At 72.4% G+C, this 49,671-nt stretch carries 36 protein-coding genes; 22 read left to right on the top strand and 14 right to left on the bottom strand.

The genetic code is table 11. From position 1 onward, the window contains the following. Window positions 1-103: 103 nt before the first annotated feature. From AB0I32_RS23850 to AB0I32_RS23840, 3 genes are all read right to left on the bottom strand, one after another. The gene (locus AB0I32_RS23850; protein ID WP_357510570.1) at window positions 104-1,084 is read right to left on the bottom strand and encodes a sulfotransferase family 2 domain-containing protein; all 981 of its coding nucleotides are present in this window, start codon (window positions 1,082-1,084) and stop codon (window positions 104-106) included. Window positions 1,085-1,182: 98 nt separating this feature from the next. Continuing rightward, on the bottom strand, window positions 1,183-2,439 hold the full coding sequence (gene cysC / locus AB0I32_RS23845) for an adenylyl-sulfate kinase (RefSeq protein ID WP_357510568.1): 1,257 nt from the start codon (window positions 2,437-2,439) through the stop codon (window positions 1,183-1,185). Continuing rightward, a complete protein-coding gene (locus AB0I32_RS23840) occupies window positions 2,436-3,464 on the bottom strand; it encodes a sulfite exporter TauE/SafE family protein (RefSeq protein ID WP_357510566.1) in 1,029 nt (342 codons plus the stop codon). The genes cysC and AB0I32_RS23840 overlap by 4 nt, the downstream gene beginning before the upstream one ends. A gap of 251 nt (window positions 3,465-3,715) precedes the next feature. Here AB0I32_RS23840 and AB0I32_RS23835 point away from each other — a divergent pair, with 251 nt between their 5' ends. The 5 genes from AB0I32_RS23835 to AB0I32_RS23815 all read left to right on the top strand — a co-directional run bounded on the left by AB0I32_RS23835 (window position 3,716) and on the right by AB0I32_RS23815 (window position 11,162). Beyond that, window positions 3,716-4,591, top strand: a complete 876-nt coding sequence (locus AB0I32_RS23835; RefSeq protein ID WP_357510564.1) for a 3'(2'),5'-bisphosphate nucleotidase CysQ — start codon at window positions 3,716-3,718, stop codon at window positions 4,589-4,591. 3 nt (window positions 4,592-4,594) lie between these two features. Beyond that, window positions 4,595-5,497, top strand: a complete 903-nt coding sequence (gene cysD / locus AB0I32_RS23830; RefSeq protein ID WP_357510562.1) for a sulfate adenylyltransferase subunit CysD — start codon at window positions 4,595-4,597, stop codon at window positions 5,495-5,497. Beyond that, window positions 5,497-6,816: a sulfate adenylyltransferase subunit CysN gene (gene cysN, locus AB0I32_RS23825; RefSeq protein ID WP_357510560.1), complete on the top strand. Its 1,320-nt coding sequence runs from the start codon at window positions 5,497-5,499 to the stop codon at window positions 6,814-6,816. The genes cysD and cysN overlap by 1 nt, the downstream gene beginning before the upstream one ends. Window positions 6,817-6,943: 127 nt before the next feature. Beyond that, complete coding sequence (locus AB0I32_RS23820) at window positions 6,944-9,031, top strand: acyltransferase family protein (protein ID WP_357510558.1); 2,088 nt, start codon at window positions 6,944-6,946, stop codon at window positions 9,029-9,031. Between the two features lie 70 nt (window positions 9,032-9,101). Beyond that, on the top strand, window positions 9,102-11,162 hold the full coding sequence (locus AB0I32_RS23815) for an acyltransferase family protein (RefSeq protein ID WP_357510556.1): 2,061 nt from the start codon (window positions 9,102-9,104) through the stop codon (window positions 11,160-11,162). Window positions 11,163-11,269: 107 nt separating this feature from the next. Here the strand turns inward: AB0I32_RS23815 and AB0I32_RS23810 are convergent, their stop codons facing one another. Further along, complete coding sequence (locus AB0I32_RS23810) at window positions 11,270-13,855, bottom strand: glycosyltransferase (RefSeq protein ID WP_357510554.1); 2,586 nt, start codon at window positions 13,853-13,855, stop codon at window positions 11,270-11,272. A gap of 236 nt (window positions 13,856-14,091) precedes the next feature. On the opposite strand from AB0I32_RS23810, the gene AB0I32_RS23805 reads away from it, so the two are divergent. Next, a complete protein-coding gene (locus tag AB0I32_RS23805) occupies window positions 14,092-16,233 on the top strand; it encodes an acyltransferase family protein (protein ID WP_357510552.1) in 2,142 nt (713 codons plus the stop codon). Between the two features lie 46 nt (window positions 16,234-16,279). On the opposite strand, the gene AB0I32_RS23800 is transcribed toward AB0I32_RS23805, so the two are convergent. Beyond that, window positions 16,280-17,785 carry a S8 family serine peptidase gene (locus AB0I32_RS23800; protein ID WP_357510550.1) on the bottom strand — a complete coding sequence of 502 codons (1,506 nt, stop codon included), beginning with the start codon at window positions 17,783-17,785 and terminating at the stop codon, window positions 16,280-16,282. Window positions 17,786-18,064: 279 nt separating this feature from the next. On the opposite strand from AB0I32_RS23800, the gene AB0I32_RS23795 reads away from it, so the two are divergent. The 4 genes from AB0I32_RS23795 to AB0I32_RS23780 all read left to right on the top strand — a co-directional run bounded on the left by AB0I32_RS23795 (window position 18,065) and on the right by AB0I32_RS23780 (window position 24,900). Next, window positions 18,065-20,302, top strand: coding sequence for an acyltransferase family protein (locus AB0I32_RS23795; RefSeq protein WP_357510548.1), 2,238 nt, complete (start codon window positions 18,065-18,067; stop codon window positions 20,300-20,302). A 203-nt stretch (window positions 20,303-20,505) separates the two neighbouring features. Beyond that, window positions 20,506-22,662, top strand: a complete 2,157-nt coding sequence (locus tag AB0I32_RS23790) for an acyltransferase family protein (RefSeq protein ID WP_357510546.1) — start codon at window positions 20,506-20,508, stop codon at window positions 22,660-22,662. A gap of 64 nt (window positions 22,663-22,726) precedes the next feature. Further along, the gene (locus AB0I32_RS23785; protein ID WP_357510544.1) at window positions 22,727-23,368 is read left to right on the top strand and encodes an FMN-binding negative transcriptional regulator; all 642 of its coding nucleotides are present in this window, start codon (window positions 22,727-22,729) and stop codon (window positions 23,366-23,368) included. After that, window positions 23,365-24,900, top strand: coding sequence for an amidohydrolase family protein (locus AB0I32_RS23780; protein ID WP_357510542.1), 1,536 nt, complete (start codon window positions 23,365-23,367; stop codon window positions 24,898-24,900). Before AB0I32_RS23785 ends, AB0I32_RS23780 begins: the two co-directional genes overlap by 4 nt. 87 nt (window positions 24,901-24,987) lie before the next feature. On the opposite strand, the gene AB0I32_RS23775 is transcribed toward AB0I32_RS23780, so the two are convergent. The 3 genes from AB0I32_RS23775 to AB0I32_RS23765 are packed head-to-tail and all read right to left on the bottom strand — an operon-like array spanning window position 24,988 to window position 27,549. Beyond that, on the bottom strand, window positions 24,988-25,341 hold the full coding sequence (locus AB0I32_RS23775) for a DUF202 domain-containing protein (protein ID WP_357510540.1): 354 nt from the start codon (window positions 25,339-25,341) through the stop codon (window positions 24,988-24,990). After that, window positions 25,338-25,697 (bottom strand): DUF202 domain-containing protein, encoded by a 360-nt coding sequence (locus AB0I32_RS23770; protein ID WP_357510538.1) that lies wholly within the window; start codon window positions 25,695-25,697, stop codon window positions 25,338-25,340. The genes AB0I32_RS23775 and AB0I32_RS23770 overlap by 4 nt, the downstream gene beginning before the upstream one ends. A gap of 28 nt (window positions 25,698-25,725) precedes the next feature. Next, window positions 25,726-27,549 carry a gamma-glutamyltransferase gene (locus AB0I32_RS23765; RefSeq protein ID WP_357510572.1) on the bottom strand — a complete coding sequence of 608 codons (1,824 nt, stop codon included), beginning with the start codon at window positions 27,547-27,549 and terminating at the stop codon, window positions 25,726-25,728. Between the two features lie 230 nt (window positions 27,550-27,779). Between AB0I32_RS23765 and AB0I32_RS23760 the strand changes: the two genes are divergently transcribed. Continuing rightward, a complete protein-coding gene (locus tag AB0I32_RS23760; RefSeq protein WP_357510536.1) occupies window positions 27,780-29,105 on the top strand; it encodes an Nramp family divalent metal transporter in 1,326 nt (441 codons plus the stop codon). 124 nt (window positions 29,106-29,229) lie between these two features. Here AB0I32_RS23760 and AB0I32_RS23755 read toward each other — a convergent pair whose 3' ends face one another. Further along, a complete protein-coding gene (locus tag AB0I32_RS23755; RefSeq protein WP_357510534.1) occupies window positions 29,230-30,411 on the bottom strand; it encodes a glycosyltransferase in 1,182 nt (393 codons plus the stop codon). Between the two features lie 352 nt (window positions 30,412-30,763). Here AB0I32_RS23755 and AB0I32_RS23750 point away from each other — a divergent pair, with 352 nt between their 5' ends. Together AB0I32_RS23750 and AB0I32_RS23745 are read left to right on the top strand one after the other, a co-directional pair. Beyond that, a complete protein-coding gene (locus tag AB0I32_RS23750; protein WP_357510532.1) occupies window positions 30,764-31,747 on the top strand; it encodes an alpha/beta hydrolase in 984 nt (327 codons plus the stop codon). An 86-nt stretch (window positions 31,748-31,833) separates the two neighbouring features. After that, window positions 31,834-33,024, top strand: a complete 1,191-nt coding sequence (locus AB0I32_RS23745; RefSeq protein ID WP_357510530.1) for an acyltransferase — start codon at window positions 31,834-31,836, stop codon at window positions 33,022-33,024. Window positions 33,025-33,074: 50 nt separating this feature from the next. Here the strand turns inward: AB0I32_RS23745 and AB0I32_RS23740 are convergent, their stop codons facing one another. Then, window positions 33,075-33,902, bottom strand: coding sequence for an RDD family protein (locus AB0I32_RS23740; protein ID WP_357510528.1), 828 nt, complete (start codon window positions 33,900-33,902; stop codon window positions 33,075-33,077). Window positions 33,903-33,970: 68 nt separating this feature from the next. Between AB0I32_RS23740 and AB0I32_RS23735 the strand changes: the two genes are divergently transcribed. From AB0I32_RS23735 to AB0I32_RS23710, 6 genes are all read left to right on the top strand, one after another. Continuing rightward, complete coding sequence (locus tag AB0I32_RS23735) at window positions 33,971-34,960, top strand: stage II sporulation protein M (protein WP_357510526.1); 990 nt, start codon at window positions 33,971-33,973, stop codon at window positions 34,958-34,960. A 131-nt stretch (window positions 34,961-35,091) separates the two neighbouring features. After that, the gene (locus AB0I32_RS23730; protein ID WP_357510524.1) at window positions 35,092-36,330 is read left to right on the top strand and encodes a hypothetical protein; all 1,239 of its coding nucleotides are present in this window, start codon (window positions 35,092-35,094) and stop codon (window positions 36,328-36,330) included. Window position 36,331: 1 nt separating this feature from the next. Further along, a complete protein-coding gene (locus AB0I32_RS23725) occupies window positions 36,332-36,955 on the top strand; it encodes a DUF4129 domain-containing protein (RefSeq protein ID WP_357510522.1) in 624 nt (207 codons plus the stop codon). Further along, a complete protein-coding gene (locus AB0I32_RS23720) occupies window positions 36,952-38,238 on the top strand; it encodes a DUF4350 domain-containing protein (protein WP_357510520.1) in 1,287 nt (428 codons plus the stop codon). Before AB0I32_RS23725 ends, AB0I32_RS23720 begins: the two co-directional genes overlap by 4 nt. Beyond that, a complete protein-coding gene (locus AB0I32_RS23715) occupies window positions 38,235-39,350 on the top strand; it encodes a MoxR family ATPase (protein WP_357510518.1) in 1,116 nt (371 codons plus the stop codon). Before AB0I32_RS23720 ends, AB0I32_RS23715 begins: the two co-directional genes overlap by 4 nt. A gap of 10 nt (window positions 39,351-39,360) precedes the next feature. Then, window positions 39,361-40,713: a DUF58 domain-containing protein gene (locus tag AB0I32_RS23710; protein WP_357510516.1), complete on the top strand. Its 1,353-nt coding sequence runs from the start codon at window positions 39,361-39,363 to the stop codon at window positions 40,711-40,713. On the opposite strand, the gene AB0I32_RS23705 is transcribed toward AB0I32_RS23710, so the two are convergent. The 4 genes from AB0I32_RS23705 to AB0I32_RS23690 all read right to left on the bottom strand — a co-directional run bounded on the left by AB0I32_RS23705 (window position 40,620) and on the right by AB0I32_RS23690 (window position 45,163). Beyond that, the gene (locus tag AB0I32_RS23705) at window positions 40,620-41,945 is read right to left on the bottom strand and encodes a glycosyltransferase (protein WP_357510514.1); all 1,326 of its coding nucleotides are present in this window, start codon (window positions 41,943-41,945) and stop codon (window positions 40,620-40,622) included. The two genes, AB0I32_RS23710 and AB0I32_RS23705, sit on opposite strands and share 94 nt — an antisense overlap. Then, the gene (locus AB0I32_RS23700) at window positions 41,942-42,868 is read right to left on the bottom strand and encodes a hypothetical protein (protein ID WP_357510512.1); all 927 of its coding nucleotides are present in this window, start codon (window positions 42,866-42,868) and stop codon (window positions 41,942-41,944) included. Before AB0I32_RS23700 ends, AB0I32_RS23705 begins: the two co-directional genes overlap by 4 nt. A gap of 220 nt (window positions 42,869-43,088) precedes the next feature. Continuing rightward, complete coding sequence (locus AB0I32_RS23695) at window positions 43,089-43,775, bottom strand: response regulator transcription factor (RefSeq protein WP_357510510.1); 687 nt, start codon at window positions 43,773-43,775, stop codon at window positions 43,089-43,091. Then, on the bottom strand, window positions 43,772-45,163 hold the full coding sequence (locus AB0I32_RS23690; protein WP_357510508.1) for a sensor domain-containing protein: 1,392 nt from the start codon (window positions 45,161-45,163) through the stop codon (window positions 43,772-43,774). The genes AB0I32_RS23695 and AB0I32_RS23690 overlap by 4 nt, the downstream gene beginning before the upstream one ends. Before the next feature lie 195 nt (window positions 45,164-45,358). Between AB0I32_RS23690 and mtrA the strand changes: the two genes are divergently transcribed. The 3 genes from mtrA to AB0I32_RS23675 are packed head-to-tail and all read left to right on the top strand — an operon-like array spanning window position 45,359 to window position 49,553. Beyond that, window positions 45,359-46,039 carry an MtrAB system response regulator MtrA gene (gene mtrA, locus AB0I32_RS23685; RefSeq protein ID WP_116676714.1) on the top strand — a complete coding sequence of 227 codons (681 nt, stop codon included), beginning with the start codon at window positions 45,359-45,361 and terminating at the stop codon, window positions 46,037-46,039. After that, a complete protein-coding gene (mtrB, locus tag AB0I32_RS23680) occupies window positions 46,039-47,817 on the top strand; it encodes an MtrAB system histidine kinase MtrB (protein ID WP_357510506.1) in 1,779 nt (592 codons plus the stop codon). The genes mtrA and mtrB overlap by 1 nt, the downstream gene beginning before the upstream one ends. Then, the gene (locus AB0I32_RS23675) at window positions 47,817-49,553 is read left to right on the top strand and encodes an LpqB family beta-propeller domain-containing protein (protein WP_357510504.1); all 1,737 of its coding nucleotides are present in this window, start codon (window positions 47,817-47,819) and stop codon (window positions 49,551-49,553) included. The genes mtrB and AB0I32_RS23675 overlap by 1 nt, the downstream gene beginning before the upstream one ends. Window positions 49,554-49,671 lie beyond the last annotated feature (118 nt).

Genomic DNA, 49,671 nt, shown 5'->3' with positions numbered 1-49,671 from the left:
GCCGCGCCCTCGCGCTCCACCCGCGTGGGCCGGGGCCCCCCCCCCGGGGGACGGACCAGGCCACTCGTCTGTCCGGACGTCCGGGCCGGACGCCGGACGGGGATCAGCGCCGGAGCAGCTTGCTCAGCAGGCTGACCTTTGGCATCGCGACCTCGATGACCTGGACGTTGTCGCCCACGGGACCGAGATCGGTCCTCGGCGCGACCAGGACCACGGTCGGCGGGCCGCCGGCCAGCTTGGGCAGCAGCGTGGACGCCGACGGCCCGCGGGACACGAACCCGGCGGCAGGGCCGAACGGCAGGTACCAGGCACCCGCCCCGTTGACCGCGGCGGCACGGTGGCTGTTGTGGCCGGTCGTGTCGAGCACGACGGCCCCCTCTGGCACGACGGTGACGTCCAGCGAGTCGCTCGCGGCATCGGACATCGGCAGCGGCTTCGGATCGATCTCAGTCGAGTACCCGAGGACCGCGAAGTCCTGGGCGTACTTCGCGGCCACCGCCTCCTGGGCCTTCGGGGTGTAGTACGACTGCCACGACTTGTCGCGCTCGCTGGTGCGCCGCGCGGCCAGGGGCGCGAGCGCCAGCTGTGGGGCGCGAGCCTCGGCGATCGCGCGCAGCGCCTTCCAGTCGTGGACGATGCTCTCGAACCGGAGGATGAGGTCCGGCAGGAACGTGCCGTCGGCGTCGATGAGCCGGTCGACCTGCGTGGCGACGTGCGGGTCCGTCCGCTCGTCGTCGAGCTTCGCGGCGGCGAGCGCGCACGACTCGAAGTCCTGGCCCTTCTTGAAGCCGAGCCGACCGAGGCTGCTGTACCAGCCCTTGCCCACGATCTTGTCCGCGTAGAAGGAGACGAACCGGTCGTACGGGTTCCGGGCCAGAGCGAAGGTGAGGTAGTCGGCGTACTTGCCGCGCAGGTCCTCCGGGCTGGCCTCGACATAGGGCACAGCTTCACCGTGTGGGTTGTGCCAGCCCCGGTCCTCGACGTACGAGGTGAGCAGGGCGGCCTTGACCGCGGTGTTCGCGACCTTGGCCGTTGCGACATAGGCGATCCGTGCGTCGTCCCAGACTGTGATCTTCCATTCCACGCACGGCACTGTAGCCGGTCGGTCCGAGCGATTCCCGGCCGGATCGGGCGGGAATTCACCCCGCGCCTGCCGCTGGACGGCCCGGTCGTGCGGCCCCGTCAGCGGCGCGGCAGCGCGGCCACCGCCGTACGGAGCGTGGCGACGGCGTCGGCCACGGAGACCACCGAGGCGTCGATGACGAGGTCGGCGTCGACGGGCTCCTCGTAGGGTGACGAGATCCCCGTGAACTCGGGGATCTCGCCGGCGCGGGCCTTGGCGTACAGGCCCTTGCGGTCCCGCGCCTCGCACACCTCGAGCGGCGTGCTGATGTGTACGAGCACGAACTGCGCGCCCGCCTCCTCGGCCAGCGCCCGCACCCGTGCCCGCCCGGCGGCGAACGGCGCGATGGGCGCGGCGACGGCGATGCCCCCGTGCTTGGCCACGAGGGCCGCCACGTAGCCGATGCGTTCGACGTTGGTCTCGCGCGACTCACGGTCGAAGCCGAGGCCCTTCGACAGGTGGTGCCGCACCTCGTCGCCGTCGAGCAGCGTGGTCACCAGGCCGTCGTCGTTCAGCTCGGCGGCCAGGGCTCGCGCCACCGTCGACTTGCCGGAGCCGGACAGGCCGGTGAAGAACAGGACGGCGCCCCGGGCATTGGCACCGCTCGCCGCCCGGTTCACCTCTGCCGCGGACGTCGGCGGGTACAGGGCCCGTACCGCTTCCTCACGCACCCGGGGCAGCGCGGCGACACGCTCAGCGGTGGCCGCCGAACGGTGGGCGGCGAGCGTCTCGGCGCGTGCGGCGCCATAGGCGGTGGCCACCTCTTCCAGGGTCGTCCCCGCAGGCCCGGACCACGGCACGACGACGGTGGTGACCCGGGCCTCGACCCGCTCGGACAGGTGGTCGGCGAGCCCGAGCGCCGCCCGCACCAGCCCGGGCGCGCCCACGGCGCCGGGCTCCGGCGTGCGGCGGGCGACGGGTACGAGCACCAGCACGGCGCCGGGCCGGGCGGCGGTCACGAGCGCCACGGCGGCGTCGAGCTCGTCGCGGGTAGGCACCTCGGTGACGACCAGCGCGAGGCCGGCGGTGCCGGCCTTGAGGGCCGCCCGCACGTCGCGTGCCGGACGGCGGACCGCAGCGTCCCACTGCGGGCCGATCGCCGCGGCTACCGGCTTGAGCGGCTCGAGCACGTCGGGCTCGCCCGGCCGCGTCGTGAGGCGGGCCAGCGGGGTGTTCTCGGCGTCGGTCAGGACCGCGTCGGCCGGCACCCCCGGCAGCGCGGCGGCGAGCACCGGCACGGGGATCGCGCCTCCGAGAGCCAGCTCGAGGTGGTCCAGCTCGTCGTCGGACAGGACGCGGGCGGCGGGGTCGGTCATCTGCGGGGGCTCGTTTCTGCTGGGTCTTCTGCTGGGTCGGCTGCGGGGCTGCCTGCTGGATCGTCCACGGGACCGTCCGCTGAACCCTCCGCTGGACCCTCCGCAGGGGTCGAGTCTGCTACGGACCCGGCCTGCACCGCACCGAAGCGCCGCTTGACCCAGAACCACACGAGGTTGCCGAGGACCAGCGCGGCCCCCGCTGCGCCCAGAACCACCGGAAGGCTTGCGCCGAGCAGCTTGAGCCCCGACGCGAGCAGCAGGATCGCCAGCGCGCGGCGGATGATGCCGCCCGGCGCGCGGGAGGACACGTGGGCGCCGAACCATGCGCCGGGGATGGCGCCGATGAGCAGGGACGTCGTCAGGCCGAGCGAGAAGTCGCCGTAGAGCAGGTGGCCGAGTGACGCCGCGGCCACGAGCGGCACCGCCTGGACCAGGTCGGTGCCGACCAGCTGGGACGCCTTGAGCGCCGGGTAGAGCAGCAGGAGCACGACGATGACGATCGAGCCGGCGCCGACCGACGTCATGCCGACCAGGAGCCCGGCCACGGCGCCGAGGATCGCTGTCGGGACGGGGCGCACCACGAGCTCCCGCGGCGCGGACGGCAGGGCGGGGCCCTCGCCGAGTGCCGACCTGTTCCGGACCATCTGCAGCACCGCGCGGACCACGAGGCCGCAGGACGCGATGAGCAGGGCCACCCCGAGCACCATCTTGAGCGCGCTGTCCAGGGAGTCGCCGAACGGGAGCGACTGGATCAGGAGGGCGCCCGAGAACGCCGCGGGCACCGAGCCCACACACAGCCACAGGACGAGCTTGAGGTTCACCGTCCCGCGGCGCATGTGCACTATCGCGCCCGCCGGCTTCATGAAGAGGCTGGCGACCACGTCGCTCGACACCGCCACCAGTGGGTCGACGCGGAACACGAAGATGAGCATCGGCGTCATGAGCGCGCCGCCGCCCATCCCGGTCAGGCCCACGACGAAACCGACCGCGAGGCCGCCAAGGATCAGGGGGAGGTCGATGCTCATCGAGACCGCCCCGCGGGCCGGTCCTCAGGCCATGCCCGGCGTCCGCTTATTCCGACCAAACCCATCGGGATGGTAGGCATTAATGCTCCCTGGGGCGGTTAGGGGTGAGACAGGGTGCGCTGGCACTGGATCGCATGCCGGAATGGTAGCCTCGGCGCGTCCGCCGGACCTTCACCCACGGCACCTTGGCCCTTGTCGAGGGCCGCACAGGACGGCCGGATCCCCGGAGAAGACGTCCACCCTGGAGACCGATGAACGCCCCGTTCCCAACGCTCCCTCAGGCGTCGCTCGATGACGACGCCCTTGCCCACGCGCTCGCCTCGGGAGCGGCGGAGGTGCTCCTCGCGCTCCGCGCCGAGGTCGACGCCGCCGGTGGCTCCTTCGTGGCCAAGGAGCTCAAGGATGCGGGTGACGCCGCGGCCCAGGCCTGGCTCGCGGCCGCACTGACCGCCGCCCGCCCCGCCGACGCCGTCCTCTCGGAGGAGGCGAAGGACGATGCGTCCCGCACCCGTGCAGATCGTGTGTGGATCATCGACCCGCTCGACGGCACCAGGGAGTTCGCCGAACGGCACGTCGACGGGCCCCGGGCCGGGCAGTGGCGCGACGACTTCGCCGTCCACATCGCGCTCTGGGAGCGCGGGGCAGGCCTCACCGTCGGCGCGGTCGGCCTGCCCGCGCGCCAGCAGGTCCTGACCACCGCGGACGCCGCCGGGCCGGAGGGCGACGGCAAGGCCGTCCTGACCGGCGTCCGGCCCCTGCGGATCGCCGCGAGCCGCAGCCGCCCGCCCGCCTTCGTGGCCGCGCTGGCCGAGCGCGACGACGTCGAGCTCGTGCCGATGGGCTCGGCGGGCGTCAAGATGATGGCCGTCGCCGACGGTACAGTTGACGCTTATGTCCACGGGGGTGGGCAGTACGAGTGGGACTCCGCGGCGCCCGTGGCCGTGGCACGGTCGCGGGGGCTCGTCTGCACCCGTCTCGACGGATCCGAGCTTGAGTACAACCGGGAGAGCCCGTGGCTCCCTGACCTGTTCGTATGCCCCCCGGCCCTGGCTCAGCACCTGCGTGAGCTGCTCGACACCGTTGGTGTCGCGTCCGTGGTCGGGGCAGATAGCAAGGAAGGTGCTTAAGGAGTGAAGAGTCACGTCCTGAGCCAGCTGCGCAGCCTGGAAGCCGAGAGCATCCACATCATGCGCGAGGTGGTCGCCGAGATGGAGCGGCCGTGTCTGCTGTTCTCCGGCGGCAAGGACTCCATCGTCATGCTGCACCTGGCCGTCAAGGCGTTCGCTCCGGCGCGCGTCCCGTTCCCGATCATGCACGTCGACACCGGGCTGAACTTCCAGACCGTCCTCGACTGCCGCGACCGGTGGGTGGACCGGACAGGTGTGCAGCTGGTCATCGCCTCCGTCCAGGAAGGGATCGACCGCGGGCTGGTGCAGGAGGAGCCCAACGGCTCCCGCAACCGGATCCAGACGCCGGTACTGCTGGAGGCCGCGGAGAAGCACGGTTTCGACGCCCTGTTCGGCGGCGGCCGGCGCGACGAGGAGAAGGCTCGCGCCAAGGAGCGCGTCTTCTCCTTCCGCGACGACTTCGGCCAGTGGGACCCGAAGAACCAGCGTCCCGAGATCTGGAACCTGTACAACGGCCGCGTCCACCAGGGCGAGTCGATCCGGGTGTTCCCGCTGTCCAACTGGACCGAGCTGGACATCTGGGCGTACATCGAGGCCGAGAACATCGACCTGCCCGACCTCTACCTCGCCAAGGAGCGCGAGGTCGTCGAGCGGGGCGGCATGCTCTACGAGGTCAACGACTTCACCCCGCTCAAGGACGGCGAGACCCCTCAGGTCCTGTCCACGCGCTACCGCACCGTGGGTGACGCGAACCTCACGGCGTGCGTCGAGTCCACCGCGACCACGCTGCGCGACGTCGTCGAGGAGGTCGCGGCGGTGCGCCTGACCGAGCGCGGCGCCACGCGCGGCGACGACAAGGTCAGCGAGGCCGCGATGGAAGACCGCAAGAAGGAAGGCTACTTCTGATGACGACGACTCTCCCGGAGACCGGTTCAGCTCCCGAGGCGCACGAGGTCGTCAGCGGCGACCTCCTGCGGTTCGCGACGGCCGGCTCGGTGGACGACGGCAAGTCGACGCTGATCGGCCGGCTGCTGTTCGACAGCAAGTCGATCTTCGCCGACCAGCTCGAGTCGGTGGAGCAGGTCAGCAAGGACCGCGGCAACGACTACGCGGACCTGTCGCTCCTGACGGACGGCCTGCGCGCCGAGCGTGAGCAGGGCATCACCATCGACGTGGCGTACCGCTACTTCGCGACGCCCAAGCGCAAGTTCATCATCGCGGACACGCCTGGCCACACCCAGTACACGCGGAACATGGTCACCGGCGCCTCCACGGCGGACGTGGCGCTCATCCTGATCGACGCACGCAAGGGCGTCGTCGAGCAGTCGCGCCGGCACACGTTCCTCGCCACGCTGCTGGGCGTTCCGCACGTGGTCGTCTGCGTGAACAAGATGGACCTGGTCGACTACGACGAGCAGGTCTTCGAGCGGATCCGTGCGGAGTTCACCGAGTTCGCGTCCCGCCTGCGCGTGCCCGACCTGACCTTCATCCCCGTGTCGGCCCTCGCGGGCGACAACGTGGTGACGCGGTCCGAGAACATGGACTGGTTCGACGGCTCGCCGCTGCTCAGCCACCTCGAGCGGCTCCACGTCGCGTCCGACCGCAACCTGGTCGACGTGCGGTTCCCGGTCCAGTACGTGATCCGGCCGCAGCAGAACGACGCGCGCGACTACCGGGGCTACGCGGGCACCGTCGCGTCCGGCGTCATGAAGCCCGGCGACCGCGTGCTGGCGCTGCCGGCCGGCCTGGAGACGACGATCGAGTCCATCGACACGGCCGACGGCCCCGTCGACGAGGCGTACCCGCCCATGTCGGTGACCGTGCGCCTGGCGGACGAGATCGACATCTCGCGTGGCGACATGATCTGCCGCCCGAACAACGTCCCGACGGTCTCGCAGGACATCGACGCCCAGATCTGCTGGATGGACGAGGCCGCGTCGCTGGTCCAGGGCAAGAAGTACGCGATCAAGCACACGACGCGGTGGGCGCGGGCGATGGTCAAGAAGATCAACTACCGCGTCGACGTGAACACGCTGCACCGCGACGAGGAAGCGACAGAGATCAAGCTGAACGAGATGGCACGGATCACGCTGCGCGTGACCAAGCCGCTCTTCGTCGACCCGTACCAGCAGAACCGGCAGACCGGTGCCTTCATCCTCGTGGACGAAGCCACCAACAAGACGGTCGCCGCAGGCATGATCGGCGGGCCGACGCGCTCGTACTGACGAGCGGCGGCAGGGGGATATCGGACAGGCGCGATGCCGGTACGATCAGCGCGCGGAACCAGAAGGCCGCTGATCCGACATCGCGCCCTGTCCCGTCCTTCCCCCTGCTGACTCTTCCCGAGGAACGATGATCGACACCCGTACTCTGCCTCCTCCCGAGCAGGTCAAGGCGGCCGCTCCGGCCGGTCCGGTACATCTCTCGGAGATCCACGGCCTGCGCGGTATGGCCCTCGTGCTCGTGGTCCTGTTCCACCTGTTCGGCAACGGCAGGGTGTCGGGCGGCGTGGACGTGTTCCTCGTCGTCTCGGGCTTCCTCGTGACGGGTTCGCTCGTGCGCCGTGCCGAACGCGGAAAGCTGCGGCTGGGCGCGCAGTACGCGCGGAGCGCGTGGCGGCTCATGCCGTCGGCGATCGTGGTGCTCGCGACGGTCGCCGTCGCCACCTGGTACCTGCTGCCGAAGTCCCGCTGGCTCGACATCTGGGAGCAGGTGCTGGCCTCCGGGCTGTACGTCGAGAACTGGAACCTGATCACCAACCAGCTCGCGTACGGAGCGGCAGGCCCGGCGGCGAGCCCGCTGCAGCACTTCTGGTCGCTCTCGGTCCAGGGCCAGTTCCTCCTCGCCTGGCCGATCGTCGTGCTGCTGCTCGGCGGCCTCGCCTACCTCGTCGGCCGCGCGACGCGGACCCCGTCGCTGGTCCGGATCACGATTCTCGTGGTGGCCCTGGCGATGACCGGGGCGTCGTTCGCCTACGCCGTCCACCTGGTCGCGATCGACCAGCAGGTCGCATACTTCCACTCGCTCTCCCGTGTCTGGGAGCTCGGCGTCGGGGCCGTGCTCGCCCTGGTCGCGCCGGTGCTGCGCCTCCCGCGCGTCGTGCAGGCCCTCGCGGGATGGGGTGGCCTCGCGCTCGTCATCTCCTCGGGGTTCCTGTTCGACGGCGCCACCCTGTACCCGGGCGTGTGGACCTGGTGGCCCGTCGCCGGGGCCGCCCTGGTGATCCTGGGCGCCGGGACGACGTCGGCCCTCGGCCCGCGCCGCACGCTCGAGTGGGGTCCGCTGCGCTTCCTCGCGGACATCTCCTACGAGCTGTACCTCTGGCACTGGCCGATCCTCATCTTCTTCCTGGCGGTCTTGGAGCCGGTGTCGTTCGGCGTCCGCGAGGCAGCGGCGGTCCTCGCCGCCTCGCTCCTCCTCGCCTGGGTCACGCGCATGATCGTCGCGCGGCCCACCGCGCGCCTCGTCCCGTCGGGCCTGCCGCGCTGGCGGGCGTTCGGGGCACTCGTGACGGCCGTCGCGGTGACGGCGGCCGTGCTGGTCCCGACGTCGAGGGCCATCGACTCCATGGAGCGCGAGCAGGCAGAGCAGCTGCGCGCCTCGTCCGAGCTGTCTCCCGAGCACCCGGGGGCCGCCGTCCTGACCGGTGGTTCGCGAGAGGGCGACGTCCTCCCCGACGTGCCGTTCCGCCCGACCACCGACGTCGCGGCGCTGGACCGCGGCAAGGGGTTCGACGACGGCTGCTTCCAGGAGATCGGACCGCTGGACCTCGAGGCGATCACCTGCACCATCCACGAGCCGGCCGACCCCACCCAGACCGTCCTGATCGTCGGTGGCTCGCACGAGGTGCAGTGGGAGCCTGCGTTCAAGGTCATGGCCGAGGTCTACGACTGGAAGCTCGTGCAGATCGGCAAGGCCGCGTGCCGGCTCACCCTGGAGGACGGCAGCGCCGAGTGCCAGGCCTGGAGCCGTGACGCGCTCGACGCGGCGCTCGCGGTGCAGGCGGACATGGCGCTGGTCGTCACGACGGACGTCCGGTTCGGCAAGCCGGAGCGCGTGTTGCCGGGACAGGTCGACATGTGGCAGCGTCTGTCGGAGGCCGGTACGACGGTGGTCGGTGTCCGCGACAACCCGCGGTTCCCCCACGACCCGGTCACGTGCGTCGAGGAGGAGGGGCCCGACAGCGCGTCGTGCCCGGCCGCCCGGGCCGAGATGTACAACCCCACCTCGCCCGTGCAGGGCTACCCCGGTGTCCCGTCGTCGATGGTCCAGCTCGACCTGACCGACGCGATCTGCGGCCTGGTGGTGTGCGAACCGGTAGTCGGCAACGTCCTGGTGTACATGGACGACGACCACGTGAATGCCAGCTATGTCAGGACGATGGTCCCCGTGATCGAGAAGAGGCTGCGTGCGCAAGCCGCGTGGCTCTTCCGAGGATGAGGACACGGCCTACCAGACCGGACGGGTAGGATCGACGCCGTCTCGCGATCGACAGTGGAGGACCCTCAGAGTGGCTCGGACCGACGAACGCCGTGGATACATGCGCGCCGATATCCAGGCCCTGAGGACCGTGGCGGTGCTCTCGGTGGTCCTCTTCCACCTCTGGCCGAACCGGCTCAGCGGCGGTTACGTGGGGGTCGACGTCTTCTTCGTGATCTCCGGCTTCCTCATCACCGCGCACATGCTCCGTGACGCGGAGCTCGGGCGGTTCAGCGTCACGAGGTTCTGGGCGAAGCGGATAGTGCGTCTGCTCCCGGCCTCGCTGCTGGTGCTCGCCCTGACCGGGGTCGCCGTCTGGTTCCTCGCGCCCCTGCAGTACTGGGACCAGTGGTTCCGGGAGATCGCGGCCTCGACCGTGTACGTGCAGAACTGGGTGCTCGCGTCGGACGCCGTCGACTACATGGCCGCCGAGAACGTCGCGTCCCCCGTGCAGCACTACTGGTCGCTGTCCACCGAGGAGCAGTTCTACATCGTCTGGCCGCTGCTGATCGCGGGCGCGATCCTGCTCGGCAAGGCAGTGCGGACCTCGTGGCAGCGCCTGGCGGGTATCGCCCTCGGCCTCGTCGTCGTCGCGTCGTTCGTCGCCAGCGTCGTGTGGACCGCCGGCGACCAGGCCTACGCGTACTTCATCACGCCGACGCGGGCGTGGGAGTTCGGCGCGGGAGCGCTGCTCGTCTTCGCCCCGGCGCTGACCCGCTTCCGGACGGCTCTGACCTGGGTCGGCCTCGGCCTGATCGTCGTGGCGGTCCTGACCTTCGAGGCAGCGACCCCGTTCCCGGGCTACTGGGCGGCCATCCCCGTGGTCGGTACGGCGCTGGTCATCTGGGCGCAGGCGCAGGACCGCTTCACCGTGGGCATCGCCAAGCTGCGGCCCGTCCAGTTCGTCGGCGACGTCTCGTACTCGATCTACCTGTGGCACTGGCCGCTCATCGTGCTCGTGCCGTTCGTGACGGGCGCGGACCTGCGGACGCTGGACAAGATCGCGATCCTCGCCGTGTCGGTGCTGCTCGCCTGGGGCACGCGCGTCTGGGTCGAGCGGCCGATGATCGAGCGCGGCCGCCTGTTCCGGCCGCGCGTGTCGTTCGTGACCGCGGCGGTCGCGAGCGTGCTCATCGTGGTGCTCGCGATGTCCGGCGGTACGACGGCGGAGCGGCGGATCGAGGCCCAGCTGTCCGCGGCGGTGGACGCGCTGAGCACCGACGCCGAGTGCTTCGGCGCGGCGGCGCAGGCACCGGGCGCCTCCTGCGAGGACTCCGAGCTCCAGGGGACCGCGGTGCCGGAGCCGGCAGCGGCCGCCCAGGACACCCCCGGGCCGTACACCGGGCCGGACAAGTGCCCCATCACCATCCGCGGTAGCGGGACGCCGCAGCCCTGCCTGGTCGGCGACCGGGACGGCTCGATGCGTGTCGCGCTGGTGGGTGACTCGCACGCGGTCCAGTACGCGTCGACCTTCACGCGCATGGCCGAGGCGAACGGCTGGGCCCTCGACATCATCTTCAAGCCGGGCTGCCCGTTCTCCGACGCCATGCGCGTGCAGGACGAGAACCTCACGCAGGGCTGCGTCACGTGGCAGGACAACGTGGAGAAGCACCTCGCAGAGCAGGACTACGACCTGGTGGCCACGTCGCAGATGAACGGTGTGGACTGGCCCGCGAAGGACGGCGTCGACCCCGAGCAGTACGCGGTGGACGGCCTCGTGAGCCTCTGGCAGCGGATCACGGCGTCCGGTACGCCCCTCGTGGTCCTGGCCGACAACCCGAAGCCCATGGAGACGGTCATCGAGTGCCTGACCGAGGCGGGGGCCGAGGGTGCGGCGGACTGCGCCACGCCGCGCTCCGAGGCCACCGGCTACTTCGACCCGCAGGCCGAGGCGGCCAAGAGGTTCGCGGACGACAAGGACTTCGCCTACGTCGACCTCACGGACTTCTACTGCGACGACCAGGAGTGCCTGCCGGTGATCGGCGGCGCCACCGTCTACCGCGACTCGAACCACATCACCAACACGTTCGCCTCGACGCTCGCCCCGTTCGTCCTGAAGGACATCCAGCCCCTGCTGAACGGCAAGCGCTGACGGCTGCGTGAACGACCGTTCGTGAACGACCGTTCGTGAACGACTGAAGGGCGGGTGCGCAGTGCGCACCCGCCCTTCAGTCGTTTGGCGTCAGGTCCCCGAAGGGATCAGCCGCGCCGCTCCGCCACGTAGGCGACGCCCTCGTCCCACCGGTCGCGGTGCCGGATGTAGTGGTCCCGCTTCCAGGGCTTCACCTTGCCCGCCCAGTGGATGATCTTCGGGTCCACGAACTCCTGCCCGGGCTGGGTGTTCCACCCGGCGTCGAGGTGGTGGTAGGTGGAACCCGCGTAGCACCACAGGACCTCCTGGTCGTCGAGCCCGAAGTGCTCGACGAACGGGACGAACTCGTGCGAGAAGCTGTCCTTGCGCATCGCTGCGAGGTCCAGCACGAGGATGCCCGCGTTGAAGCTGCGGAAGCCCTCGGGGTGCCTGCGGTGCATCGCCCGGTAGAAGAGGTGGGCGAGCTCTGGCTCGTTCCGGAGGCGCACACCGAGGTTCAGGTTGCCGACGCCCCTGCGCTCGTCACCGGTGCTGTAGGTGCGGGCCGCGAGCGGCGCGTCCTGCAGGTCGGTGTCGAACAGCTCGGCGATGTCGACCACCGGGATGGCGTCCAGGTCGTGGTACAGGACGCGGTCCATGTCCGGCAGCAGCTCGGGCAGCAGCAGGCGGTCCATGGTGGACACCGTGATGTGGCCCTTGAGGCCGGCGATGGGGCCGTAGTCGACGTCGTCCAGCGCGATCCACTCGAAGGTGACCTCGGGGAACAGCGCGGAGAGACGGTCGTGGTCCTCGCTCGAGTGGTCGCGGGTCATCGCGACGACGTGGAGCGGACGGGTCGAGTGGCGGACCATGGCACCGACAACGACCTCCATCTCCTCCTTGAGGTTGCCGTCGAGCGCCACCGCGATGTTGACCGGCTCGCCCTGGCGCGGCTGCGTGGCCTCGCGGAGCACCCGCGTCTCGCGGGCGGCCGAGCAGACCTTGTCGATGTCGAACGAGAGCGGCAGGCGCTCCTGGGGCTTCGCGAACTCGGCGCGGGCCTCGGCGACGAGCGGGGCCGTCACGCGGGCCCACTCGGCGTAGACCTCTTCCGTCGGCGCGCCCGAGAACATCAGGGACAGCACCGGGGGCAGGATCTCCCGGACCTTCTCCCGGATCGCGTTCCGGCCGTTGTCGTCGACGTCGAGCAGGCCCTTGAAGCGGACATCGGCCTTCACCTTGGGGTGGACCTTCACGTTCGCCCCGATGGACCAGGCCGGGAGGTAGCAGTGCAGGCGCGAGGTGTGCACCTCGGAGTAGTCCCGGCGGTAGCTGTCGAGGAGATCGAGCGCCTCGCGCAGGGCCTGGGGCGCGGGGGTCCACTTGACCTCGTCGCGCTCCTGCTTGTACGTCTTCGCGCCCTCGGGAGCCGTGGTGTCGACGTACAGGGCCGGAGCGTTCGGCCCGGCCTTCGGGGCGTCGGGGAACACCGCGTTGACGGTGGTGGTGATGCAGCCGGAGAAGAAGGCGGGGATGCCGCGGCTGAGCAGGAGGTGCGTGGTGTACCAGTCGCGGCAGCCCACGGGGCCGTTGGCCTTGAGGTACTCGATGGTCTCCGGCGTCAGCATGTCCGCGCGGTTCACGTGGAACGAGATGAACAGCGGGTTGATGTTCGAGTTGAACGGCAGGCCGTAGGTGAGCCCGAACGTCGGGTGGGCGTACCAGCCGAAGGTGAGGCCCCACGTGTTCTCGGGGACGGCGTCGTAGGCCGAGGCGTCGCGGTTGACGAGCGTGAGGTGGACGTCGGCGGCGGGGCCGTCGAGCTTCAGCTCGGGCCGCACGCGCCCCTTGAGCTCGTCGACGAACGACACCAGCTCGGGGTCGCCGTGGAACCGGAGGCCGTCGTGGCGGACCACGTTGGCGAGGCTGGCGATCGTCTGGACGTAGTCGCCGACGTTCGACGAGGTGCCCGGCCAGTCCGGCTGCTTGTAGTCGATGACGGCGAACGAGACCTGCCCCGCCGGGACCGGCTCCGGCGTCCGCGGGTGGGACGCGCGCTCGACGAACGTGGACAGGTGCTCCGCGCGGCGCCGGAAGTGGTCGCTGACGGTGGGCAGGGCGCGGAGGGTGTCGAGCGCCTTGCGCGACGTCTCGTAGTCGCCGAAGGCGAAGAAGGACTCGGCCATGGACACGAGGTGACCGGGCTCGGTGACTACGCCGTCATCGATCCAGGAGGCCGCCTCGTCGCGGCCACGGGTGTCCTTGGCGATCAGGTGCGCGCGGAGGTACTCAGCGGGCGCCAGCCGGGCCACCCACTCCAGGGGGGCCTCGCGGAAGAGGTCCCGGGCGAAGCCGGGCTGCGTGTTGCTCATGGCGACGATGCCGGCACCCAGGGCGCCCACCGCACGCGTCTCGGGGTTGTCGTAGAGAGCCTGGCAGGCCGACCGGGCGGGAAGGTCGCGGTTCTTGCTGAGCTCGGCGCGCACCATACCGACCACTGCGCGGGGGAAGTCCTCACCGCGCTGGATCCGGCGCATGAGCTCTGCGTCGGCGCGCAGCGGATCCAGGTCCGGACCAGGGCTCTTGGCAGCGGGCTTGCTCGCGGGCTTCGCTGCACGGGCGGCCGGCGGCGGGGCCGCACCGGCAATCCGAAGCGCGACGCGTGCACCCTTCTTCAGGGCGCGGTTCCTGAGTTTCAGGAGGTAGGTGCTCATCGGGTCAGGGCTTCCTTGTGATGTCGGAACTGCAGCGTGTGCAGTGGACGCACGCTCGCCGGGGCGAGGTGGCAGGACTGAGGCAACCCCGATGCTACCGTCGCGGGCGAAGGGTGACAGACACGTCACATCGGCCCGGACCAGCCGCATGGGGACGCTGTCGAGTAGAGACCGCCCTCGACGATATGGCATTGTGGGGCGCGTTTTTCAACCACTGGACGAACGTAGGCGCCTTGATGACGGCCATGATCTCGACGAACGCCCAGCCGGGGACCGCGTCTTCCGACGCTGCCGCGCGCAACTCCGCACGCCCGGACGCGGGACGCGTCTTCCGCCCGGAGGTGCAGGCGCTGCGCGCCCTGGCGGTGCTGCTCGTCCTCGTCTACCACATCGACCCGTCGGTCCTGCCCGGCGGGTACGTCGGCGTGGACGTCTTCTTCGTGATCTCCGGCTTCCTGATCACCGGGCACCTGTGGCGCGAGGCGACGACGACCGGGCGGGTGAGCCTGCGCAAGTTCTGGGCGGCCCGGGCCCGGCGCATCCTGCCCGCCTCGCTGGTGGCGACGGTGGGCACCATCCTCCTGGCGCTCGTCCTGCTGCCCCTCGAGCTGATCGACAGCTGGTGGCGCCAGGCGCTGGCGTCCGTGCTGTACGTGGAGAACTGGGCGCTGGCCGTCGACGCCGTCGACTACCAGGCGGCGAACAACCAGCCGACGGCGTTCCAGCACTTCTGGTCGCTCGGCGTCGAGGAGCAGTTCTACCTGTTCTGGCCGCTGCTGGTCGTGCTCGCCGTCGTGCTGTGGCGGCGGACGGGCGGACGGCGTCCAGGCGCCTCCGGCGAGCCGGCCGGCCCGGCGGGGCTCCGCGTGGCACTGCTGGTCCTGTTCGGCAGCGTCACGGTCGCCTCGCTCGTGTGGGGCGTGCTGGAGGTGCGCGCCGGGAACCCGACCGCGTACTACTCGACCCTGACCCGCGTGTGGGAGCTGGGCGCCGGCGGCATCGCGGCCCTGCTCGTGCGCGACGGCGCCCGGCCCGGTCCGGTGCGCAACGCCCTTGCGGTGGCGGGCCTCGCCGGGATCGTCGTCGTGGCCTGCCTGTACGACGACGCCACGCCGTTCCCCGGGCTGTACGCGGTGGTGCCGGTGCTGGCAACGCTCGCCGTCATCGTGGCGGGCCGTACGTCCGGGCCGGGGTCGATGCGCACCATCACCGAGTCGTGGGCAGTGCAGCGGATCGGCGACGTGTCCTACTCGCTGTACCTCTGGCACTTCCCCGTGGTGGTGTTCTTCGCCGTGCACACCGGCCGGAGCCCTCGGCCGCCGGAGGTGCTGGCCATGGTCGCCCTCTCGTTCGCGCTGGCGATCGCGAGCTACGTGCTGGTCGAGCAGCCGGTGCGGAGGGCGAGGTACTTCCGGCACGACGGGCGCATGCTGATCGCCGCGCTGCTGGCCATGGCGCTCGTCGCCGGGACTGCCCTCCTGCTCCCCGCCCGCGCGAACGCCATCATGCGGCCGTGGGACGACCGCGCCGCCACGGTGGCCGCGGAGGCGAGCGCGCGGGTCGCGGCGGGCCAGGTGGGCGACCTGTCCCCGTTCGTCGACGGGCGGGTGGCCATCTACCCGAACCCGCAGCGGATCGCCGACGACAAGTTCCCCGGTACCGAGGACTGCCTGGTCAACGGGCTCGAGCACGAGACGCCGGCGTGCGAGTACGGCGAGACGGAGAACCCGGCCGCCACGGTCGCCCTGGTCGGGGACTCGCACGCCGCGCAGTTCACGGAGCCGCTGCTGGAGATCGCCGCTGAGCGCGACTGGCGGGTCGTCACCTATCTGCACGGCTCCTGCCCGTACAGCATCGACCGCAGGACGTCGGACGACCCCGCACTGGTCGAGGGTTGCGCCGCTGGCAACGCGCAGACCCGGCAGGCGCTGCGCGAGCTCGAGCCCGACCTGGTCCTGACGTCGTTCCTGGAGCGGACCGCCATGGAGCCGCGGGGCGACGAGAAGGTCCCCGGAGCGACGGGCCTTGCCGAGACGTGGCGCGAGCTGACGGGCGACGGGGCCCAGGTGGTGGTGCTGCGCGACACGCCGCTGCCGAAGGCCGACGCGGTGCGGTGCGTGACGGACAACTACTCCGACCCGCAGGTGTGCGACCAGACCCGCGAGGAGGCGATCGGCGGCCGGCAGAAGGTGCCGGCGGCGGCCGCGCTGGCGCCGGGGACCAAGGTCGTCGACTTCTACGACCTGTTCTGCACCGAGTCCAGGTGCCCCGCGGTGATCGGCAACGTCATGGTCTACATGGATCAGAACCACGTCAGCCGTACCTACATGCACGTGGTGACCGACCGGCTCCGGCAGGAGCTGCCCGCCGGCCCGTGAGCCGCCGCCCCCGCTCGATCAGCGGGGGCGGCGGTCACCGCACCGGCTACTTCTTGCGGGTCACGGCGTCCAGGGCGTCGGCGATGCCGTCACCGTAGAAGCTGTTCTCGTCCAGCGTCCCCACGCAGGCAGGCCCTGCCGTCGTGGTGGTGCACTCGTGATCGTCGGCCTGGGTGCGGACGGCCGCCTCCAGCTTCGCCGGGCTCCAGCGCGGGTGCGCCGACTTCATGAGCGCGAGCACGCCCGCGACGTGCGGCGATGCCATCGACGTGCCGCTCTTCAGGTCCCACGTGCCGTCGAGCTCCGTGGACAGGATCGCGCTGCCGGGGGCGGAGACGTCGATCTTGCCGAGGCCGCGGTTCGAGAACGAGCTGAGGGTCGTGGCCTGGGTCAGGGACGAGACCGTCACCACGCCGTCCAGCTCCGCGGGGATGTCCTCGCAGCCGGAGTTGATCACCCGGTTGACCGGCGTCGAGTCGTTCGGGCTCGACGTGTCGGTGGTGTTGTTGGCCAGGTCGGTGGCCGCGTTGCCCGCCGCGGCGGCGTGCACCACGCCACGCTTCGTCGAGAAGTCCACCGCGCGGCGCACGGCCTCCTTCGCGGCAGCCTGGTCGGGCTGGTCCTCGCACCAGTACATGAACGGGTCGATGTAGTACGAGTTGTTCGTGACGTCCATGCGCGTCATGCCTGCCCAGACGAAGCCGCAGATCGCGTACTCGGGGTAGATGTACCCGTCGTCGTTGACGACCTTGACGGAGGCCATCTTGACGCCCGGCGCGACGCCGACGATGCCGACGCCGTTCTGTGCCGCGGCGATGGTGCCGGCGACGTGCGTGCCGTGGTCCGAGGTGGTCGGCAGCCAGCCCGTGGCCGACATGTCCGGCCTACCGCCGTCCGTGCAGTTCACGGACCGGGCCGTGTCGACCTGGCTGGCCAGGTCCGGGTGCGACGCGTCGATCCCGGAGTCCAGCACACCGACGACGACGTCGGGCGAGCCGGGGTTGATCTCCAGGGCCTGGTCGGCCTTGATCATCTCCATGTCCCACTGGGTGGCCTCGCCCGGGTCGGGGACGGCGGTGGTGCCGGCCGGCTCGTCGACGGTCCAGCCGGTGGTGTCCTTCTTGGCCCGGCCGACCACGGTCTTGCTCTTCTGAGTGCCCGCGGCGGACTCGGTGCCGGGGGTGCCCTCCGTGGGGGAGACGGTGCGCGTGGCGCCGACGGACTCGACGACGCCGAACCGGTCGGCGTCGACGACGTCCTCGCGGAACGAGCCGTTCGCCGAGTGCGCGACGATCACGCCGATCTGCGGCCAGGCCTGGACGACCACGCCGTCGGCCCGCTGGATGGCCTTGGTGGCGAGGACTGCTGCACGGGCGTTGGTGTGCTCCGTGTTGACGACGTAGGAGAACAGGGCGCCGTCGGGAGTCACGATCGGGACGGGCGTGGACTCCGGCTCGTCGGCCGCGAACCCGGCGGCGCTGCCGAGTGCGGAGAAGGCGAGCGTTGCGACGGCAACGAGAGCCGTTGCCCTGTATGGGCGGGATGTGCGCATGTCACTCCATTGGGTCTGAGATGGGTCAGAGATCCAAGGCCCCGGTCAGGGCCCACGGGCAAGATACGCCCCTCTGTGGCGCGCGCCACCCTGCCGGCCCACTTTGGGGAGCGGGTGATGTTTGCCTACTTTCGGTGAGCCGGGGTAGCCGGACATGCAATGTTGAGGGGGCAAAGTCTCTGGCTCGTTCGAGCACGAAGGCTTGGACGGGCGGTGTGCCGCGCTCCGCGTGAGCAGTGGCGTCGGTGCACCAGACCCCCCTCGAGTAAGCAGGAAACGATGTCTGCCGCGACTTCGCTGCGGGTCGGACTTCCGGACGGTGAGCGGCGTTCGCCGCGCAAGGACGCCCCTCGCCCCTCCGGGAGCAACCCGCCCGGCTGGGTGCCCGAGCTGCACGGGCTGCGTGGCCTCGCGCTCGCGCTCGTCGTGCTGTTCCACCTGTTCGGGCAGGGGCGGGTCTCGGGCGGCGTCGACGTGTTCCTTGTGGTGTCGGGGTTCCTGGCGACGGGTGCGCTGCTGCGGCGCGCCGAGCGGCGGGTCCTGAACCCGTTCGCGTACTGGGGCCGGACGTTCTGGCGGCTGGCCGTGCCCGCTCTGCTGACGCTCGCCGCGACGGCCGGGCTGATGTTCTGGCTGATGCCGCGCCCGGCGTGGGAGCAGACGGGCCGGGAGATCTTCGCGGCGGCGACGTACTGGGTGAACTGGGAGATGATCGCCGGCCAGCTTGCCTACGGTGCGGCGGGCCCGCAGACCAGCCCGGTGCAGCACTTCTGGTCGCTGTCGGTGCAGGGGCAGTTCTTCCTTCTCTGGCCGCTCGTGGTGCTCGCGGTGACCGCCCTGGTCGGAGGCGGCGGACGCCGTCGCCGGCTCAGCCCGCGCCGGGCACTGGCCGTCGTGACCGCGCTGGCGACTGCGGCGTCGTTCTGGTTCGCCGTGGGAATTACCGCGCAGGACCAGGCCACCGCCTACTTCCACTCGGGGGCGCGGTTCTGGGAGCTGGGCCTCGGTGCGCTGGCCGCCCTCGTCCTGCCGCGGGTGCGCGTACCCGTGTGGCTGCGTCCGGTGCTGGCCTGGCTCGGTCTCGCGATGGTCGTCGCCTGCGGGTTCCTGATCGACGGCGGTTCCGCGTTCCCGGGTCCCTGGGCGCTGTGGCCCGTCGGCGCGACGCTGCTGGTCGTGCTCGGGTCCTCCGGCGTGCGGCCACGGAGCCCCGGAGCCGAGGTGGCGCCCGAGCGGGGCCCGCGCCGTCTGCTCGAGACGGGGTTCCTGCGCTGGGTCGCCGACCGCTCGTACGCGCTGTACCTGTGGCACTGGCCGCTGCTCATCTCCTACCTGCTCCTGCGGGACCGGGACGCCGTCGGGCCGGCCGGGGGAGCGGTGGTGCTCGCCGCTTCCGTGGCGGCGGCCTGGCTCACGGACCGGACGGTTGTCCGTGGCGCGCAGTCGTTCCGCGGCCGGGTGGGCGACGTGCGGTCGCTCGTGGCGACGGTGCTCGTGATCTCGCTCGTCGCGGTCCCGGTCGGCCTGTGGGTGCGGGACGCCGAGCACTACCGCGCACAGGTGCTGACCGAGCAGGTGCTGGTGGTGCCCGTCCAGCCGTCGACCCGGTACCCGGGGGCCACGGTGCTGACGGAGGGCGTGGAGGTGGACCCGGCAGTGCCGCGTCCCGACGTCCTCGTCGCCAGGCAGGACTGGTCCGAGGCGCAGCGCACACCGGGCTGTGTGCAGGTGCACGGCAGGGTGCTGCCGGACGGGACGGAGGTGATCGCCTGCCCGCTCCACGAGCCGGACTCGCCCGCGCTGCCGGACCTGCTGGGTGTCCCGGACCCGCCGGAGGTGCTGCGTCCGCCCGGGGCGGCGGGTTCGCCGGACGGGCGGATCCGCACGGTGGCCCTGGTGGGCGACTCCCACACCCTGCAGTGGTCCACGGCGTTCCAGATGCTCGCCGAGCAGGAGGGCTGGCGTCTCGTGCTGTTCGCGAAGCACGGCTGCCGGATGCAGGACCCGGACCTCGAGGTCAGCGGCGCCCGGTCGTGCCAGGTGTGGAACGAGGGTCTCGGCGGCGAGCTGGCGGAGCTCCGGCCGGACGTCGTGGTCACGGTAGGGACCTACACCGCGACCCAGGCCGGCGAGCCGGAGAAGGTGGCCGAGCCGGAGGTCTCCGCATGGCGGAAGCTCGACGCGCACGGGATCCCGGTCATCGCGCTGCGCGACAACATGCGGTTCGAGACCTCGCCGGTCCACTGTGTGGCGGAGCACGGTCCCGACCCGCGCTGCGGCCGGGACCGGGCCGAGATCCTCGGTGCGAATCCGTTGGACCACTATCGGGGGCTTCCGGCCTCGACGACGGTGATCGACCTGAACGACGCCCTGTGCACCCCCGTCCGCTGTGAGGAGGTGGTGGGCAACGTGCTGGTCTACCGCGACGACGACCACATCTCGGCGACCTACGTCCGGACGGTCGCGCCCTACCTCGACGAGCGCCTGCGGGCGGAGGTGCCGTGGCTCTACCGATGACGCGTACCGCCCGGGATTCCACCCCCGGATCTCACCCCGGATCAATGCCTGCGGCTGCCCGATCCGGGTTCGTGTGCGACCTTGGGTGGGCGCAAAATCTCTGCGGTCCCGAGACCCGGACAACCCGGACAGTCAAGACCATTCGTTCGGGGTCGGCTTGTACTATCAATTGCACTATATCTATCGAGTAAGTAGGAATTGTGATGTCTGTCGCCGTTTCGCAGCGAGCCGGCCTGCCGGACGGCGAGCGGCGCGCTGAGCGTACGACTCCTCCCCGACCTCGCCGGACCGGCACGCCCGCCGGCTGGGTGCCCGAGCTCCACGGGCTGCGTGGCCTCGCGCTCGCACTCGTCGTGCTGTTCCACCTGTTCGGCAACGGGCGGGTCTCGGGCGGCGTCGACGTCTTCCTGGTGGTGTCAGGATTTCTCGCGACCGGAGCGCTGCTCCGTCGCGCCGAGCGCGGCGCCCTGAACCCGTTCGCGTACTGGGGCCGGACGTTCTGGCGGCTGGCCGTGCCCGCACTGCTGACGCTCGCCGCGACGGCCGCACTCATGGTCTGGCTCATGCCGCGCCCGGCGTGGGAGCAGACGGGCCGGGAGATCTTCGCGGCGGCGACGTACTGGGTGAACTGGGAGATGATCGCCGGCCAGCTCGCCTACGGGGCCGCCGGCCCGCAGACCAGCCCGGTGCAGCACTTCTGGTCGCTGTCGGTGCAGGGGCAGTTCTTCCTTCTCTGGCCGCTCGTGGTCCTCGCGGTCACGGCAGCGGTAGGTAGCCGCGCCCGACGCCCGTGGCGTAGCCCGCGTGCGGTGCTCACCGTCGTGACCGCCGCCGCGACCGTCGCGTCGTTCTGGTTCGCGGCGAGCCTTGCCGCGCAGGACCAGGCCACCGCCTACTTCCACTCGGGAGCGCGGTTCTGGGAGCTGGGCCTCGGCGCGCTGGCCGCCCTCGTCCTGCCGCGGGTGCGCGTGCCCGCGCGAGTGCGCCCGGCTCTCGCGTGGCTGGGCCTCGCGATGGTCGTCGCGTGCGGGTTCCTGATCGACGGCGGGTCCGCGTTCCCGGGCCCCTGGGCGCTGTGGCCCGTCGGCGCGACGCTGCTGGTCGTGTTCGGGTCCTCCGGCGCCGCACCGGACGCCGGGGCAGCCCCTGGCGCAGGGGTCACGGCGTCGGCCGGGCGCGGGCCGCGCCGTCTGCTCGAGACCAAGGTCCTGCGCTGGATCGCCGACCGCTCGTACGCCCTGTACCTGTGGCACTGGCCGCTGCTCATCTCCTACCTGCTCCTGCGGGACCGGGACGCCGTCGGGCCGGCCGGGGGAGCGGTGGTGCTCACCGCGGCCGTGGCTCTGGCCTGGCTCACCGACCGGACCGTCGTCCGCGGCGCGCAGGCGTTCAGCGCTCGCGTGGGGGACGTGTGGGCGCTCGTGGCGGCAGGGGTGGCCATCTCGCTCGTCGCGGTCCCGGTCGGTCTGTGGGTGCGCGACATCGAGCACGACCGCGCGCAGGCTCTTGCCGAGCTGGCGCAGCCCTCTGCCCTCAGCCCGGGCGCCGCCGTGCTGACCCACGGTGTCGACGTCGGCCCGGCCGGGCTCCGGCCCGACCCGCTCGTCGCAGCGGACGACCGGTCCGAGGCGGAGCTCACTCCGGGCTGCGTCCAGGTGCACGGCCGGGTGCTGCCCCACGGGACAGAGGTGATCGCCTGCCCGCTCCACGAGCCGGAGGCGCCGACGCGCACGGTGGCCCTGGTCGGTGACTCGCACACCCTGCAGTGGACGACGGCGTTCGAGGCGGTCGCCGAGCGCGAGGGCTGGCGGCTGATGCTCTACGCGAAGCAGGGCTGCCGCATGCAGGACCCGGAGCTCGAGGTCAGCGGCTTCCCTTCGTGCCGTCCCTGGAACGAAGGTCTCGAGGGCGAGCTGGCCGAGCTCCGGCCGGATGCCGTCGTCACGGTCGGCACCTACACCGGGACCCATGCGGGCGAGCGCGAGAACGTCGCGGAGCCGCAGGTCTCCGCGTGGCGGAAGCTCGACGCCCAGGGGATCCGCGTCATCGCGCTGCGCGACAACATGCGGTTCGAGTCCTCGCCCGTCGGCTGCGTGGCGGAGCACGGTCCCGACCCGCGCTGCGGCCGGGACCGCGCCGAGATCCTCGGCCCCAACCCGCTGGAGACCTATCCGGGTGTCCCGGCCTCCACCTCGGTGATCGACCTGAACGACGCCCTCTGCACCGCCGACCGCTGCGAGGAGGTCGTGGGCAACGTGCTGGTCTACCGGGACGACGACCACATCTCCGCGACCTACGTCCGGACGGTCACGCCCTACCTGGACGAACAGCTGCGGACGAAGGCGCCCTGGCTCTACTGACCTTCGACTGGTCTACCGCCCCGGTCACCGACCCGGTCTCGAGCGCGAGTGGTTCGATGAGGCTGTGATCCACACGAGCGACTACGAGATCGAGGACGAGGCCCGCGTGCGCGACCTGGTCCGCAACCACGGCTGGGCCACCCTCGTCTCGGTGGCCGACGACGGCGCGCCCGTCGCCTCCCACCTGCCGGTCCTGCTGGAGGACACGCCGCAGGGGGAGCCGATGAGCCTGCTCAGCCACGTCGGCCGGCCCGACGAGGTGCTGCACGGGCTCGACAGCGGACGCGAGTCGCTGCTCATCGTCCAGGGCCCGCACGGCTATGTGTCTCCCGGCTGGTACGACATGACCCCGGCCGTGCCGACGTGGAACTACGTGACGGTCCACCTGCGGTGCGCCGTCGAGCTGCTCGGGCCCGACGAGTCGTACGCGATCCTCTCCGACACCGTCGACAGGTACGAGTCGGTGCTGCCCGACCCGGTCCGGCTGCCCCGCGTCGAGGAGTACGCGCGGCGCATCGCCAAGGGCGCCGTGGGGTTCCGCCTGCGCGTCACCGGGTGGCAGGGCAAGGCCAAGCTCAGCCAGGACAAGCCGCGCGCCGTCGCTGAACGTGTGGTGGCGGCGCTGGAGTCGGACCCGCACTACGCACAGCCCGCGCTCGCGGCGGAGATGCGCGCCGAGCTCGACCGCAGGCCGGACCGGTCGTGAGCCGCGCGGACGAGCTGCTGCTGGCCGGTGCCCGCCTGGTCGGCCGCACCAGCCCCGTCGACCTGCTGCTGCGCGACGGGCGCGTGGCCGACGTCGGACCGGCGGGCACGCTCGACTCCGGGCCGGCGGAGCGGGTCGAGCTGGCCGGCCGCACCGTCCTGCCCGGTCTCTGGGACAAGCACGTCCACCTCACGCAGTGGGCCCTGGTGCGGCGACGGCTCGACCTGTCGGGCGCCGCCTCCGCGGCCGAGGCGGCGGCGCTCGTGCGCGCCCGCCTCGGGGAGGGGACGCTCGAGCCCGGCGCCGCGCTGATCGGCTACGGGTTCCGGGACGGCCTGTGGCCGGACGTCCCGACCGCCGCGCTGCTCGACGCGGTGGCGGGCTCCGTTCCGGTCGTCCTCGTGTCCGGCGACCTGCACTGCGCGTGGCTCAGCACCGCCGGCCTGCGGTACGTCGGCGTCGACACCCACTCCACCGATGCGCTGCGGGAGGGCGTGCTGCGGGAGAGCGAGTGGCTGCCGCTGGCCGCCGCCGTCGACCGGGTGGCGGACGAGCTCGCCGACACCTGGGTGGCCGACGCCGCCGCTGCCGCGGCGGCCCAGGGTGTGGTCGGCGTCGTCGACCTGGAGATCACCGACAACCTCACCGCCTGGCGCCGCCGGTTCGCGGGCGGCTTCGACGCGCTGCGCGTCCGGGCCGGCGTCTGGACGCCCTGGCTGGACGACGTCCTCGGCGCGGGCCTGCGCACCGGCGACGTGCTGCCCGGCACGGGCGGCCTGCTGGAGCAGGGCCCGTACAAGGTGGTCACGGACGGCTCGCTCAACACCCGCACCGCCTACTGCCACGACGCCTACCCCGGCCTGACAGGGCCCGAGGCGCACGGGATCCTGTCCGTGCCGCCCGCTGAGCTGGGCCCGCTCATGAAGCGCGCCCACGACGGCGGGTTGCAGTGCGCGATCCACGCGATCGGCGACCACGCCAACGCCCTAGCGCTGGACGCGTTCGCCGCGACGGGCGCGCGCGGCTCGGTCGAGCACGCCCAGCTCCTCGACGACACCGATCTCGCCCGGTTCGCCGAGCTCGGCGTGATCGCATCCGTCCAGCCCGAGCACGCCATGGACGACCGCGACGTCGCGGACCGGCACTGGGCCGGCCGCACCGGCCGGGCCTTCCCGTACGGCTCCCTTGCCGACGCCGGGGCGGTACTTGCGCTGGGCTCGGACGCCCCGGTCGCTCCCCTCGACCCCTGGGTCGCCGTCGCGGCGGCCGTCAGCCGGGCCCGGGACGGGCGCGACCCGTGGCACCCCGAGCAGCGGATCGGGCTACGGGCGGCGCTGGAGGCCTCGACGGACGGGCGCGGTCTGTACCCGGTGGCGGGCGGCCCGGCGGACCTGGTGGTCCTGGACGCGGACCCGCTGACGGTCGAGGCCGACGACGGCGGGGCCGGGGCGGCGGGCGCGGCGGACGCCCTGCGAAAGATGCCGGTGGTGGGCACCCTGCTGGCGGGCCGCTGGACCCACCGAACGTTCTAGCCGGGACCGTCCACCCCTGCACACTGCACGCGACACGCCGACGGTGGCGGGCAGTGTGCAGGGGTCGCCGCTGACAAGCGTCGGGAGTCAGCCGGACAGCGCGCCCAGGACCAGGTATCCCGCGCAGGCCGCACCGAGGACCAGGGCGGCCGCGGTGGCGAGAGCGATGGGGGCGGCACCGTGGTCGAGGGAACCGGTGGTGTGCAGCGCCGCGTTGGCACGGCGGTAGCCGATCGCGGCGGCGACGTAGGCGGCGACCGCCAGGCCCGCGCCGATCACGCCCGCGAAGACCGCGATGACACCGGCGGCCTCCACCGTGAAGCGCATCGCGACGAGGCTGGCCACCCCGAACGCGAGGCAGGTGCGGCGCCAGGCGAGCAGGGTGCGCTCGGTCTGCAGGCCGGAGTCGTAGACGCTGTCCTCCTCGGCCGCCCGGCTCATACGAAGAGCCCGATGGTCACCAGCGCGACCGCGACGACGATGCCCACGACGAGCAGCCCACCGACGGCGAGGCCGGGGAGCGGCCGGCCCAGGCGGAGCGCCGTCTCGGTGGCGGCCCAGCCGAGCCAGGCCTGCACCGCGGCGACCGTGCCCAGCACGAGGAAGACACCGGCAGCGGCCACGCGCCAGCCGGTCGAGGCAGGCAGTGAGAGCGCTTCGAGCGCGAACGCACCCGCGTACAACCCGAGCGCCGTGCGCAGCCAGGCCAGGAACGTGCGCTCGTTGGCAAGGCTGAACCGGGGGTCGGGCTCTTCGCCGTCCCGGTAGACGCGCTGGGGAAACCTCTTGGTCGGCACCTGCCCACGGTAACGGCGCCTACGTCGCTCAGCGGCCCGCGGCGTATCCCTGCGCGCCTCGCGGGTTGGCGGCGGCACCCAGCAGGCCGGTGGCCGGATCGCGGGTCACGGCCGAGAGGCGGCCGAGCGCCCAGTCGCCGGCCCTGGTCACCACGTGCCCGCGGCGCTCCAGCCCCGCGATGACGTCGTCGCCGAGCCGGTCCTCCACCACCGCGCCGCCCGGCGTCCAGGTGCGCGGCCAGAACGAGCCGGGGAACGACGTCGTGTGCAGGGCCGGCGCGTCGATCGCCTGCTGCGGCGTGTACCCGCCCACGAGCACGCGCAGCAGGAACAGCAGCTGCCACTGGTCCTGCTGGTCGCCGCCCGGGGAGCCGAGCGCGATCAGCGGCTCGCCGTCGCGCAGCACGAGCGTTGGTGTCAGCGTGGTGCGCGGCCGCCGTCCGGGGATCAGGGCCGACGGCGACGCCTCGTCCAGCCAGGTCATCTGCAGCCGGGTGCCCAGGCAGAAGCCGAGACCGGGCACCGTGGGGGAGGACTGCAGCCAGCCGCCCGACGGCGTGGCCGAGACCATGTTGCCCCAGCGGTCCACGACGTCGATGTGGCAGGTGTCGCCGCGGGTGGCGCCGGTGCGCTCGGGGGAGTCGGGCTCCGCGCCGCCGGTTGAGCTTGTCGGGACCTCGACCGTCGGCTCGCCGACCCCAGCCGCCGCCCCGCCCGTCGGCGCGCCGGGCAGCGAGCCGGCCGGGGCGCTGGTCGCGTACTCGGTGCGCAGCGTGGGCACGGGCGGCGTCGGGCGGCCCGGCACGTCGCCGGGCCGCACCTCGTGGCTCGCGACGTCGCTCACGAGCGCCCGGCGGCGGGCCGCGTACTCCTCGCTGAGCAGGTACGTCAGCGGGACGTCGTCGGTGGCGGGGTCGCCGTACCAGACGTCGCGGTCCGCCATCGCGAGCTTCTGGGCCTCGAGGATCGTGTGGGCGCCGAGCTCGGTGGACGGGTCGAGCGCGGCGTCGTCGAACCCCTCGAGGATCTTGAGCGCCGCCAGCATGGCCGGGCCCTGTCCCCAGGCACCGGTCTTGGCGACGGTGTACCCGCGGAACGTCGCGGTGCACGCGTCCTCGTAGGAGGCCTCGAAGCCGGCGATGTCGGCGGCGGTGATGACGCCTGCATGGTCGCCGCCGTCGGCGTGCCGGTGCGGGGTACCGACGAACGCCTCGACGGCCGCGCCCACGCGCTCGCGCCAGGCCGCCCGGGCGAGATCGATGGCCTCCGCGCGGCTCGCCGCCCCCGAGCCCGCCGCGACGACCGCTTCCAGCAGGTCGGCGTACTCCGGGTTGGTCACGAGCGTGCCGGGGGCCGGGGCCGCGCCGTCGGGCAGCCAGCGGGCCGCCGAGGTGGGCCAGTGGTCCCGGAACAGGTCGCTGACCATGGAGATCGTGGAGCTGACCCGGCCGAGCACGGGGTGGCCGTCCCGGGCGTACCCGATGGCGTGGTCGAGGACGTCGCCGAGGTCCCAGGTGCCGTGGTCGCGCAGGAGCAGCAGCCAGGCGTCGACGGCGCCCGGCACCGCCGCGGCCAGGGCCCCCGAACCCGGCACGAGGTCGAGCCCCTCGGCCCGGTAGTGCTCGATGGTGGCGCCCGCCGGCGCAGGGCCCTGGCCCATCAGCACGCGCGGGGCCGACGGCGCGTCGGCGGTGACGAAGACTCCCGTCATGTCGCCGCCCGGCCCGTTGAGGTGCGGCTCCACGACGTGCAGCACGAACGCACCGGCGACCGCCGCGTCGAACGCGTTGCCGCCCCGTTCGAGCACTGCCTGGGCGCTCGCGGTGGCGATCCAGTGGGTCGAGCCCACCATCCCGAACGTGCCCTGGAGGTCGGGCCGGGTCGCCTGGGCGGCGGGCAGTGAGAAGCGAGCCGGGTCGGACGGCGGCGGGACGGATGGCGCGGAGGTCATGGCAGGGACGATTGCACACGATCGCCACCCGGACAACGCGCGTACACGCGACGCCCGGCGGTCCCTCCGAGACCTCCGCCGCGGGCGGGGCGCCTCTGTCCGGCGGGTGAAACCCTGGGTACAGTCTCGCCATGGAAAAGGACAATGAGGTCACTCCACAGGGGATGACCAAGGACCCGCCGTCGTCGGGCGAGCAGGCCGGGTACGACGGATCCCTCGAGAGGCCGCGCTGGAAGATCATCGGGCCGGGCCTCGTCGTCGCGGCCACGGGCATCGGCGCCGGCGACCTCGTCGCCACGATGGTCGCGGGCAGCAACTACGGCTATGCGCTGCTGTGGGCGGTGATCCTCGGCGTCGTCGTGAAGATCGCCCTGGTCGAGGGCGCCGGGCGCTGGACGCTCGCGACCGGCCGCACCATCTTCGACGGCTGGAAAGGGCTCGGCCTGTGGGCCGTCGTCTACTTCGGCATCTACGTGGTGGTCTGGGGCTTCAGCTACGGTGCCGCCGCGATGTCCGGCGTCGGCCTCGCGCTGAACGGGCTGTTCCCGGCTGTCGACGTGCGCTACTGGGCGATGCTCTCCGGCGTCGCGGGCCTGCTGCTCGTCTGGTTCGGCAAGTACAAGCCGTTCGAGAACGTGATGGCGGTGCTCATCGGTGTCATGTTCGTGACCGTCGTGGGCTCGGCGGCGATGACGACGCCCAACCTCGGCGAGATCGCGGCAGGCCTCGTGCCGATCATCCCCGAGGGCGCGGTCCTGAACACGCTGGGCCTCGCGGGCGGCGTCGGCGGCACCATCACCCTGGCCGCCTACGGCTACTGGCTCACCGAGAAGGGCTGGAACACGCCCCGCTGGATGCGCGTGATGCGGCTCGACAACGCGTGGGCCTACGTCATGTCGGGCATCTTCGTGGTGTCCATGCTCATCGTGGGCGCGGAGCTGCTGTACTCCGCCGGCATGGCCGTGGCCGACGGCGAGGAGGGCCTCATCGACCTCGCCGACGTGCTCGCGCAGCGGTACGGGTCGTTCATGGCACCGCTGTTCCTCGTCGGGTTCTTCGCCGCGACGTTCTCGTCGGTTCTCGGCGTCTGGCACGGGGTGTCGCTGATGTTCGCTGACTTCGTCGCCACGATGCGCAACCTGCCCGGCGACGACCGCCGTCGCGGCGCCGGCGGCACGTACTACCGGATCTACATCCTGTGGCTGACGTTCCCGCCGATGGCGCTGCTGTTCCTCGACAGGCCGATCCTGCTCGTCGTGCTCTACGGCGCGCTCGGCTCGCTCTTCATGCCGTTCCTCGCGCTGACGCTGCTGATCCTGATGAACTCGAAGGCGGTGCCGCTCCAGTGGCGCAACCGCTGGTGGGTCAACGTGATCCTCGCCCTGGTGGCCGTGATGTTCCTGTTCCTCGGCGGCAACGAGCTCATCAAGGTGATAGCGCCGGTCTTCGGCGGCTGACGCCGGCCGGGCGTGGCAGGGCCTCGCGTGGTCAAGCGTGTCGAGACCGGTCTCGACGTCTCGACCACGCGAGGCTCTGTCAGTCGCGGGGTGGCGGTCGCAGGGCTCGGAACCGTCGTCGGGCTCAGGCCGCGGTCTGCAGACGGTTGTCGAGCACCTTGTCGTAGATGCCCTCGAACGCGTCGAGGGTCCCGTCCATCGCGTGCGCGGCCACGAGCTCACGGCTGGCCGCGCCCATGCGGTGGCGCAGGGCGGCGTCCGCCAGCAGGTCACCGAGCCGGTTCGCCAGCTCACGCACGTCACCGGGGGTGTAGAGCCAGCCGTTGATGCCGGGGCGGACCAGGTGCGGCAGGGCCATCGCGTCGGCGGCCACCACCGGGAGGCCCGACGACATCGCCTCGAGCGTGACGAGGCTCTGCAGCTCCGCGATGCCAGGCATGCAGAACACGTCGGCCTCGGAGTAGGCGGTGAGCAGCTCGTCGTCGGGCACGTACCCGCGGAACCGGATCCGGTGGGCGACCCCTGCCTTGGTGGCGAGGGCGGCCCATTCGTCGGCCTTGTTCCCCGTGCCGATGATCTCCAGCCGTCCCGGGAGGTTCTCCGGCAGCAGCGCGAAGGCCCGGATGATCTCGTCGACCCGCTTCTCCGGGTCCAGGCGCCCGACGAACAGGACCGTCGGCTCCGGCCGGTCCTCGCGGGTGCTGGTCGGGTAGTGGTCGGTGTCGATGCCGTTGGACACGGGGATCGCGTGCGTCAGGCCCGCGTGCTGTGCCAGCAGGTCGACGGCGCGCGGGGTCGGCGCCGTGACGACGTCGGCCTTCGCGTAGACCCGGCCGATGTCACGCCAGAGCCAGCGGCCGACCGTGCGGTGCATCGAGCTGGGCACCAGCATGTAGCCCACCAGGTTCTCGGGCATCAGGTGGTTGGTGGCCACCAGGGGGATACCTGCTCGGTGCGTGGCGGCGACCAGCGAGCGGCCGACGATGAAGCTGCCGTTGGTGTGCACGACGTCGGGCCGCACCTCGTCGATGATCTCCGAGACCGCGCGGTGCGTCTCCCACGGCAGCGAGATCTGCAGGTTGTGGTGCGTCGGGTAGCGGCTGGAACGCAGGCCGTGCAGGACGACTCCGTCGAGCACCTCGCGCACGGGGCGGCCGGTCGGCGAGGGGGCGACGACGTGGACTTCGTAACCCCGGCGGGCCAGGCCCGTGGCCAGGCTCCCGGCGAACCGGGCGGCTCCGTTCACAGCGGGCGGGTAGGTGTCCGCGCCGATCAGGATCGTGCGGCGGGTGTCGGGCAGGTTCACTGAGCTGTACCTCTCGATGGTCCGGTAAGTCTCGAAGTGGTCGTGCGCGCCGCGTGGCCCGTGTCGGAACTGGGGATCCGTCGAGCTCGGTGGCGCAGGAACAGGACGCGGTCGCGGTGGAGCGACGGTCGGTGGAGGTCCGTGCCCACACGCTCCCTCAGGACGGCGGTACCGGCGAGCGGTACGGTGCCGGGCCCGTCGAGGGCGACCGCTGTGGCTTGCATGGACCAACCGTGGCGTAAGAAGGGTCTTCACCGCCACCGGGTTTCCCCCCGGAAACGACATGGGGGCTTACCCCCATCTTTCGTGAACGTGTCCCGCGGATGTCGTCGGCATGCTTAAGGTCAGCGCGATGAACACCCACACGCCTTCGCAGCACCCGGCGCCGCTGCCCCACACGAACCAGGGCCGGCCGGCGGACGAGGTGCCCTACGCGGCCCTCGTCGCAGGTACGCCCGTGCGCGACGCGGACCGTGAGGTCGGCGGCGTCCGGGCCCACGTCAGGGTGTACGGCGAACCGTCGGCACCGCACCGGCTGGTCTTCCTGCACGGGCTCCGGGGCGATCATCACGGCCTGGAACCGATAGTGGCGCATCTCCTGCGGCGGCGCCCTGACCTGCAGGTTGTGGTGCCTGACCTGCCCGGATTCGGTGCCTCGGCACCGCTCGGGGAGGGGCGGCACGACGTAGCGGGCTACGCGGCCTGGACCGCCGAGCTGCTGGCCGCCGTCGCGCCGGAGGGTGACGCGGTGCTCGCCGGCCACTCCTTCGGGTCGATCGTCGCGGCTGCCACGGTGGCCGGCGACGACGCGCCCCCCGTGCGTGGGCTGGTGCTGGTCAACCCCATCGCCACGGCGGCGCTCGAGGGACCGCGACGCGCGCTGAGCGCCGTGACGGTCGGTGTGCACCGGCTGGCCGCCGCGCTGCCGGAGGCCGTCGGAACCGGGCTGCTCCGTCACCCGATGTTCACCCGCGTGGCGAGTGTGGCGATGGTCACGACGGGCGACCGGGTACTGCGGCGCTGGATCCACGCCGAGCACGACAGGTACTTCTCCGGGTTCGCCGACCGGCGCACGCTGCTCGAGGCCTTCCACGCCTCGGTGGGGACCGACGTCGCCGGCTACGCCCCCGCCATCGGCGTTCCGACGCTCCTGATCGCGTCCGAGAACGACGACGTCGCACCGCTGCCCTCACAGCGTGTGCTGGAGCTGACGTTCCCGCGCGCCCGGCTCGCCGTCGTCCCGCAGGTGGGGCACCTGGCCCACTACGAGGCGCCCGACGTCGTCGCGGACCGGACCGCCGAGTTCCTCGCCACGCTGGAGGCCGCGCCGCGCTGACCACGCCCGGGGAGGGATGAGAGCGGAGCGACGGTTTGATAAGGTGAAATTGACCGTTATCTTTCTGTGACCTAGGGTCTGCGGCGATGACGACGAGCAGCCAGCCAGCCACCGTGTCAGAGGCAACCCCCGTAACCCCGAGCGACGAGCGCCGGAGATCTTCCGGCCGGCTCGTGGGGATGGACGGCCTGCGCTTCGGGGCGGCGGCCGCCGTGCTGCTCTACCACTTCACGGCGACGTCGACGGTGACCGGGTACTGGGGCGTCGACCCGGCCGACGCGTTCCCGCTGCTCAACGAGGTCACGCGGTACGGATGGCTCGCGGTCGAGCTGTTCTTCATGATCTCCGGGTTCGTGATCCTGCTCAGCGCTGACGGCCGCGGCATCGCGGGCTTCGTCGCCTCCCGCGTGGGCAGGCTCTTCCCCGCCTACTGGGCGTGCATCGTGCTGACGGTGGGGCTGCAGCAGTTCTGGTCGGGCGGCCGCCAGACCTCGCTGACCGAGACGCTGGTCAATCTCACGATGGTGCAGGACCTGTTCGCGGTACCGGGCGTCCAGGTCGTGTTCTGGACGCTGCTGGTGGAGCTCAAGTTCTACCTGCTCGTGTTCGTGGTGCTGGCCTTCGGTCCGCTCACCCGCAACCGGGTGCTCGCGCTCGCCACGGCGTGGCCGCTGGTGGGCTGGGCCGCGCAGGATCTCGGTGCCCACTGGCTCGCCGACCTGCTGGTGTCGAACTACGCCCCGTACTTCGCGGTCGGCATGCTGCTGTTCCTCGTGTACCGCGACGGCCTCGACCCGGTCACCGGCGTGCTGCTCGCCGGAGGAGTCGCCCTGTCCGTGATGCGCGTCCTCGAGGCCGCGGGCCGGGCGTCCGACCTGCAGGGGGTGCCGGTGAGTCCCGTGATCAGCGTGGTGCTCATGCTGGCGAGCGTCGCGGCCGTCTGGGCGACGACGCTCCCGGGCAGGACGGTCCCGTCCCCGAGGCTGGCGACCGTGCTCGGTACCGTCGGCGGCCTGACCTACCCCGTCTACCTGGTGCACACACAGTTCGGGTACGCGGTGATCGACGTGCTGGCCCACGAGACCACCCGTACCGTGGCGCTCTTCGCCGCGGGCGCGCTGAGCCTCGGCCTGGCGGTCGCGATCCACTACGGCGTCGAGCGGCCGACGTCGGCCCGGCTGCGCCGGGCGGTGCAGACCGGGCTGCTCCGCGCCGGAGACGCGGTGCGGTCGCGGCTCTCGGTGCTGTCGGACGCTCTGGCCACCCGCCTCACCTGACGCTCGTCCGACGGGAAGCCCGACCGAGGAGTCCGACGAGGGGACACGGCTCAGCGCGGTGGGTCCGGCACCGCGAACGGCAGGCGGTGCAGCAGCTCCGACTGCTCCTCTGCCCGCTTGCGCTCCCGCTGCCCGGCGACGAGCTCCCGCTCACGGCGTTCGGCGAGGACGGCGTGCAGGAACGCCTCCGGGTGGGTGCCGGGCGGCGGCCCGGGCGCCACGTAGCGCTCGATCTGCCCGGCGAGGTCGTCGCCGAGGCGGGCCCGCGACTCAGGTGCGAGGCGGGCGGCCCGGCCCAGGAGCTGACGGGCGGCCAGGGCGAGACCGTCGGGCAGCCGGCGCATGTCGGCGGTGTGCGCCCATGCCGCCAGGGACTGGGGCATCACTATCGGGGCCGACGGCTGCTTGCCGCCCCGCACCCGCACCGCGTACGTGCCGGCGGCGATGTCGCCGAGGCGCTTGCCCTTCGCGTTGGCCAGCGACGCGATGGCGGCTATGCCGCCGAACGTGAGCCACAGCTCGATCACCCCGACCAGGGCACGCACCAGCGCGTGCCGGAACCGGACGGGACCGCCGTCGTCGCGCACCACGCGGATGCCGCACGCGAGCTTGCCGAGCGACCGGCCGCGCGACAGCGTCTCGACGGTGACGGGTATGGCCACCATGACCGCGACGTTCGCGAGGATGTAGACCACCGTCGCGATGTCCTCGCCCAGCATGGCGTTCTCGAAGAACCAGATGCCGCCGACGACCAGCGCGGCCACAAAGACTGCGCCGATCACCAGGAAGTCGAGCATGGCGCCCATCGCGCGCGTGATGAACGACGCGGGGCGCGCGTCCAGCACCACGCCCTCGCCGATGACTATGCCGTCCTGCACGGTTCCTCCGGTCGGGTCGCAGGGCCTTCGAGGGTCACGCCGTAACTCCTGTGCGGCAGACTACCGTCGTGGACATCGACGCCTTCACCGCCGTGCACGCCGCTCAGTGGGACCGCCTCAAGGAGCTCTCGTCCCGCCGCCGCCTGGACGGCGCGGAGTCCGACGAGCTGGTCCGCCTGTACCAGTCGGTGGCCACGCACCTGTCCACGGTCCGGTCGGCGGCGCCCGACCCAGCGCTGGTCACGCGGCTGTCGGACGTGCTGAACCGGGCGCGCACCCGTATCGCGGGGACCCACGAGCCGGCCTGGCGCGAGGTCGTGCACTTCGCGATGGTGTCGCTGCCCGCAGCGTTCTACCGGATCCGCTGGTGGTCGCACGCGGTGACGGCGGCGTGCCTGCTCGTCGCGACGGTCGCCGGCGTCTACATCGCCTCGGACGCCGACGCGATGAACACGATGATGACCCCGGCCCAGCAGGACGACTACGTGAACAACGCGTTCGCCTCCTACTACGAGCCGGGCATCGGGTTCGCCGCCGTGGTGGGGACCAACAACGCGTGGATCGCCGCGCAAGCCATCGGCGGCGGGATCACCGGGTTCTTCCCCCTGCTGGTGCTCTGGCAGAACGCGGTCCAGATCGGCGCAACCGGCGGCATGATGGCCGCCCACGGCGAGCTCGACCTGTTCCTCACGCTCATCGCCCCGCACGGCCTGCTGGAGCTGACCTGCATCTTCGTCGCGGGAGCCGCGGGCCTGCGGCTGTTCTGGACCCTGGTGGACCCCGGTCACCGCAGGCGGTCCGTCGCCATGGCCGCCGAGGGGCGTGCCCTGATCACCATGGTCATCGGGCTCGCGGCGGCGCTCGGCGTCTCCGCACTCGTGGAGGGCTTCGTCACCGGATCGGCGATGTACTGGTGGCTCAAGATAGTGATCGGCGCGATCGTGCTCGCCGGGTTCTGGACCTACGTGTACGTCCTGGGCCGCCGCGCCGTCCGGGCCGGGGCCACCGGGGACCTCGCCGAGCACGAGGCGGGCGCCACCGTCGTCACCGCCGGCTGACAGTGGTCACGGCTGGGTGACAGTTGCGCGGAGCCCCGCCGTACCGACCGAATTCGGGACCCGCTGTCAGCGACGCGTACTAGGGTTGCCGCGCAGGCACGACTTGAGACGACACCCGGGAGCACGCCCCCATGACGACGCCCGAGAGCGCACCCGACCAGCCGGCGCAGCCGACGCCCCCGCAGCCCGGCGCTTCCCAGCCCGCCGGCTGGGGCGAGCCGCCGCGGTACGGGCAGTACGCGCCCGGGTACGACCCGGCCGCGTCCCCCGCACCTGCCCAGCCGCAGTACGGGACACCGCAGTACGGCACACCCCAGGATGGGACGCTCCAGGGTGGGCCGGCGGCGCAGTACGGCCAGAGCCAGTACGGGCAGCACTCCCCGTACGCCGCGCAGATCCCGGGCTACCACCCGCTGGCGGACAAGCCCGGCATCGTGCCCCTGCGCCCGCTCAGCCTCGGCGAGCTGTACGACGGCGCGTTCGGCGCCGTCCGGCACAACCCGGGTGTGACGCTGGGCCTGACGGCGGTCATCGTCGTCGCGGCCGTCGCGGTCGGCACACTGATCAGCATCCCGCTCACCACGCTCTTCACCGACCTGTTCGGCAGCCTGTTCGCCGAGGTCGGGACCGACCCCGCGTTCGAGGACCTCGGCTTCACGCAGGACCTCCTCGGCGTGACCTACGGTTCGGCGATCGGGACCGGCATGCTGCTCACGCTCGCCACGCCGCTCGCCATGGGCGTCATGGCCATCTCCGTCAGCGACTCCGTCATCGGACGCAAGATCTCCGTGTCCGACGCCTGGGGCCGGACCGCCAAGCGCGCGTGGTTCCTGATCGGGTTCTCCCTCCTGAGCATGCTCGCGGTGCTCGTCGCCTACGCCCTGGCGGCAGGCATCGTCGTCGGCCTCTTCCTCATCGACCCGACGGTCGGCGTGATCGGCCTGATCCTCGTGCTCGCGGCGCTCCTGGTGGGTGCCGTGTGGGTGTTCACCCGCGTCATCCTCATCCCGCCGGCGCTCGCGGTCGAGGGCGGCGGATTCTGGGAGACGTGCCGGCGCGCCTGGAAGCTGACCCGGGGCACGTTCTGGCGGGTGCTCGGCATCTACCTGCTGACCTCGCTCATCCTCGGCATCATCGGCCAGGTGGTCGCGGTGCCGGTCAGCCTCCTCATGAGCCTGTCCATGGTGATGCAGAGCGGCGCGGGTCTGGCGGTCAGCTACGGGGTCACCTACGTCATCACCGGCGGCATGAGCGTGCTGTTCCTCGGCGGCGTGATCGCACTGCTCTACATCGACACCCGGATGCGACGCGAAGGACTGGACGTGCAGCTGCAGGCCGCGGCGGCGGCCGCAGCCGCGGCGGACAAGTGACATGAGGGCCGATCTGCCCGTCGTCCCGGACCGGGACACCGCACGTGAGTGGCTCAGCAGCGAGCTGCAGCGGCCCGAGTACGCGGAGCGTGAGTCGCTGCTGCAGCGCCTGATCAACTGGGTGCTGGAGTGGTTCCAGAGCATCGAGTGGCCCGCCACCGCGATGTCCGGCCCACAGCTCGGCATCGTCGTCGCGGTGGTCGCGGCGGTGGTGCTCCTGATCGCCTGGCTGGTCGCCGGTCCGGTGCAGCTCGGGCGCAACCGCGCGCGGTCTGCCGAGGTGCTCGACACCGACGACGCCCGCACGGCCGCGCAGATGCGTGCGGCGGCCGACGCGGCGGCGGCGTCGGGTGACTGGCGCACGGCGTCCGTCGAGCGCTTCCGCGCAGTCGTCCGCTCCATGGAGGAACGAGTGATCATCGAGCCGCGACCCGGCCGCACGGCCCAGGAGGCCGCGGCCGACGCAGGCCTGCGCCTGCCGGCCCAGGCCGCCGGCCTGCACTCGGGCGCCGACCTGTTCGACGGCGTCGAGTACGGCGACCGGGTCGCCACGGCGGCGGACGACGCCGACCTGCGTGCGCTCGACGCCGCGGTCACCGCCGCTCGCCCAGAGGTCGCCGCATGACGTCGCTGCCGCCCGACCTCGCGCCCGCACCGCCGACCCCGCCCACGGCGGTGTCCGGCGCGCCCGCGGGCCCGGCGAACGATGCTCCGGTGATCATCGGCGACGACACGACCGGCCGGTCCCGCGCCGCGAGCAGGTGGCGCCGGATGCGCTGGCCGCTGACGGTCCTCCTCGTGGTCGCCCTGCTCGTCGCGTTCCTCGCGGTGGTGCGCCCGGCGACGTCGGCCGCCCCGTACGCCCCGGACAACCCGGAGGACAACGGCGGCATGGCCGTGGCCGAGGTGCTGAAGGACCAGGGCGTGCGGGTCACCCACGTGACCAGGGTGGCCGACGCCGTCGCGGCCGCGGGTCCGGACAGCACCCTCCTGATCGCGCCGAACCCGTCGTTCTTCGCCGAGGACCAGATCTCCGCGCTGAACCGCACGGGCGCCGACCTCGTGGTGCTCGAACCGGACTTCTCCATGGTCGGGGCAGTGAGCCGGAACATGCTCGACTCCACGTACGGCGAGACGGGCGATCCGGTGGCCCCGCAGTGCGACGACCCGACCGCGCAGGCGGCGGGTGAGCTCGCGCTGCGGCCCGGCCTGACCGAGACGGCCACCGGTGCCGGCGGTCTGCGCCCCACCCTGTGCTGGCCCGACGGCCTGGGCGGCTACGCGTACGCACGCCTGGAGTTCCCTGACCGGTCGGTGACAGTGGTCTCCGATCCCGCGGTGCTCCGCAACGGCACGGTGCTGGACGAGGGCAACGCGGCGCTCGCCCTGCGGATGCTGGGCGAGCACGAGGACCTGGTGTGGCTGGTGCCGAGCCCGGGAGACATGAGCACCGGCGACGACAAGCCCACGCCCGCCGATCGCGGCCAGGTCGACGCGCTGATGCCGCCGGGCTCCGCCCCCGTCGCCCTGATCGCCGTGCTCGCGGCGGTGCTGCTCGCGCTGTGGCGCGCGCGGCGGATGGGGCCGCTGGTCGTCGAGGACCTGCCCGTGCTCGTGCGGTCGGCCGAGGCCACCCGCGGCCGCGCCCGGCTGTACCGGGCGGCCCGTGCCCGTGGGCACGCCGCCGCAGGCCTGCGTGCCTCGGCCGCCGACCGGGTCGCCACACGGCTCGGCCTTGCCCGCTCGTCCGATGCCAACACCGTGGTCGACGCCGTCGTAGCCGCGACCAACCGCCCGTCGCAGCAGGTGGCAGACCTGCTCTACGGCCCACCCCCCGCTGACGACGCCGCGCTCGCCGAGCTCGCGCGCCGACTCGACATCCTGGAGAGCGAGGTCCACCGACCGTGACCGAACCAGCCTTCCCCCACCAGAGCGCAGCTCAGCCCACGCATCAGACCGCTGAGCCGGCTCCGCAGCCGAGTGCCCAGCAAGCCCCGGCGGCACCCGCCCCGGCGGCACACGCCCCTGCGGCGCCCACTGCGGCAGCACCCGCCCCGCCCACCGCTCCGTCGCAGGAGCTGCGCACCGCCCTGGCGGCGGTCCGTACGGAGGTGGGCAAGGCCGTCGTCGGGCAGGACGCTGCGGTGACGAGCCTGCTCATCGCGCTGCTGTGCCAGGGCCACGTGCTCCTTGAGGGTGTGCCGGGTGTCGCCAAGACGCTGCTGGTCCGCACCCTCGCGGCGGCCCTGAAGCTGGACACCAAGCGCATCCAGTTCACGCCCGACCTCATGCCGGGTGACGTGACGGGCTCGCTCGTCTACGACGCACGCACTGCCGAGTTCTCCTTCCGCGAGGGCCCCGTGTTCACCAACCTGGTGCTGGCGGACGAGATCAACCGCACGCCCCCCAAGACCCAGGCGTCCCTGCTGGAGGCGATGGAGGAGCGGCAGGTGTCGGTGGACGGCACGCCGCGTCCGCTGCCCGACCCGTTCCTGGTGATCGCCACCCAGAACCCCGTCGAGTACGAGGGCACCTACTCGCTGCCCGAGGCCCAGCTCGACCGGTTCCTGCTCAAGCTCGTGCTGCCCCTGCCCGAACGCGAGCAGGAGGTGGAGGTCCTCGCCCGGCACGCGGCAGGCTTCGACCCGCGCAACCTCGCCGCGGCCGGCGTCACCCCGGTCGCCGACGCCACCATCCTCGAGCGGGCGCGTGCCGAGGTGGCCCGCGTCCAGGTGTCGCGCGAGGTGCTCGGCTACGCGGTGGACGTCTGCCGTGCCACGCGCTTCTCGCCCTCGCTCTCGCTCGGTGTCTCGCCGCGTGGCGCCACCGCGCTGCTGCGCACGGCGCGGGCATGGGCCTGGCTGTCGGGTCGCTCCTTCGTGACGCCCGACGACATCAAGGCGCTCGCCCACCCGACGCTGCGGCACCGGGTGCAGCTGCGCGCGGAGGCCGAGCTCGAGGGTGTCACCGCCGAGGGCGTGCTGGACACGGTGCTGGCCTCCGTGCCCGTGCCGCGCTGAGGCCGCGCGCATGGTCGTGACGTGGCGGGCCGCCGCCCTGATGGGGCTCGGCGTGATTCCGGTGCTGCTCCTCCCGGCGGACGGGACGGTGCTCGTCTGGGCGACGGTGGTGGTCCTGGCCTGCGTCGTCGACGCCGTGCTGGCCGCCTCGCCGCGGCGGGTGGCGGTGCAGCGGCGGGTGCCGGGTTCGGTCCGGCTGCGCTCCGAGGCCACCAGCGAGCTGGTGGTCCGCAACGCCTCCGGACGCCGGCTGCGCGCCGTGGTCCGGGATGCGTGGGGGCCGTCGGCCGGCGCGGGTCAGGGCAGGGGGAGGACCGAGCGGGTACGTCCGGCGTCGGGCGGATCGGGTCGCCACCACGTGGACCTGCCCGACGGCGAGGCAGCCCGCCTGCCCACGACTCTCGTGCCGACCCGCCGCGGTGACCGCACGGCCGGCGGCGTGACGATCCGCAGCCTCGGCCCGCTCGGTCTGGCGGGCCGCCAGGTGACCCTCCCCGTACCGGGCCGCCTGCGGGTGCTGCCGGAGTTCGCGAGCCGCAAGCACCTCCCGTCCCGCCTGGCGCGGCTGCGGGAGATGGACGGTCGTGCGGCGGTGCAGATCCGCGGCGAGGGTACGGAGTTCGACTCGCTGCGGGAGTACGTGGTGGGCGACGACGTCCGCTCGATCGACTGGCGCGCGACGGCCCGACGCCGCGAGGTGGTGGTGCGCACGTGGCGTCCGGAGCGGGACCGCCGCGTACTGATCGTGCTGGACACGGGGCGCACGTCCGCCGCCCGGGTGGGTGCCGCCGACTCCACCGGCGCACCCCGGCTGGACGCCAGCATCGAGGCGGCGCTGCTGCTCGCGGCGCTGGCCGGCCACGCGGGCGACCGCGTGGAGCTCGTGGCGTTCGACCGCACGGTGCGCTCCCGCGTGGTGGGCGCTGCTGGCCCCCGGCTCATGCCCGCGATGGCGGAGTCGCTGGCCACTGTCGAACCGGTGCTCCTGGAGACCGACTGGCCGGGCGTGGTGACGCAGGTGCGCACGCGTATGACGCAGCGGGCGCTGGTGGTGCTGCTGACCACCCTGGACCCGGCGGCGGTGGAGAACGGCCTGCTGCCGGTGGTCGACCAGCTCGCACGCGACCACACGGTAGTGGTCGCCTCCGTCGCGGACGAGGAGGTGGCCGGGCTGCGCGCCGGCCGTGACACGGTCGCCGAGGTGTACGACGCCGCAGCCGCCGCGCGCGGGGACCTGGAGCGCACGGCGGTGACGACGATGCTGCGCCGCTACGGAGCCGACGTCGTCGAGGCGCTGCCGGACGACCTGGCCCCTCGCCTGGCGGACGAGTACCTGGCGCTCAAGGCGGCGGGACGGCTCTGACGGCGGTGCGCGGCCGCCTCCAGGGCTTCCGTGTAGACCCCCAGCAGGCGCCCGCTCTGGGCCGACTGCAGCAGCCCGGTCGAGAACGAGCGCGGAACCCGCGGGCCGTCCGGCGAACGGACGGCCCGCGCGGCGGAGTCGAGGACCTGAGCCAGCGAGCCCGGCTCGGGGCCCTCCGCGCACCACACCCACGGTGCGGTGTCGCCACCCAGCTCGTCGGCGATCGCGCGGTCGCACACCACTACCGGGACGCCGAGGGCCAGGGCTTCGTAGACCGTCATGCCTTGCGTCTCGAACCCGCGGGACGTCTGCACCAGCAGGTCCGCCGATGCGATGGCGCGGAGCGCCTCCGTGTGGTCGACGGCGCCGTGCAGCCGGACCCGGTCGGTCAGCCCGAGCGCCTGCACCCGACGCCGCGCGCGGTCGAACAGCGTGCCGGTGCCGTACAGGTCCGCCTCGATGCGCTGGTCCGTGGCCGCGATCGCCTCGATGAGCTCCAGCGGGCGCTTCTCCGCGCTGAACCGCCCGAGCCACACGAGGCTGACCCGGTCGTCCGGTCGCGGGTGGTCGTCCTGCCGCGGCGCGCGGCCGGGGGAGGCGGCGACGTCGTCGTCGTGCACCCCTGTGGGGATGACGGCGGTGACGGGCAGGCCGGCCTCCCGGAGCCGGGCGGCGAAGTGGCCGCTGGGCGCGATGACGGCGTCGGCGCCGGCGGCGAGCGCGCGCAGGTAGTCGTATCCGATGCCGTGGCCGGACCGCCGGGCGCGGTCCCCGGTCACCTGGCGCTGCCACGCGGCGACGGCGTGGAGGCCGAGCCCGGCCACCGGTCCGGCGACCGCCCGGAACGAGGCGTCGACGTTGGTGTGCGTCGTGAGCACGAGCGGGAGCCGGTGCCGTGCCGCGTACCGCTTGCCGAGCCAGGCGCCCCAGAAGTCGCCCTGCAGGTGCACGACGTCGACCGGTCCGCGGGCGTCGAGCGCGCGGTCCACCCTGGCGTCCAGCCTGCGCGAGGGCAGGACCGCGGAGTACTGGCCCTGCCCGACGGTCAGGGCGGGCAGGGCGACGACGCCGGGGTCCGCGCGGCCGTCTGCCGGATCCTGCGGGGCGACGATCGTGACGGTGTGCCCGGCGCGTTCCAGGAAGGTGCGCTGGAGGAGGACCGACGCCTGGGCACCGCCGAGGGTCCGGGGGTGCTGGTCGGTGAAGAAGCAGATGTGCAGGCCGCTGGTCACGGCCGGCCCGCCTCGGCGAGGAGGGCCTCGACCGGTGTGACGCGAGTGGTCGCGTCGGGGTGGTGCTTGGCCAGCGTGATGACGCCGGCGACGGCCGCAGCGGTCGCGGCGCCCATCACGAGCCAGAGGCCGAGCGGGGTGTGTGCGCCCTCCCCGAGGAGCACCGCGCCGAGCAGCACCGCGACGATGGGGTCGACCACGGTCAGGGAGGCGACGACGACCGCGGGGGCACCTGCCGCGTAGGCCTGCTGGACGAGCCAGCCGCCACCCACGGTGACACAGAGGATCACTGCGCCGGCGAGGAGCGTCCCGGTGTCGAGCAGCTCGGCCTCGCCGGAAGTCACGCTCAGCGAGACGGCTCGGACCAGGGCGGAGACGAGGCCGAAGGCGGTGGCGGCAGCGGTGGCGTAGGCGACGCAGCGCAGCCAGCCGCGGGCGGCCAGCCCGGCGAAGGTCAGCAGCACCACCAGGGCGGCGACCACCAGGCAGGCCACGACGACCGCCGAGCCCTCGGGCGGGTGGCTCGTCACGGAGCCGGCGGAGACGATCACGAACGAGACGACGCCGACCACGGCGAGGGCTGCTCCGAGCACCACACCGCGGGGCGGCCGGAGCCGCACGCGCGCGGCGGTGAGCAGCACGGCGATGGGGACGGCGAGCACACCGACGGGCTGGACCACACGGAGGGGCGCGAGCAGCAGGGCGATCGCGTGCAGGAGGACCGCGAGACCGCCGAGCGCTATGCCCGCCTGCCAGCGCCGTTGCTTGACGACGCTGAGCAGGCCGCTCATCGTCAGGTGTCCGTTCGCCTGCTTGTCCGACACCGCGTGGTGCTGCAGCGTGGCGCTGGCGGCGAAGAGCATGGCGTCGATGAGGGCCAGGCCGACGGCGACGACCGTGACGAGCGTGACGGTGTCGTTCACGCTCCGCTCCAGGTGCGGGTTTCCTGGTTCATGGCCGATGAGCCTATGGGCTCGATACGGGCGTCCGGCTGCGCACTGGTGAACGTGGGGTGTCGATCCGGGCTCAACGCGGTCATGAGAAAACTATGGCGGACCCTGGCCGGGCACGATATCGGGTGAACCCCCGAGCACACCCCCAGATAGCCCGACCCCCACGGGGGGAATACCCCCATCGTCGTCGTCATACCCCGAGGTGCCGGAGCACCGCCAGGACGCGGCGGTGGTCCGCGGCGTCCTGGGGCAGGTCCAGCTTGGTGAAGATCGCGGCCACGTTCTTCTCGACGGCGCCGTACGACAGGTGCAGCAGCTCTGCGATCGCCCCGTTGGACCGGCCCTGTGCCATGAGGCCCAGCACCTCGCGTTCGCGGGCCGAGAGTCGTTCCAGGTCGTCGTCCTGCCGGGCGGAACCCATGAGCTGCGAGACGACCTCGGGGTCCAGCACCGTGGCACCACCGGCCACGCGGGAGAGGGCGTCGACGAAGTCGCGCACGTCGGCCACCCGGTCCTTGAGCAGGTAGCCGACGCCGCGCGCGTCGCCGGCCAGCAGCCGGCTCGCGTACCGCGTCTCGACGTACTGCGAGAACAGCAGCACAGGCAGGCCCGGGTGCCGGGTCCGCACACCCAGCACCGAGCGCAGGCCCTCGTCGGTGAAGCTGGGTGGCATGCGGATGTCCGCGACCACGACGTCGGGCAGCTCCTCGTCGCGCGCGAGGCGCGCGACCTCACGTTCCAGCGCCACGCCGTCCCCGACGGCGGTCACGGTGTGGCCGCGCCGCGTCAGGAGGGCGGCGAGCCCGTCCCGGAGGATCGCCGAGTCCTCCGCGAGGAGCACACGCAGGCTCGGCGCCGGCGGGTTCGGCCCGGTCATGCGCGGCTCGACGGGCTCGTGGTCGGCAGGATCACGGTCACTACCGTAGGCCCACCGATCGGGCTCGACAGGTCGAACGTGCCGTCGACGGAGCGCACCCGCTCGGCGAGGCCCGCCAGCCCGGACCGCAGGCCGGAACCGTCGGGCGGCACGACGGCAGCGCCGCCGCGGCCGTCGTCGCGCACGCGGATCCGGACGGAGCCTCCCGTGTCACCGAGCGGCTCGACCAGCACGTACACCCCGGTGGCGCGGGCGTGCTTCGCGGCGTTGGTCACGAGCTCGGCGACGCTGAAGTAGGCGATCGACTCCAGCGCAGGGGCCAGGCGGCCGTCCGCCTCCACCGCGGGGTCGACGTCGACGTTGACCGGCAGCGCCGAGCGCGCCGCGAGCGTCTCGAGCGCGACCGTGAGGCCGCTGTCGAGTGCGGGCGGGTGGATGCCCCGCGCCAGCTCGCGCAGTTCGAGGAGCGCCTCCTTGGTGGAGGAGTGCGCGGTGTCGACCAGCTCGGCGGCCTGCTCGACGTCGCCGCCGTCGGCCAGGTGCTCGCGTGCCTCGCCGAGCTGCATGGCGACGGCCACCAGACGGGCCTGCGTGCCGTCGTGCAGGTCCCGCTCGATGCTGCGCAGCCGGGCGTCGGCGTCGTCGACCGTGCCGGTGCGGGACCGCTCGAGCTCGGCGACGCGCAGGCTCGCGCGGGTCGGGCTGAGCAGGCCACGCGTCAGCGCCCGGAAGAGCATCGTGAACATGCGGGTGATCCACGGCCAGCACAGGACGAAGAGGAGGCCGACCAGCGCGGCCAGCGCGAGGCGCGGGGGCGTGTCCAGGAAGTACGACGAGCCGAACTGCGCGCCGCGGTGCAGCTCGCCGTCGGAACCGAGCTGCATCGGGAGGAACCGGTACCAGAACCAGTAGGTCAGGCCGCCCAGCCCGGTCGCGAGGAACGTGATGCTCACGACGAACGACAGGATCGAGAGGGGGAACGCGACGAACATGAAGAGCAGGGCGCGCCAGCCGGTGGCATCGCCGAGCATGGACCCGATGGTCCGCCAGAAGCCGCGCGGCCGGACGTACGAGGTGGGCGCTGCGACGTCGACGTCGAGCAGCTCGCGCGCCAGGCTGCGGTAGGCGGCGCCCCAGCCGCGCGCGCCGAGCACCACGGCACCGGCCACGAACAGCCCGACCACGGTGATCGCGATGCTCGCCGTGAAGCTCACGGCGAAGATCGTGTAGGTGAACGCGAACGGTGCGAGCAGGAGCACCAGCGCGAGGTAGCCCTGCTCGCGCCAGGTGCGGCCCGCGAGGGGTGCGGTGAGGAAGTTCGGGCCCGGACGAGCGACCCGCCCGGTCACGGGGCCGGCTGCGGGCCGGTCGGCGGTCATGGTTGTCATGGTGCCAGGTTCGCTCCTGGCCAGGGCCTCGCGACATGGTGTCCGCCGCCAGGTTCGACGGGGGATGTCCCCCTCGGAAGGGTCGTGCCGGCCCGAGCCCGGAGGGGTGCTCCGGGCGGGTGAACCTGCGGGGGAGCACGCCGTGCACGGGCCGAAAGGCGGGGTTTGCTGGACCAGCCTGGCACACTGGAGGACATGAAGGTACGAGTTCTCGTCGTCGACGACGACACAGCACTGGCGGAGATGATCGGTATCGTCCTCAAGGGCGAGGGGATCGATGCCGTGTTCTGTGCCGACGGCGACTCCGCGCTGGGGATGTTCCGCACCCATCAGCCGGACCTCGTGCTGCTCGATCTGATGCTGCCCGGCAAGGACGGTGTGCAGGTCTGCCGCGAGATCCGGGCAGAGTCGGGTGTGCCGATCATCATGCTGACGGCCAAGTCCGACACGCTCGACGTCGTCGTGGGCCTGGAGTCCGGCGCCGACGACTACGTCTCGAAGCCGTTCAAGCCGAAGGAGCTCGTCGCCCGGATCAAGGCCCGGATGCGCCGCAGCGAGGACCCCGGTCCGGAGCGCCTGGCGGTGGGTGACGTGGAGATCGACGTCACCGGCCACACGGTGATGCGCGACGGCGAGCGCATAGCGCTCACCCCGCTGGAGTTCGACCTGCTCGTGGCGCTGGCTCGCAAGCCGTGGCAGGTGTTCACGCGTGAGGTGCTCCTCGAGCGGGTCTGGGGCTACCGGCACAGCGCCGACACGCGCCTGGTCAACGTGCACGTCCAGCGCCTGCGCTCCAAGATCGAACGTGACCCGGAGAACCCGGAGATCGTCCTGACGGTGCGCGGCGTCGGTTACAAGGCGGGCGCGACACGCTGATGCCGCACGGCCTGGTCACACGGCTGCGCCGGGCGGTGCACCGGGCCCGGGTGGTCACGGTCCGGTTCACCCGGCGCGCGGTCGCGCAGTGGCGCTCCTCCATGCAGCTGCGGGTGGTCACCACCGCGCTTGCCATCGGTCTCGCGGCGATCGTCGTGCTCGGCCTGTACCTGTCGACGTCGGTCCGGGACGGCATCTACGAGCAGCGGCTCGCCGCGATCGACCGGGAGGCCGCCCGACTGACCGAGCAGGTGTCGAAGAGCTTCTCGGACACGGCGACGACGTCGGACGGCGAACTGCAGATCCTCCTGAAGGACTCCATCGCGACGCTCGCCGCCACGGGCGGCTCCACGGCGGAGGAGTACTTCCTGCTCCACGAGATGGGCACCACCGTCCGGGTGAGCGACATCGTCACGCGGCCCGACCTCACCGACGTGATCATCACCGACGAGGTGCGCGAGGCGAATCTCGCCTCCGACGGTGACCAGGTGCTGCAGGCGGTGGGCATCCCGTCGCGGGTCGCCGACGGCATGGCCAGCCCGGGCGTCATCGTGGGCTCCACGGTCCAGGCCGCTCCTGGCGCCAGGTACGAGATCTACTACCTCTACTCGCTGGAGCCGGAGCAGGAGACGCTGTCGTTCGTGCACCGCGTGCTGCTCGCGGGCGGGTTCGGGATGCTGGCGCTGCTCGGCGTCGTGACCTGGACGATGGCCCGGCAGACGGTCACCCCGGTGACCCGCGCCGCGACCGTGGCGGAGCGCCTCGCCGAGGGGCACCTCTCCGAACGGATGCCGGGCGCGCGGGGCACCGACGAGATGGCGAGCCTCGCGCGCTCGTTCAACGAGATGGCCGAGAGCCTGCAGGACCAGATCCGGCGCATGGAGGAGCTCTCGGCCATGCAGCGCCGGTTCGTCTCCGACGTCTCGCACGAGCTGCGCACCCCGCTCACGACCATCCGGATGGCGAGCGAGATCATCCACGAGTCCAGGCACCAGATGGACGAGGACGCCGCCCGCTCCGCCGAGCTGCTCCTCGGCCAGATCGACCGGTTCGAGTCGCTGCTGGCCGACCTGCTGGAGATCAGCCGGTTCGACGCCGGTGCAGCGGTCCTCGACGCCGAGCGCCGCGACCTGCGCGACGTGGTCATGTCGGTCGTGGAGCAGGCCGCCCCGCTCGCGAGGACCAAGGACGTGCAGGTCTCGGTACGGCTGCCCGACGCCGACGCGGCGGCCGACTTCGACCCCCGCCGGATCGAGCGCATCCTGCGCAACCTCGTGGTCAACGCGATCGAGCACGCCGAGGAGCGGCCGGTCGAGGTGACCGTCGCCGAGGACGACCGCGCGGTCGCCGTGGTGGTGCGCGACTACGGCGTCGGCATGACCAAGCAGGAGGTCGAGCACGTCTTCGACCGCTTCTGGCGGGCCGACCCGGCGCGCGCCCGCACCACCGGCGGCTCCGGCCTCGGGCTGGCTATAGCGCTCGAGGACGCGCACCTGCACGCGGGGCGCCTCGACGCATGGGGACGTCCGGGACAGGGCGCGAGCTTCCGGCTGACGCTGCCCCGGAGCGCCGGCGTGCAGATCGGCGAGCCGCCGGTGACCATGGCGCCCGCCTCGCACGAGCCCGGGCTCCGGACCGGCCAGATCCCGGTGGTCAACCCGCCCGCCGGCCCCACGCCGACGGCGATCCCGGACCTGTCCGACCCCGGCGACGACGGCGCCGAACGGCTCGCCGTCGCCCCCGAACGGCCCGCAGGCAACGACGTGGAGGTGCACTGATGCGTAGGACGCCCCGCGTGGTCGTTGCCGCCGCCGTCGCGCTCGCCGGTGTCCTCGGGCTCGGGGCCTGCGCCCAGATCCCGACGTCCGGCCCGGTTCGGGTGAGCACCGCCGACCAGGACCCGCAGGCCGACCTGGCGCTGCTCCCGCAGGGCCCGACGCCCGGCGCCGAACCGAACCTGATAGTGCAGGGCTTCCTCGGCGCGGCCGTCGCGGCACCGACGTCGCCGAAGGAGTACCAGACCGCCCGGGAGTTCCTCACCGAGGACGCCGCGGGAACGTGGGACCCCTACGCGTCGGTGCGAGTGGTCCGCGAGCCGCCCATGCCGGATCCGTTCGAGACCGGCATCAACATCGAGGGCGTCGAGACCCTGGAGGTCGTCGTGCGCGCGACCACCATCGCGACCCTCGACACCGCCGGCGCGTACACCGAGGTGGCGGACCCCCGGAAGGTCGGGTACCAGTTCACCCTCACCAGGGTCGGCGAGGAGTGGCGCATCTCGGGGCTGGACAACGGCGTGCTCGTGCCGGCCAACCTGTTCGCCAACCAGTTCCGGGCGACCCGGCTGTACTTCTCCGCCGAGGGCGAGGACGCCAAGAACCTCGTCCCGGACCTGCGCTGGTTCCCGCGGAACTCCTGGCGGCTGAACGCCGTCGAGGAGCTCCTCGCCGGGCCGCCCGAGTGGCTGCAGGGCGCCACCCGGTCCCTGTTTCCCGAGGGCACCCAGCTCGTGTCGCCGACGATCCAGGAGGCGGACGGCGACGAGCCGGTCGCCGTCCGCTTCAGCGAGCAGATCAGCAGCGCCACCGCCGCCCAGCGCGCGTTGATCGCCGCACAGATCTCGGCGACGCTCTCCGAGGGAGCCGGCCGCACGGTGCCCGTCGACCTGTTCAACGGCACCAACCGCCTCGCGGTCGACGCGGCCGACGTCAAGCTGCCTGCAACGATCGTCCAGGCGATGTTCCTGAAGGACGACCAGCTGTACCGCATCGAGGAGGACGGCCGGCCCGTCGAGCACGACCTGCCCGTGGACCTGTCGGCGATGGATCCGACGGCGCTCGCGGTGAGCCCTGCGGCCATACCGATAGTGGTGCGGGACGGCACCGACCGGATAGTGAACGTCTCGGCCGACGGCGGGGACAGCCCCGACAGGATCATCGAGGGACCGGACCTCGCCGCCCCTTCGGTCGACAAGTTCGGCAACACCTGGACCAGCGGCGGGACGAACGACCTGCGGGTGCTGCCGGCGTCGGGCGCAGAGGTCACCGTGCCCGCCGAGTGGCTGGGCGGTCGCAAGGTCGTGAGCGTGTCCGTGTCGCCGGAGGGTTCCCGCATAGCGGTCGTGAGCCATGCGCCGTCGGGCACACAGGTGCAGGTGGCGGGAATCGTGCGGAACGAGGACGAGGTACCGGTCGGCCTCGCGCCGCCGCTCACGGTCGCGGGACCGGTGGACGGCGTCGAGGAGGCCCGCTGGTCCGGGCTCACCACGCTGTCGCTGCTGACGCGGAACGGCGACGGCGTGTCCGGCGTCTGGACCGCCGGGGTCGGCGGGCAGGCGGGCGCCGGGGGGCAGTCACGCCAGTTGCCTGGCCTGACGGACGTGCGGCAGCTGGCGGCCGGCGTGACGGACCAGGGACTGCTGGTCGTCACCAAGGACGGGGACCTCGAGCACGAGGAGACCGGCGTCTGGCAGCCGCTGGTCGAGGACGTGGACCTGGTGGCCTACCCAGGCTGACCTGCCCGAACGAAGTCTCTGGCGAGGTAGGACCGGGGGGCCGCCACCCCCGCCGCTCGTGCGGAGCTCTCCGTGCCGACGTGCCCGGTCAGGGTGAGGAAGACGTCGTCGAGGCTGG

This window comes from Promicromonospora sp. NPDC050249 (assembly GCF_040656015.1).
GTDB lineage: Bacteria > Actinomycetota > Actinomycetes > Actinomycetales > Cellulomonadaceae > Promicromonospora.
Note: the sequence above shows the minus strand (reverse complement) of the source record. Positions and strands in the feature narration are given on the sequence as shown.

Excerpts from the sequence above, each read along its gene's own strand:
- mtrA (WP_116676714.1), top strand. The coding sequence starts at position 45,359 with ATGAAGGTACGAGTTCTCGTCGTCGACGACGACACAGCACTGGCGGAG.
- AB0I32_RS23750 (WP_357510532.1), top strand. The coding sequence starts at position 30,764 with ATGAACACCCACACGCCTTCGCAGCACCCGGCGCCGCTGCCCCACACG.
- cysC (WP_357510568.1), bottom strand. The coding sequence starts at position 2,439 with ATGACCGACCCCGCCGCCCGCGTCCTGTCCGACGACGAGCTGGACCAC.
- AB0I32_RS23675 (WP_357510504.1), top strand. The coding sequence starts at position 47,817 with ATGCGTAGGACGCCCCGCGTGGTCGTTGCCGCCGCCGTCGCGCTCGCC.
- AB0I32_RS23775 (WP_357510540.1), bottom strand. The coding sequence starts at position 25,341 with ATGAGCCGGGCGGCCGAGGAGGACAGCGTCTACGACTCCGGCCTGCAG.
- AB0I32_RS23690 (WP_357510508.1), bottom strand. The coding sequence starts at position 45,163 with ATGACAACCATGACCGCCGACCGGCCCGCAGCCGGCCCCGTGACCGGG.
- AB0I32_RS23810 (WP_357510554.1), bottom strand. The coding sequence starts at position 13,855 with ATGAGCACCTACCTCCTGAAACTCAGGAACCGCGCCCTGAAGAAGGGT.
- AB0I32_RS23800 (WP_357510550.1), bottom strand. The coding sequence starts at position 17,785 with ATGCGCACATCCCGCCCATACAGGGCAACGGCTCTCGTTGCCGTCGCA.
- AB0I32_RS23710 (WP_357510516.1), top strand. The coding sequence starts at position 39,361 with ATGGTCGTGACGTGGCGGGCCGCCGCCCTGATGGGGCTCGGCGTGATT.
- AB0I32_RS23820 (WP_357510558.1), top strand. The coding sequence starts at position 6,944 with ATGATCGACACCCGTACTCTGCCTCCTCCCGAGCAGGTCAAGGCGGCC.
- AB0I32_RS23760 (WP_357510536.1), top strand. The coding sequence starts at position 27,780 with ATGGAAAAGGACAATGAGGTCACTCCACAGGGGATGACCAAGGACCCG.
- mtrB (WP_357510506.1), top strand. The coding sequence starts at position 46,039 with ATGCCGCACGGCCTGGTCACACGGCTGCGCCGGGCGGTGCACCGGGCC.
- AB0I32_RS23725 (WP_357510522.1), top strand. The coding sequence starts at position 36,332 with ATGAGGGCCGATCTGCCCGTCGTCCCGGACCGGGACACCGCACGTGAG.
- AB0I32_RS23795 (WP_357510548.1), top strand. The coding sequence starts at position 18,065 with ATGTCTGCCGCGACTTCGCTGCGGGTCGGACTTCCGGACGGTGAGCGG.
- AB0I32_RS23730 (WP_357510524.1), top strand. The coding sequence starts at position 35,092 with ATGACGACGCCCGAGAGCGCACCCGACCAGCCGGCGCAGCCGACGCCC.
- AB0I32_RS23835 (WP_357510564.1), top strand. The coding sequence starts at position 3,716 with ATGAACGCCCCGTTCCCAACGCTCCCTCAGGCGTCGCTCGATGACGAC.
- AB0I32_RS23840 (WP_357510566.1), bottom strand. The coding sequence starts at position 3,464 with ATGAGCATCGACCTCCCCCTGATCCTTGGCGGCCTCGCGGTCGGTTTC.
- cysN (WP_357510560.1), top strand. The coding sequence starts at position 5,497 with ATGACGACGACTCTCCCGGAGACCGGTTCAGCTCCCGAGGCGCACGAG.
- AB0I32_RS23720 (WP_357510520.1), top strand. The coding sequence starts at position 36,952 with ATGACGTCGCTGCCGCCCGACCTCGCGCCCGCACCGCCGACCCCGCCC.
- AB0I32_RS23805 (WP_357510552.1), top strand. The coding sequence starts at position 14,092 with ATGACGGCCATGATCTCGACGAACGCCCAGCCGGGGACCGCGTCTTCC.
- AB0I32_RS23790 (WP_357510546.1), top strand. The coding sequence starts at position 20,506 with ATGTCTGTCGCCGTTTCGCAGCGAGCCGGCCTGCCGGACGGCGAGCGG.
- AB0I32_RS23695 (WP_357510510.1), bottom strand. The coding sequence starts at position 43,775 with ATGACCGGGCCGAACCCGCCGGCGCCGAGCCTGCGTGTGCTCCTCGCG.
- AB0I32_RS23745 (WP_357510530.1), top strand. The coding sequence starts at position 31,834 with ATGACGACGAGCAGCCAGCCAGCCACCGTGTCAGAGGCAACCCCCGTA.
- AB0I32_RS23765 (WP_357510572.1), bottom strand. The coding sequence starts at position 27,549 with ATGGTGGGCTCGACCCACTGGATCGCCACCGCGAGCGCCCAGGCAGTG.